Here is a 57,671-nt window from a genome sequence, read left to right as displayed (position 1 = left end):
ATATATTGTAACTTCTTTTTTCCTAACCTCAGCATAAAGTATATCTCTAACTGGCAATACTAAAGTTTTTTTCCTAGATTGTATGGATATTATACTATGTTTTTCTAAATATTCTTTTATAGACTTTCTAAGCTGAAGTCTTATTTCCTCATACTTTAAAGGCTTAGCTAAGCATCTATAAGCTCTTGTTTCAAAAATATAATCTGCTGGCGTAGTAAACATTACCTCTACATTCTTATCAATTTCCCTTATTTTTCTGGCTATATCCGCGCTGCTTATTCCGTTAATTTTAATGTCTAAAAATAATATATCTAAATTTTTAGGATAGTCATTTAATAATTCTTCTTTACAAGAGTATTTAAGCAAATTATATTCTATACTCTCATCTTTTAAAATTTTATCTATATGCTTTTCTAATATTCCTATATTTAATACATCATCATCGCAAATGGCTAATGTAAAGCTCATATTTACTCCCCCTATGTTTCTATATTTAAATTAAAATAAATATCAATAGAGATTTATAAAATTAAAATCTTTATATGTAAAAAAATATTGTCATCTTTATATTACTATATTTTTAATTTATAAACTACTTTTATCTAATATATAATTAGTAGGATATACATTTTTGCATTAATTAATAAAACAAATAACTAATATAACCTTCCTAAATAAAAATAAAAGCCTTTTTTTTTAATATTTTAAAAGAAGGCTTTTGTTTAAGTTTAATCATATATTATATTTCTATTTTTTTCAAAACACCTAAAAATGTTGCTAAGTCATTATCTGGCGTACTTATATGTCTTATATTAAATGTATCTACTAAGTATTGAAGCACATTAGGACGTCTTGAAGTGCTGCTATTTCTGAAGTCTTTCCACATACTCCAACTTTAGTACATCCCTTACTTCCTGATGTTTGTTCACATTGATAACAAAACATCGGATAATCAATATAGTACCTCCTTATTTTTTCATTCTATAATAGATTTACTATATCTCGTCTATATATAATTACTTATAAAATTTTATTTAAACAAAAGCCAAGATTAAATTAATTTAATCTTGGCTTTTTCAATTTATATTTATCCTAATATTTGTATTTCTATATTTTGTCTACCAAAGTTTGTACATTGTTGCTCACTACCCATGAATATATCTATCTTATTACCTTTTATAGCTCCACCACAGTCTTCTGCAACGAATACTTTGTCAAACATAGGTATATAAACTTTAGTTCCATAAGGTATAACAGATGGATCTACTGCTATTGTTCCCCACTTAGGAGTAGTTCCTGTAGCTGTTATGCTATGTCCTGAATAAGCACTTGCATTTACAGTAAGTTTACGCCCTTTAGTGTTTGATGTAGCTTTCTCTTCCTTAACTGGCTCTTTTTTCTCAACTACATTAGATTTACTTGCTGAAGTCTTTGGACTATCTGACGTAGTATTTGATACTACATTATTTACTTTTTCTACTCTTTCTAATTGTTGCATTTGAGCTAATTCTTGTTGTCTTTTAGCCTCTTCTTCTTTTTGCTTTCTTTCTTGAGATTCTGTTAATACATATTCAGCAGAAACCCAACCAGTTTTTTCTTCTTTTTTATCATCATTTGAAGCTTCTTTTTCTGATTTTGTAGCTTCATCTTCTACTAACTTAACTTGGTGCCATACTTCTTTTGTATCTTTATTTTCATCTTTAATCTCTGCTGTTTTTAACACTTCAACAACAGTATTATTCTTTAATGTTTCTAACTTTTCTTCATCTGTAGATGGTCCTTTTCTTAAGTTTAATTCATCTACATTTACCTTAGCTTTTTCTTTAACTGTAAATTCACCACTTACCCAACCTTCTTTTCCATCAGAAAGTTTTATCTTATCCCATCCATCTTTAGTTTCTAATACTTCTACGACAGAACCTTCTTTTAAAGCACCTATTTTGTCTTCATCTTCAGATGGTCCTTTTCTTATATTTAATATATCTGCAACTACTATTTCATTGTTTTCTATTTTCATTTCTTGTTTTTTATCTGAATTTACTTCCACTTTGTTATCTGCATATATATTCCCAGCTGATGCGTACATCCCACCTATTACTAATCCTAATGCCAATATCGTTGATTTATTCATTCTCTTTTTCAAACTCATAAAAACCTCCTAATAAGTAAAATTATATATTATTAACTATCTCATATTTTTTAATTCATATTCTTTTGTTTGTTACTTTTTTGTAACTTTTCTTAACTTGTTATTAATCTTAATACACTTTTTAGGATTTGTAAACACCATTTTAGGCAAAAATTAAAAAAGGGTAACAAATTAGTTACAAATTGTAACAGTCTTAATCTATTGAAGTTCCAACGTTTCTTAAACATTAGATTTTGCTAAAAAATTTTAAAAAATTTTTTTTAAAAAATAGCTATTTAAGCATAAATTTTTGCCTAAATAGCTATTTTAATCATACTTACTAACTATTATTTTTACTAGTAATTAGTAAAAAATAGTTACAATATTAGCTTCATTTTTTATTTTTATATTCATATATAAATTTTATTAAAAACATTAAATTTATATATTAAATTTATAGTCAAATTAAGCTGTAACTTTTGCTTTTTTAGCTTTTACCATTCTTAGTTGATAATAATTTACTCTTAACAACTTATAAAAAATATTCATGTATAAAATCATCTAATGATAAAATATTTAATAAAAAATTAACGATATTATATGATTTAAAGTCTTATATCAGTGTTATTTTATCTGTTAATTTATACTAATATTTAATACTAAAATAAGTTTATAGATATCCATGTAAATTAATTTATAAAACCTAGTTATTTCAAGATATCCACCTTATTTTTTATTATTTTTTTCAATTTTTTCTTCTATTTAAAATGAAACCTGTAAAATATATTTATTTTTTATATTTAATATAAATTTTATAATTTAAGTCTATTAAGTTATTTTTAAAGTATAAGTAAACTATAAAGAACGAATTTTTTGACTTTTGTACAATAATTAAACAATATCTTCAAATATAAAAGTAGTAGTTTTAAATCCTATTAAAACTACTACTTTATTTATATATTATTTATTTACCTACTTATATATATTATAAGAAATACTCACTAATTTACCATTTTCATCCTTGTTAATTATAGCATCAACTTCGTAGACTTCTTTTATAAGTTCTTTAGTCATAACCTCACTAGGAGTCCCATATGCTATAATTTCTCCATCCTTTAAAACATATATTTTATCACAGTACATTAATGCAATATTTAAATCATGTATTGCAGCTATTACTTCTATATTTAACCCTTTTACAATACTCATTAATTGTAATTGATGCTTGATGTCTAAATGATTTGTAGGTTCATCTAATACTAAACAATCCGTTTGTTGAGCAAGTGCTCTTGCTAGTATTATCCTCTGTTGTTCTCCTCCTGATAAAGTATTAAAACTTCTTTCCTTAAAATCTGTCATACCTACTTTTTCTAAAGCAGCATCAACAATCTCAAAGTCCTCTTTAGAATCTCTCTCCATTATCTTTTTATGAGGTGATCTTCCCATAAGAACAATATCATACACCTTAAAATCAAAATCATAATAGTTATGTTGAGATAATACAGCTAGTTTCTTAGCACTCTCCTTAATAGGTATAGTTGATAGGTTTTCATCACCTAACATAATAACTCCGCTAGATGGCTTTAAATTTCTGTAAATACATTTTAAGAGAGTGGATTTTCCACTCCCATTTGGACCTATTATTCCAACAAATTCTTTATTTTCAACATTTATATCTATTCCTTTTAATATGTTTTTGTTACCAATACTTAGTTTTACACCTTCTGTTTTTATGTTCATTAACTTTTACCTCCAAAACCATAAGTCTTTCTAATCATTAACCAAACAAAACAAGGTGAGCCTATAATAGATATAAGAATTCCTATAGGTATTTCCGTTCCTTTTATTATACTTCTTGATAATACATCTGCCCATATCAAAAATATTGCACCTAATATAGAAGCTACTGGAATTAATTTTTTATGATCTGTACCAAATATCATTCTAACTATATGAGGTATAATAAGACCTACAAATCCTATCATTCCAGATGAATAAACTAATAGTCCTATCATAAGAGAGGTTATAATAAGGTATAAATGTCTATATTTATGAAGATCAGTTCCTAGCGTAACTGCAACTTCATCCCCAAGTAACATTAAGTTTAAAATTCTAGATTGAGTAGCGAAAAATACTAACCCAATTAATATAGAAGGAAGTATAAATACTATTTGTTCCCATTTAGCACCAGCTAGGCTTCCCATAAGCCAAAAAGTTATCTTTTGCACACCTTGTGCGTCATCTGTGATATAAATTATAAAACTAGAAAATGCACTACATACAGAACTAAGTGCCATACCTGCTAATAATAATTTTACAGAGTTTGCTCTTCCTCCTATATTAGATATAATTAAGACTGATATAGATACTGCAAATGCTCCTATAAACCCTGCAATCCCAATATAGTTTCCACCAAATACACTTCCAACTCCTAACATTATGGCTAATGTTGCACCTAGTGATGCTCCTGATGATACTCCTAATATATATGGGTCTGCTAATGGGTTTTTTACTATAGCTTGCATAACTATTCCAACTACAGATAAACCTATTCCAACTGCAATAGCAAGAACTATTCTTGGTAATCTTATAAGCCATACTACATCATGAACTGCGCCATTTGATATTACTTCATTTTGACTTAAATTAAATATCTTATTTATTATAATAGTGTAAACTTCTCGAATGCTTATATCTACTGAACCGATTGTTACAGCAAATCCTATCGATAAAAATAATAATACTAATAATACAACAGAAACACCTATATATATAGGTGTCTCCTTAAATAATTTTTTCTTACTTGATGATAGATTCATTCTATTCTCCATAAAGTTGCTCCTACTTATTTAAGTTTGGATATAATCCTTTTGCAAATACATTTATTCCATCTATTGTCCTTATCCCACTGCAATACATATCTCCTAGTGGTATAGGGTTAACTCTATTATTTTTTACTGCTTTTAAGCTTGAAAGAGCATGATTTTTTAGTATTTTATCAACTTCTTCTTGCCCTGCTTTTTCATCTCCTCTGTTCATGTAAACGACAAATATTGAATCTGGATTTAATTTTATTAAATCTTCTTCTCCAATATTTCCACCTTCAGGATTTAATACTTTACCACCTAATCTAGTTACCATATCTCCACCTAAAGTTTTTGCCCCATAAGTATATATCTTACCATCCATATACTCTATTATTAAAGTTGTTTGTTCTTTTTGGCCTTTAACATTTTTAGATGCTTCACCTATCTTTGTATTTATTTCATCAGTTATTTTCTCAGCTTTATCTTCTACATTAAATATTTTTCCTAGGTTTAGTATATCTGTAATTTCATTTTCAACGGTTCTTTCTTCAGCCACTCCACTATTTAGAGCCATATATGTATTTATACCATTTTTGTGCCAATAATCAACATCACCTAACTTCTTGTCATCAAATAAAGAGTGCCAAGATAATATAAAGTCTGGTTGCTCCATTAATACAGTTTCTTTATCTGGCGCAAATTGGTCTGAATAATTTATTTTAGAGAAAGCTTTTTTATATTCATCTTTAACTTCATGATCAAGTCCTGCTGCTAATTTTATTTTATCCTCTAACCCTAATGCTAACATAGTTTCTATTGAGTTTTGATATATAGCAACAACATTTTCTGGCTCTTTTTCAAAAGTTATTTCTACTGGTTCTTTTTTATAATTATGAGTTGTTATAGTAACTGGATAATGTGAATTAGTTTTACTTGATGACTTTACATCACTTTCAGTTTTTTCAGTTTTTGTTCCACTACATCCTGTTATTCCTAGTATCATTATAGAACTTAATATTATAGCTATACTTTTTTTCAATTTTTTCATATTATTCCCCCAAATTTTGTCATTTAACTATTGATATTATAACACACATTTATTTTGTTTTATTGTCGAAATTTACGAACAATTATGTCGTTATTGTGTCATTTTTAGGACATCTTATATAAATTTAATATTTGTTCAAATTTTATCTACTAATTATGTATTTATTTTGGGATATAAACCTTTTGCAAAAGTTTTTATAATAAAAGTATAATCACTTTATTTTAATGTTAGCTCTAAATAAAAATTTAAAAACACTATGTCCTAAGTATTGCCTTTAAAAATTTACATAAAAATAAATCTTAAGAATATTTTTTCTTAAGATTTATTTTTAGATAGTTATGTTTATTTTTAACTTAAAAATGCTGCTCCTATTATACCCGCATCGGCTCCTAAATTTGCACATACTATGTCTGCAAATTCATTGTTTTTGAATACAAGCTGCTCTCTTACTAATTCTTTTAATCCAGGAAGTATAATGTCACTAGCTCCTGACACTCCTCCACCTAGTGATATTATATCTGGGTCTAATGTACTTACCATATTAGCTATTGCCTTAGATAAGTAAAGTTTAAATCTATTTATAGTTTCTACTGCCACTTCATCATTTTCTCTATAAGCATCAAACACTATTTTAGCATTTATATCTTCTGCATTACCATTTGCCATATCTAATATTATACTTGCTCTTCCTTCATTTATTAGCCTTTGTGCATACTTTATTATGGCTGTTGCCGAGCAAAAGGTTTCTAAACACCCGTTATTTCCACAATTACAGTCAAAGTAATTCTCACCTATGATAACATGTCCTAGTTCAGATCCCATACCATGTGCACCTGAAAATGCTTTACCGTTTATTATTATTCCACCGCCTACACCAGTTCCTAGTGTATACATAACAGCACAATTTTTTCCTTTCATACTACCTGATTTAGCTTCTGCTAATGCTGCAACTGTTGCATCGTTTTCAGCATATACATCAATCTCATTAAATTTATTTTTTAAAGACTCTATAAAATTAACGTCTTTCCAACCTAAGTTTACAGCAGTTGCCATACCTTGTTTATTTATAAAACCTGGTACACCAAATCCTATAGACTTTATATCTCTCATATCTAAATTATTTTCTTTTAGTAATCCCCTCACTAAATATTCTATATCATTCATAACATTTTCAAATCCATCTAAAGAATTAGTCTTACACTCTTTTCTAAAAAGTATTTCACCATTTTCATTAACTATCCCTGCTTGTATTCCTGTTCCTCCAATATCCACTCCTACAAAATACATGCTTCTCCTCCTTAGTAAATCTAATTATAACATGGTAATTTTTTAACTTAATTATATTATAAATGCTACCTTAATTTAATTCTATCTTATATTATTAATTTTTTTACCAAAATTTAAATTATTTATTTTTTTCTAAAAATAAATTCCTTTTCAATTGAAAATACAATCTAAAAAAACATTTTCTTTATTATATATTTCCAATGATTTATACTATATAGTATATATAATAACAACTTAAGGGGGTTTATTATGGAAAGATTTGAGAGATTAAAGTTATTTAAAGATATACAAAAAGTATCAGATAAATATAAGAATTTGCAACTTAAAGATGGTAATAAAGAAATAGAAGACAATATAAAATTAAATTCACTACTTGGATTTTATAAGGAAAAAATAGATGATATAACAAACCGTTCTAATATTTTGTTAATAAAAACTAAGGATGAATTAAAAGACAAAAATTTTAAAGATATACATAAAGTTTTAGTAGATTTAAATACTTTCTCACTTCAAAAATTTAAATCAGTAAAAGATGAAAATATAGATTCAACTACTGTTATGGCAGTAACTCATGCTACAGTTGATGAACTTAATCTTATAAATGAATCTATAAGAAATAAAGAGTATTTAAACGATAAATATACATACTTTTATATTTATGAAAAAGTTTTATTAAATGCATTCATAACATTCCTGGCTTTAAAGGAGATGGATATGAATAAAAAAACTATCTCAGACCTTTCTCAGGGTATATTTACCCAACTTCAAACATTAGCGATAATATCTATATAAAATTAAAAAAATAGGAATGTATTTAAATATATTTCTATTTTTTATATAATATTTTGTTTTCATAGGGTAATTTTGGGGTATGGTTTTTATAGAGGTGAAAAATTATTATGAACAGCATAGACAAAATATTTATAAAAGAATTTCTTTCAAAACTTGACTCAAGTACATTTGAGGTAAAACTTTGGGATGGAGAAGAATTCTTAATTGGGCAAGATGAGCCTAAGTTTAAGGTTTACTTTAATAAGCCAATTAGTAAAAAAAATTTATTAAATAGTACATCGTTGGCTTTAGGGGAAGCATACATGAAAAAAGATATTGATATTGATGGTGATTTACTACTAGTCTTAGATGCTTTATTTAGCTGTCAAAAAGAACATTTTCATACTAACTTTGCAAAATTATCAAAACTATTCCATAAAGCAGGAAATGAAAAGAATCAAAAATTAGAGGTTTGTTCTCACTATGATATAGGAAATGATTTCTATAGCCTTTGGCTAGACGATACTTTAAGTTATTCTTGTGCTTACTTCGAAAATGATGATGATACTTTATACCAAGCTCAAATGAACAAAATACATCATATTTTAAAAAAATTAGATCTATCAGAAGGTGAAACTTTACTAGATATAGGATGTGGTTGGGGATATCTTCTTATAGAAGCCGCTAAGAAATATAAAATTAAAGGAACTGGTATTACACTAAGTGAGGAACAATATAAAAGATTTAATGAAAGAATAGTAGAGGAAGGACTTCAAGACTATTTACAAGTAAAACTTATGGACTATAGAAATCTTGAAACATCTGGTATGATGTTTGATAAAATTGTAAGTGTTGGTATGTTAGAACATGTTGGTCGTGAACACTATGATTTATACTTTAAAAATGTAAATAGTGTATTAAAACCTAAAGGGTTATTCTTATTACATTATATAAGTGGTTTAGTTGAATCTCCTGGCGATGCTTGGATTAGAAAATACATATTCCCAGGTGGAGTTATTCCTTCACTACGTGAAATTATAGACTTACTTCCTAAATATAATTTTTATACATTAGATGTTGAAAGTTTAAGAAGACATTATACTAAAACTTTAGTTGAGTGGTATAAAAACTTTGATAAACAAAGAGATGTTGTAGAGGATATGTTTGATGAAGAATTCGTAAGAATGTGGGACTTATACCTTTCTTCTTGTGCTGCTTGTTTTAATAATGGAGTTATAGACCTACATCAGATCTTAATGAGCAAAGGTGTTAATAATGAAATAAGTATGACAAGAGAATATATTTATAAAGATTAAAAAATGAGTAAATTTTATTCTATAATTTTTTAAATTATATTATGAAATGTGTACATTTTTAAAAAAAAGAGACATAGTTTAAACTATGTCTCTTTTATCTTTTGTTATATTTACTTGTTTATAAATTACTTTCTTTTAAACATGTCTTCTATTTTTTGTCCAAAAGTCTTTTTCTTTTCGTGAACATCTTCTCCACATTCTTTAGCAAATTCTCTTAGTATTTCTTTTTGCTTTTCATTTAATTTCTTAGGAGTATCAACTATAACCTTAACATATTGGTCACCTCTTGAGTTACCTCTAAGTCTTGGTATACCTTTTTCTCTTAGTCTAAATACAGTTCCAGTTTGAGTTCCTTCTGGTATTGTATACTTAACTTTTCCATCTAGTGTTGGAACTTCTATTTCATCTCCTAATGCAGCTTGAACAAATGTTATTGGCATATCAAAGTATATGTCAGTTCCTTCTCTTGTAAATAATGGATGAGGTTTAACATTAACTATTATATATAAATCTCCTCTTGGTCCACCTTTAGATCCAACTTCACCTTGACCTGATAATTTTATCATTTGTCCATCATCTATACCTGCTGGTATATCAACTTCTATAGTCTTAACTTTTCTATTATATCCCTTACCGTGACACTTTGGACATGGTGATTCTATAACTTCACCTTCTCCATTACAAGCACTACAAGGTCTACTTGATGCTATATTACCAAATGGAGTTCTTTGAACAGTTCTAACTTCTCCAGTACCATTACATGTTGGACAAGTTTTCTTAGATGTTCCTGGCTTAGCTCCACTTCCATGGCATTCTTCGCACTCTTCACTTCTATTTATCTTTACAGATACTTTTTTTCCAAATGCAGATTCTTCAAAACTTATACTAACACTTTGTTTTATATCTGCTCCACGTTCTGGACCTCTTCTTCTGGCTCTACCACCGCTAAATCCACCTCCGAATATATCACCAAACATGTCACCAAATATATCTTCAAATCCACCGAATCCTTGACCACCAAATCCTCCTTGGCCACCAAATCCTCCTTGACCGTTTACACCATCATGTCCGAATTGATCGTACATTTGTCTTTTACTATCATCTGATAATACTTCGTACGCTTCATTTATTTCCTTGAATTTTTCTTCTGCTTCTTTATCACCAGGATTTCTATCTGGGTGATACTTCATAGCAAGTTTTCTATATGCTTTTTTAAGGGCTTGAGCATCGGCACTTTTATCTACACCAAGCACCTCATAATAATCTCTCTTAGCACTCATTATTTGTCACCACCTTTATTATTACAAAATAATAGCTTGTAGAATATCATACTACAAGCTATTATTATTTTTAAGTATTAGTATATAACTATCTACTTATGAAAAGATACTCTTTTCTATTATATATTAAACTATATATTTTCGTAACCTATTTTTCATCATTTACTTCTGTGAAGTCAGCATCTACAACGTTATCGTCTTGAGCACCTTGACCAGCTTCTCCACCTTGAGCCCCAGCCTCAGCTTGTGCTTGTTGATACATCATTTCAGAAACTTTATGGAATTTGTTCATAACTTCATCCATAGCTTTTCTTATTTCTTCACCTGTTGACTCTTCTTTATCTTTAACTGCCTTAAGTTCAGCTATTGCAGCTTCTATAGCACTCTTATCTTCAGCACTTACTTTGTCACCTAATTCATTTAAAGTTTTTTCTGTTTGGTATATAGTTGAATCAGCTTGGTTTAATGCTTCTATTTTATCTTTCTTTTGCTTATCAGCTTCAGCATTCATTTCAGCTTCTTTAACTTTCTTTTCTATTTCTTCTTCACTTAAATTAGTTCCAGAAGTTATAGTAACTTTTTGCTCTTTTCCAGTTCCTAAGTCTTTAGCAGTAACGTGAACTATACCGTTAGCATCTATATCGAAAGTAACTTCTATTTGAGGTATTCCTCTTGGAGCTGGTGGTATATCAGTTAATTGGAATCTACCTAAAGTAGTGTTATCATATGACATACTTCTTTCACCTTGAAGAACATGTATATCAACAGCAGTTTGGTTATCAGCAGCAGTTGAGAATACTTGTGACTTCTTAGTTGGTATTGTAGTATTTCTTTCTATTATTTTAGTCATTACGTTACCCATAGTTTCTATACCTAATGATAATGGAGTAACATCTAGAAGTAATAAATCATTAACATCTCCAGATAATACACCTGCTTGTATAGCAGCACCTGCAGCAACACATTCGTCTGGATTTAATCCTTTGTGTGGTTCTTTTCCTATGAATTTCTTAACAGCTTCTTGAACAGCTGGTATTCTTGTAGAACCACCAACTAATAATACATCATCTATATCAGAAGTTGAAAGACCTGCATCTTGTAATGCTCTTCTTGTTGGTTCCATAGTTTTTTCTACTAAATGAGCAGTTAACTCATCAAACTTAGCTCTTGATATATCCATAGTTAAGTGTTTTGGACCCTCAGCAGTAGCTGTTATGAAAGGTAAGTTTACGTTAGTTGTCATTGTTGATGATAACTCTTTTTTAGCCTTTTCAGCAGCTTCTTTTAATCTTTGAAGAGCCATATTATCATTTCTTAAGTCTACACCTTCAGCTTTTTTGAATTCTTCAGCTAAGTAGTCTATTAATACTTGGTCAAAGTCATCTCCACCTAATCTGTTGTTACCAGCAGTAGCTAAAACTTCGAAAGTTCCATCTCCTATTTCAAGAACTGAAACGTCAAATGTTCCTCCACCTAAGTCAAATACTAATATTTTTTTATCTTGGTCTAACTTATCCATACCATAAGCAAGTGCAGCAGCAGTTGGCTCATTTATTATTCTCTTAACATCAAGTCCTGCTATTCTACCTGCATCTTTTGTTGCTTGTCTTTGAGCATCTGTGAAGTATGCTGGAACTGTTATAACAGCTTCAGTTACAGGTTGCCCTAAGTAGCTTTCTGCATCTGCTTTTAATTTTTGTAAGATTATAGCTGATATTTCTTGTGGTGTATAATCTTTACCATCTATATTAACTTTGTAATCTGTTCCCATGTGAGTTTTTATTGATATTATAGTTCTATCTGCATTTGTAACAGCTTGTCTTTTTGCAGGCTCCCCTACTATTCTATCTCCGTCCTTAGTAAATGCTACTACTGATGGAGTAGTTCTCATACCTTCTGCATTAGTTATTATTTGTGGTTCTCCACCTTCTAATACCGCTACACAAGAGTTTGTTGTTCCTAAGTCAATTCCTATTATTTTTCCCATGACCAAATTCCTCCTAAATAATTTTTTATGATTTTTATTCTATATAGAATTTAGTTATTATTTATTTTATATATTTAAATATCTAAGTTCTAATTTTGCTAGAACATAAGATATATTTTAGCTAAATTCTTAAACTTTATTGCTATTTATATCAAACTAGCAAGATACTTTAACCATACTTGGTCTTAATACTTTATTTCCTAGTTTGTATCCTTTTTGAAGTACCATTACAACCTTATTTGCTTCAACTCCATCAACACTTTCTTGCATTACTGCTAAGTGTAAATTTGGATCAAAGTCTGCATTTTCAGCTTCTATTGCTTCAACTCCATACTTTGTAAGTATTCCTTGAAGTTGCTTATATACTAAGTCTATTCCTTGGTACATACTTCCTTCTTTGTCATCACAAGCTTCTAAAGCTCTTTCCATACTATCGATAACAGGTATTATATCGTTTAGTATTTTTTCATTTGCAAATAATCCTATAGTTTCTTTTTCTTCATTTGTTCTTCTTCTATAGTTTGCATATTCTGCTTGAAGTCTTTGATGCTTATCATTAAGAGCCTCTAATTCTTCTCTTAATTTATTTTCTTCTAATTTGTCATTTATATCTGTAACATTGTCTTCTACAACTTCCTCAGTCGTTTCTTCAATTTCACTTGAAGTTTCTAATTCTTCTTTTACATTTTCTTTTTCTAAATTATTTTCTTGCAATATGTTACACCCCTTAATCTATTTTTTGTTAAAAATCAAACTCATATAATTAACAATTGTATAAATCTTAGCATAGTCCATTCTTGTAGGCCCTATAAAACTTATACGCCCTACTAGATCTCTACTTATATTATAAGTTGCTGTAACTATACTACAATCTTGCGCTAACTCAAAATCATTATCACTACCAATGATTATATTAACATTATCCTTCTGTATACCTTTTGACTTAGCCATACTAGATATCATTTCCTTATGTTCTAGCATATGTAAAAATGACTTGGCCTTAAGTACATCATTAAATTCAGGATAGTTGAATATATTAGTTGCTCCACTTAGTGAAATTGATGTATCATCATTGGCATCAAAATTTAGTGCATCTATTAATTCATCTATTAACACTGCATGTTCACTTATTTCATATTTTATAAATGCTATAAGTTTTTCATCTAAATCAACTATACTTTTTCCTGATAATTTTCTAGTTAGATTGTCAGAAATTATGTTTAATTTTGATTGATCTAAATGAGTGTTAGTAGCTAAATTTACATTTTTTATATCACCTTTATCTGTAACAACTATTAATAAAATGTTGTTATCACTCATACTAACTAACTGTATGTGTTTTATAACACTTTGATTAACTAAGTTTTTAGTAACAGCTACAGTTGTATAATTAGTAATTTCTGACAATAGCTTAGAAGTCTCATGAATTAAATCTCTTATATCATTAACATTTTTATTTATACAACTCTCTATTAAAATTTTCTCTTCATCACTAAGTTCACTTTGACTCATAAGAGAATCTACATAAAGCTTGTATCCTTTCTCAGATGGAACTCTGCCTGCCGAGGTATGTGGCTGGATTAAATATCCTAATTCTTCAAGGTCAGCCATTTCATTCCTTATAGTAGCAGCACTTACACCTAAGTCATGTTTTTTTGATATAGTTCGTGAGCCTACAGCCTCAGCTGTTTCTATATAATCTTTAACTATAGCTTTGAGGATCTTTAATTTTCTTTCATTTAATTCCATCACCTTCACTCCTCGCTGTTAGCACTCACTACTTTCGAGTGCTAAAAAGATTATATATATTATATATCATTTTATTTTATTCTTGTCAACACTTTCTAATTAATTTATAAATTCAACAAATACAGAATTTGATATTTCTCGTCCTTTTTGAGTAAGATTAATACCTAATTTACTTTCTTTTATTAAGTTTTTATTTTTCAAATCCTCAATTTGCTTATTATATTTATTTTTGAATTCTATATTAAATTCTTTTTTAAAGTCTTCAAAATATATCCCTTCATTCATTCTAAGTCCCATAAATATTTTTTCTTGTATTTTATCTTCTATACTTAAATTTTCTAAATTACTTATAGGTTTTTCATTTTTTTCTATCATATTATGATACTCATCTAGATTTTCTACATTATTATATCTACTATTTCCTAGATATCCAGATGCCCCTGCACCTAACCCTATATAATGATAACACTTCCAGTATAGTATATTATGCTTACACTCAAAACCTGGCTTTGAATAGTTTGATATTTCATATTGATTGTACCCATTTTGTTTTAGGTAATTTATTGTGTGATTATACATATTTATATCTGTATCTTCATCTATAAGTTCAAATTCATTGTCTTCATACATATCATATAACTTTGTGCCCTCTTCTAATATAAGTGAATACGCTGATATATGTGATGGGTTTAATGAAATAATTTTTTCTAAGCTTTCTTTCCATTCATCAATGTTATGATTTGGAAGTGCATACATTAAATCTACATTTATATTATCAAAACCAACATCTAAAGCTTCTTTATAATTTTTCTCAAACTCTTCATATGTATGGATTCTTCCTATTTCCTTTAGTTTATTATTTTGTACTGCCTGAAGACCTATACTTAATCTGTTTACTCCACACTTTTTCATAGTTTCTAATTTTTCTCTTGTTAATGTTCCTGGATTGCACTCCATAGTTACTTCAGCATTATCCTTTATATTGAAGTTCTTATAAATATTATTAAATATTTCTTCAATTTCATTAGATGTTAGTATGCTTGGAGTTCCTCCCCCTAAAAATATACTACATATTTCTTTTTCATAATTTTCTTTTTCTATATCTTTCTTATAAAGTTCCATTTCCTTTTTTAAATCATCTATGTATCTTTTCTTTAAGTTTACATCTAATTTGTATGAATTAAAGTCACAGTAGTTACACTTACTCACACAAAATGGAATATGTATATATAATCCTAACATTTATTTTTCTCCTATTCATATATTGCTTACATTATTAAATATATTTTACTATATTATAACAATATATATGTGATAGTTGTTATCTATTTAAAAATGCTTTATTAATTTAAAATAGATAAAAGGCACCTAAATGTAAAGATGCCTTTTACTTATCTAGATTTAATTTTATAAGAATATACTAGTAAACCAATAAGTGTAACTATTATTTCTCCTAATGAAACTAAAGTCATTGTTATTAATTGATTTATTATAACAAAAAGTCCACCTAGTATAGCAACAATAGGAACAATTGGGTATAATGGAACCTTATAAGGTCTTACCATATCTGGTTTTTCTTTTCTAAGCTTAACTACTCCATAGAAAGTAAATATATAAAATACCCATATTATAAATATAGTTAGATCACTTAACAGGTTAAATTGTCCAGATAAAGCATATATACATCCAAGACCGGCTATTAACCAAATAGAGTTGTATGGAGAACCACCTTTATTTAACTTAGAAAATATTTTTGATCCTGGTAATAATCCCTCTTTTGAAAGTACATATGGTACCCTAGGTGCTGTAAGTAAATATCCATTTAGAGCACCAAATACTGATATTAGTATACCTATGGATATTAATTTTCCACCCGTATTTCCAAATATTTTTTGTGCGACAAGTGCAGCTGGAGCTACTGATGTAGCAAGTTCTGATGCTGGCGCTACCCATAAATATGCTAAGTTTATCAATATATATACAGCCATAACTATTGATAAACCTCCAACTATAGCTAGAGGTAAATTTTTTTCTGGACTTTTCATTTCACCAGCTATAGCTCCAACATTTATCCAACCATCATAAGCAAATAGTGTAGCTATTAATACTTGTCCTAAAGATCCTATGACAGTAGTTTCACCTCCTACTAATGGTATTAATATTGGGTTTCCATTTCCTTTTATAAATCCAAATATTATTATAAGTATTAAAGGTAATAACTTACAGATAGTAGATACAGTTTGTATAAATCCACCAAAAGATGATCCTACTGTATTTAGCAAAGCTATAAATATTATTATTCCTAAAGATGCTGGTAAAACTACTACCATATTTTGCGGACCATACCCCATAAGTTCTGATACCTGTTGCGAAAATATAACTGCAAGCGCTGCAATAGTACCTGGAAAATATAATACTGTTTGCATCCATCCTGTCAAGAATCCTATTTTTTCTCCATATATTTCACTGAGATAAGTCATCATTCCACCAGTTTTAGGTATGGCTGCTGATATTTCAGCTGCAGTTAATCCTGCTGTAATAGTTATAATACCACCTAATATCCATGCTATTATACCAAGACCTGGTGCACCATTAGTTGCCGTGTATATTGCTTGAGGCTTAAAAAATACTCCAGACCCTATAACCATACCAACAACTGTTGAAAGAGCTGCTGATAGTCCTATAGTACTATTAAGCTTGTCACTCATATATATCCTCCTTGTACTATTTATATTTATGATATTTTGTATACTTTGCATTTTTTAGTATTCCCAAGTTTTTATCTATTATTAGAATTTAGATACGAGGACAGGTTTTACACAATATTTTAGTTAATATGACTTATAATTAAAAAAGTCAAAGGAAAAATCCTTTGACTTTAATTATTATTCATCTAATTTTAATACTGACATAAAGGCCTTTTGAGGAACTTCTACAGATCCGATTTGTCTCATACGCTTCTTACCTTCTTTTTGCTTTTCAAGAAGTTTCTTCTTACGAGATATATCTCCTCCATAACACTTAGCTAAAACGTCTTTTCTAAGTGCACTTATAGTTTCTCTGGCAACAACTTTATTTCCAACAGCTGCTTGTATAGGAACTGCAAACTGATGTCTTGGTATTTCATTTTTTAGCTTTTCACACATAGCTTTACCTCTTGGATAAGCACGAGATTCATGTACTATAAAGCTAAGTGCATCTACTTGCTCTTTATTTATTAATATATCAAGCTTAACAAGCTTAGAAGGAGTGTATCCCTTAATTTCATAATCTAAAGATCCATATCCTCTTGTCCTAGACTTTAATGCATCAAAGAAATCGTAAACAACTTCATTTAGTGGTAAGTCATAGTGAAGCATAACTCTCTTTTCATCTATGTATTCCATATTTATCATTGTTCCACGTCTTTCTTGACAAAGCTCCATAACAGTACCGACATAATCTTTAGGGACTATTATATCACCTTTAACGATTGGCTCTTCTATCATATTTATTTCTGATGGTTCTGGTAAGTTTGTTGGATTTTGTATCATTACAACTTCCCCATCATTTTTAGTGACTCTGTATATAACAGATGGTGCTGTTGTTACTAAGTTTAAGTCATATTCTCTTTCTAATCTTTCTTGGATTATTTCCATATGAAGTAGCCCTAAGAATCCACATCTAAATCCAAATCCTAATGCAGCTGAAGTTTCAGCCTCAAATTCTAGCGCTGCATCATTTATTTGCATCTTTTCTAATGCATCTCTTACGTTTTCGTACTTTTCACCTTCACCTGGGTATATACCACAATAAACCATTGGAGTAGCTTTTTTATATCCTGGCATAGGTTCATCAGTTGGATTATTTGCATCTGTTATTGTATCACCAACTTGACAACTTCTTATATCTTTTATACTTGCAGCTATGTATCCAACATCTCCTGCAGCTAACTCATCAAGTTCTCTTTGACCAGGAGCCATAACACCAACTTCAGTTACTTCAAACTTTTTGTTAGTATTCATCATTTTTATAGTCATACCTTTTTTAACAGTTCCTTCATAAACTCTAACATACGCTACAACACCTTTATATGCATCGTAATATGAGTCAAATATTAAAGCTTTTAAAGGAGCATCTTTATCACCTTGTGGTGCTGGTACTTTTTCTACTATGGCTTCTAATACATCTTCTATATTTAGACCACTTTTAGCTGATATTAAAGGTGCATCACTTGCATCAAGTCCTATTATATCTTCTATTTCTGTTTTTATTTCATCTGGTCTAGCACTTGGAAGATCTATCTTATTTATAACTGGTAGTATTTCTAAGTCTTGATCTAATGCTAAATAAACATTAGCTAATGTTTGAGCTTCAACACCTTGTGCTGCATCTACTACTAATAATGCACCTTCACAAGCTGCTAAACTTCTTGAAACCTCATAGTTAAAGTCAACATGTCCTGGAGTATCTATAAGATTTAAATAATATTCATTTCCATCCTTAGCCTTATAAACTAATCTAATATTTTGTAACTTTATAGTGATTCCTCTTTCTCTTTCAAGATCCATATTATCTAGTAATTGATCTTTCATTTCTCTTTCACTAACAAGTCCAGTTTTTTGTATTAATCTATCTGCTAAGGTAGACTTACCATGGTCTATATGCGCTATTATACTAAAGTTTCTAGTTCTACTTTGTTTACTGTCCACCTTTATTCCTCCTTTTTAATACTTAAAAATTTTATTCTTATTTATCATAACTTTTATTTTATAATATATCCGCATTTATGTAAATAATAAGGACAAAAAATAAGACTTAAGTGCCTATAAGTCTTATTTTTTACTATATATTAAGTTGAGAGATTAGTTTTTTAGTGTTATCTGAAAGTATCCCTAACTTATCTTCTATAAATTTTTGTAAATCTTTAATATTTTCTTCTATATTATATGTATCCTCACCTAACATACTTTTGGCACTTTGATTTATTGTAAATATACATATAAATAAGTTTGCAGTCATAATCAATATAAACAGTACTTTACTTATGAATTTTCTTTTTCTTTTTTTTATTTTTTTTTGTATATTTCTTTCAACTCTACTCATACTTCAAGTCTACTTCTTTTCTTTAAAATATTCATCTAGTATATTAGCTATATATTTTACACTATTTTGAGCCTGTTCTAAGGTTGTCCCATTACTTCCTACTTCTATAAGAATATGATTATCAGCTACATACTGATTAAATTTACCATATGGTTTTTCTATTACTGGTAAAACTAAGTCTGGGTACTTTTGTTTTGCAAAATTTGTAATATCATTAGCTAGTGCTCTTACTTCTTTTACATTTGGATTTCTTTGTCCAACTACAAATAAAAACTTAGCTACTTCTTCACCATTATAATTGGCAACCATTCTATTAGTTTCTTTATCTTTTTTTGCCTTTGTATCTAATGTTCTAGCATCTCTATGTAAATCAATGGCTATATCTATGCTGTTATGTTCACTCATTATGCTATTTATAGTTTTTAAACTATTTGAATAAGATGAGTTATAATCTGGGAAATCATGATACTTTGTACTATGAACTACACCCCATCCTTTTTTGTTTAATTCTTCTGTTAAAAGACTCCCAACAGATACTATCGACTTATTATTATCTTGACATCTATAATTATTTTCTGGATAATCTGAATAACTTTCGGATGCATGAGAATGATATATCATCATTGTTGGTTTTTCTCTTGTTATTCTTATATTATTTGTGTAATTTAATGCTACTTCATTTGAAGTCTCTTTGCTTCCTTCTTCATCACTATTATTTTCTTCCTTTATAGTAGGTATATTTTCTTCTCCTATAAAGAACTCTATATATTCTTCATCTTTACTAGTACTTTCTTTTTTTTCGTCTTCTTTTACTTCTTCTTTAGCCTCTGGATATGATGAGTTCACTAAGAATTTTAGAAAATCATCTTTACTTATGGCATATGAGACTGTTGGTAAAATACAAATTAACACACATGACATGATAAATGTCTTAATGCGTTTATTAAACATATTTTCTCCTCCTTACTTGGTTATCCTTCCCGGATGAAGAGACCTATTTAAGCCCTCGCTTATTATTATAGATAGGTTTTCTATTGTTTCGTCTATGTCTTTTGGTGTAACTATAAGATTTTTATCATATGGTTCTAATGATTCTTTAATAAGATGATACTTTTCTTCTTCTTTAAGCTTTTTTAACATATTATAGAAATTATCTGCATTCTCTGATTGATTTATAAGATTGTCTATTGCCAAATCTAATACATCACTAGTTAATGTTGCTGCATCTACTACTGTTGGAACTCCAATCGCTATAACATCTATACCTAGATATTCTTTATTTAAAGCTTTTCTTTTATTTCCGACTCCCCCTCCAGGAGATATCCCTGCTGTTGATATTTGAATAGTTTGATTTACTCTTTCCATTTTTCTAGATGCTAATGCATCTATTGCAATAACTCTGTCTGGTTTTATTCTATCTACTAATGACTTTACAGTTTCACTTGTTTCTATACCAGTAAGTCCCATTACCCCAGGGCTTAGAGCTGATACTTCTGTAAAATCATCATCATAATCCTTATTATAATTTTTAAATATATGTCTTGTTACTAAAGTCTTAGAAACTGACTTAGGACCTAAAGCATCTGATGTTATATTCCAATTTCCTAACCCTATAACTAATGTTTTTTTAGTTTTGTCAGTACCTAATATATCTACAAGTTCATCTTTTAAGTATGTTATAACCTCTTCTCTTGATTCATCATCATCAAATTTCATTAGATTACTTTCTAAGGTTACATATTTTCCTATTCCTTTATTCATTATTTCTGCGCCTTGTTCATTTATAATCTCAACTATTGTTACTGTTGCATTGTCTAATTCCTTTTTATCTAATTTAACTCCAGGTATTTCTTTTGGTTCTTGACTTTCCTGAACTACTTCACTTGCTTCTAGTGCTAAATCTGTTCTTATATTAATCATACTAAACCTCCAGGTGTAATTTAAATGATACTTATAATTGTTGACAGTTTTTAGTATTTTAAAACCAAATCATATTTAAAAAGTTTAAATTTATAAATCTTTGAATATTTAATTTGGATGTTGTAAATTATTTTTATATAGGTTATAATCTAAAAAGTCAAAACAAAAAGATATTATAAACTTATAAATAATTATCCTTGATTTTTAGATTTATTTCTGTTAAAATCTAATATGTTGACGATGAATAAGATAATAAAGTAAACGAGGGGGTGAACCACGGTGGCAAACATAAAATCAGCTAAGAAGAGAATAAAAGTTATCGAAAAGAAAACTGCTTTAAATAGAGCTAGAAAATCTCAAGTTAAAACTGCAATAAGAAGATTCGAAGAAGCTGTTACTGCAGGAAACAGAGAGGAAGCTACTCAAAGATTCCAATTCGCTCAAAAGAAGATACAACAAGTAGCTTCAAAAGGAACTATACACAAGAACGCTGCAGCTAGAAAAGTTGCTAAGTTAGCTCAAAAGTTAAACGGAATGAACGCTTAATTAACCGTTTAAGTATAGATTTAAACCCTTGATTTATTTCAAGGGTTTTTTGTTTTGCTCAAAATTCAAAATTACCTTATAAAATTTCACCAATATATATCTAAATTTTTTATATAGAAATAAAAAATGAACCCTATTTAGAGTTCATTTATATTACATTATTAAATTCTCTTTTACAATATTTACTAACAAGCATCTCTACTGCTAATGTATCCCTAATTAACCCATTTTTTATCTTATAATCACATTCTAATATATAATTTAACATATCTATTATTATTTCATCTGAAAAGTTTCTACTTTGTTTTATAGCTTTCGTAGCTACAAATGGATGAATTTTCAGTTTTTCAGCTATTACTTTTGATGTGTACCCATCACTTTGTAATTTTCTTGATTGTACAACTACTTTAAACTGTCTTGCTATCATAGAAAATATCCCTAAAACAGATTCACCTTCATTTATCATATCGTTTAATATTTTCATGGCATTAGATGAATTTTTTTCACCTATATAATCTATTAACTTAAATATATCATTTTCTACCTTCTTTTGGGAAAGTTTATCTATTACTTCTCTACTTACAATATTTCCCTTTCCTACAAACGAACTTATTTTATTTATTTCATTTTCTAAATCCGATAATGTTTTTTCACTACTTTTATCCCTATATCCTTCTTGTTCTATAAAATACATTATCTCAGAGTTCTCTACTATTACATTATTGAGTTCAAATTTTTTTCTAACCCATTTAAATAAGTCCATATCAGATAATTTATCACAATTAAATACTATTCCTTTTTTATCTATCTTTTTTACTAGTGACTTTCTTTTATCTATATCCCCATATACTATAAATACTAAAACAGTTGTATCTGGTATATTATCTATATGGTCTATAAAATACTTTTCATCACTATCGCTAAAGTTCTTCTTTTTACCTTTTAATAATTCAAAATCTTTTACTATTACTATTTTTTTATCATCCATAAAAGGGAGTGTCTCTATAGAACTTATAACCTGATCTATAGCAGTTTCCCTTCCATCTATTATATCTAAGTTAAAATCAAGCATTCCTTCGCTTAAACTTTCTTTAAATACTTTTATTGCATTTTCTATTAAATAATATTCTTTTCCATAAAAAAGATATACATTTTCAAAGTTTCTATTTTTAATATTGCCTATAATATCCTTGTAATTCATTTGCCTGCTCCTTCATAACTTTCATTTCTTTATATATCATATATGAAAAAACTACAACATAGTAAATTATTACATATATCAAATTTGGATTTACAATCTCTAAATACAAAAAATCCAACTCACTTATTTTATTTAATATATAATATATATTATCTATTATAATATTATTAAAATACGCTATAAGCTTAGAAATACCCATGTTTACATTAAATAAAATTACACTTACAATACTCATATACATAATAATGCCTATAAAAGGAACTATTATAATATTACTAATTATTGAACTTATTGGTATTCCATTAAAATTATAATATATAATCGGTAATGTTAATATATTTGATGCTATAGTTATTGAAACTAAACTCATATTGATGCTCTTATTTATATATCCGTAAAAGTATATTATAGACAATGTAGAAAGAAAAGACAATTGGAAACATATATTATATATAATATATGGGTTATTTATTACTAAAAATATGCCTATGAATGATAATGTACTTATACCATCTTTCTTCCTATCAGTAAATATGGATAAGTATAATATAGCAGTAAAAAATATAGCTCTAATTATAGATGGTGACTTATCAATCATCATAGAGTAAAGTGTTAGTAGAGATATAAGTATTATTAATTTATAATATTTATTAATTTTGCCTATTAAAATTGCTATAAAAACACATAAAATCCCCGTATGAAGTCCTGATATAGCAATTATATGACTTGTTCCTGTTCTTGAAAAAACTTCTTTTTGCTCACTAGTCATTTCATATTTTTCACCTAATATCAAAGAATTTATAAAATCAGAATTAACTTTGTATAAATATCTAGTTGTACTTCTTATATATATTTTTAATCTTCCTAAATATTTAAAAATCTTACTTTCACCTATAACTTTATAATCATTTAAATTTATTACTCCTTCATATCCATTGCTTCTCAAGTACTTACCATAATCAAAATCATCAAACTTCATACTATTTAGAGAATTAAATTTTCCATCTACATTTACTTTTAATCCAACCATAATATTTTTTCTCTTGGTATAATCTCTTACTAAGAATTTATCTATTATATATTCATCGTATTTCGCTTTTGTTTTTTTCCCTTTAACTATACCTATTAAATTTATATTAGATTTATCTTCATAAACATCTTCACAAAAAATATTAGTTATAGGGTATGACACTATTAATACTAATATAAATATTATAAGAAGCGGCCTTCTCATTTTTCCTCCTGCTGGTTTTTATCTTGATTATATTCAAATTTTATATTTTATAAACTAATTTCTTATAATTAACTTATACTTAATTTACTTACCGTTAGTTTCAGACTATTCTTCAACCAAGAAAATACATCTTTCCTCTAATATTTACATAGATTCAAATTACATAAAATTTAGTACTCATAAAAAATATACTAAAATATAGGTTAAAACCAAGCATTCTCAATAAAAATAGATAAATGATTTTTGAACTATCTATCAGTGATTTTTTATTTATAATAATGAAATTTCAAGTAAAGTTTTTAAATCGACAATATTATTGTAATATAACTAAAATATGAAATTAAATTACAAAATAAATAAAATATATGAAAATTTTTGTATGAAAGTGCTAAAATAAATATAAGGTAAAATAAGGTAAATAAAGGGTGATTAGTAAGAAATATATTTTAATAAATATAAAGGGCTTGATAGATATTAATTTTTAATATGGAGTAAATTAAAATGGGTGTAAAGCATATAAGAATTTTTATATAGTTAAATTAAGTAAAATACAAGTTTATGGTCACTACTTTATGAATTATATTTTTAAGGGCAAAAGGAGATTATTTACTATGGGAAAACACAAAATTAAAAGTATATTAATTTTAATTATAGTATTTTTAATAACTATATCAAGCTACAATACTTTATATGCCAATGAAAAAGATAGAACTGTAAAAGTAGGAGTGTATGATTTAGATCCATATTTTAATATAAAACCAAATGGTAAAGTAGAAGGTTATTACAAGGATATTTTAGACAAGATTATTTTTAATATAAATAAAAAATTGCCTATAAATAAAAAAGTAAAAGTTAAATATGTAAAAGGTAACATTCCTTCTTTAATTGAAGATTTAGAAGAAAATAAAATCGATATGATGATTGGACTTCATTACACCAATGAAAGAAAAGATAAGCTTATTTATTCTAAAGAAACTATAGGTACTGAACTATTAGGAGTTTACGTTAATAAAGATTATAAAGATATAAAATCTCTTAATAATAAGAAAGTTGCTTTTATAAAAAGTGAATATGAATCTAAATGGTTAATGGATGAGTTAAAAAGAAAAGGAACAAAGCCAATACTTGTATGGGGAGAAAATTTAGATCAAATAATAGATATGCTAAAAGATAAATCTGTAGTAGCAATTATAGCTCCTGTAAATCAAAAGAAATTAAGTAGATTTAAAAAAATCTATGAATTTTCACCAGGACCTGTATATATAACAGCATCAAAAAATAGTAAATGGATTATAGAAGAGATTGATAACTCACTAGAAAACTCTACTAAACATGAAAAAAATGAATTGGAAAAAATACATCTAAATTATTTTTTTAAAGGTATAAACTCAAAAGAAATAGTAACCTTATCTATTATAGCATCAACATGTGTTTTATTTATATTGATAAAGCATATAATACCAGCTATAAAGGTAAATAAATTAAGAAAAAATATAAAGGAAAACTTATCAAAAAATAGGTATAAACTTTATTATCAACCTATAATTAATCCTAAAAACGATAAAGTTGTAGGATTTGAAGCTTTAATTAGATACATAAACCCTGATGGAAAAATAATCTCTCCTTATTTTTTTATAAGTGATATTGAAAAATGTAATATGACAGAAGAATTATCAATATGGATATTTAAAACTGTATTAGAAGATTATAAATGGTTTAAGCTAAATACAAACTTAAAAAATGAGGAGTTTTATATTTCTATAAATATATCATACAATGAAATAAGGAGCAAAGAATTCTTAGAAAAAGTTAATTATATAATTGATAATGACAATGATTTTAAATCGAAAAAAATTGTTTTTGAAATTGTTGAAAATATAGAATCAGGTGACTTTAAACAAATAAAAAGCGGAATGGAGTTTTTGCAAAGTAAAAATATAAAAATAGCTGCTGATGATTTTGGTATTCAATATTCAAATCTAGATATATTATCTAAATTTGATTTTGATGTTGTTAAAATAGATAAATATTTTATAGATGAGATTAAAGAAGGTAATTTTAATTATGAGCTTATAATATTTTTAAGTAAAATTTGCAAATTATCTGGCACTAAGATAATCGCAGAAGGTGTTGAAAATAAAGAGCAAGTAGATATTATAAAAAATATAGATAGTGATAATATATTTATACAAGGATATTTTTATGCACAGCCTCAAGATAAAGAGGATATAGCTTTAATTAAAATAAGCAAAGAATAAAATTTAATAAAACAACAATATAAATCAAAAAGGAGCTGACAAAGTCAGCTCCTTTTATATAATTAGATCTTCCCAATTTACACACTGATATAGGTATATTATCTATAATTCTAAGATTATGCTTTTATATCTAAGTAATTTTTTTATTATCAAATTCATTCCATCTAAACCTTAGTAATCCATCTATTATATACTATTAAATATATTTAATATAAAATTTAGCATCTTTTATACATATTCATTTATATAATTATCTTTCTTATCAAATATAGTTTTAAACAGCTTTATAACATTATCACTAGCTTTATTATTATTTATAATTAAAGCATCTTCTATGTCTATATATGAAAATCCTAACTGAGTTATTGTGTTTATGTTAAATTTAACATCAGCTTCAGATTGTATTTTTTCAACATAAATTTTTTTATTTTCTAATTTTATATTAAATATTCCATTATTTTCTTTTATAAACTTATCTTCAACTTCTATATTAGCACTTAAGCTTAAGTCACTTTCTATATTTAAACTTTCTAAATATCCTTTTAAATTTATTATTCTTCCCATCATAAAAGGCTTAATTTTTATGTCTGACGTTTTAGGATTATCTAGTATAAATCTTATCTTATCATTTATAGGAGCTGATATAGTAACTTTCTTACATTGCGTATTATGATTATATATAAACTTAAGCATAGTTTTTAGAGAATCTATATTTTTATAATATATTTCTCTTACAAACATATTATCTCCATTTAAAAAATATATTATATATCCTTTTGCTTTTTCATCTTCATGAATATATATATGACCATTTTCACTTTTTACTTCTTTAAATAAGTTTTCATAGTATGCTTGATCTCTTTCTATATTTCCATTTGTATCCTTAAGAAAAGAATTACTTATATTTATTAAATCTTTAATGTTAGAATCCTTTGCTTTTATCATCTTTCCTTTTATTTTAAAGTTCTTTAATTCTTCTACATCTAAGTTGTATTCTATCTGATCGTAACATTGTTCATATCCATATTTTCTATATAATCTATAATCAATAGGCATTAATATAGATACAAATTGACCTTTATTGTACATTTCATTAAGAGAAAATTCCATGATATTTTTCATATATCCCATCCCTCTTGCTTCTGGGAATGTTGATACTCCTACAACATATGATGTATCGTATATTTTGCTATTTAATTTTAACTTATATTGATTTAGTTGAAGAGAAGAAACTATATTTTCATCTTCTTCTATGACAACTGTATTATAATTTTTATATTTATAATTAAAGTAGTAATCTACGAAACCTTCTTCATCATTAAAACAATAATTCCATATATCTTTTATACTATCTATATCATTGTCTTTGGCATATCTTATATTCATATTATTTCTCCCTAACAGTATACTTTTCAACAAATTTACATGGGTGATATGATAATTTAGCTTTTCTAAGGCCTTCTATACCCATATCTTCTTCTCTATTTACAAATTCTACATCTGGAAATTCATTTACTATAAATTGTTGATTTATATAAGGATATAAGCCTCTTATATCTGGATTCGCTTTTTCTATATGAACTAGTGCCATGTTTTTATTTAAAAGTTCTCCTATTGTAAATGCCTCTAACTTTCCATCTACATATATACCAGCTATTTTTACTCTATCTTTTAGTATGTCATAGCTATCAAATATTTTTTTTATTCCTATTAACTCATCATCCATACCTTCATCAAATTCATTGTGTTCTTCCTTATTTATACTCCACTCTTTTAGTAAATTTAGACACTCCCCAAAGTTTTCTTTATCTAAAAGCTTATATTCAAATCTTCCTTCATATTCCTTTAAGAAGTAATTTATATGATTTCGCTTCTTTTGATTTTTTCTTCCCCCTAAAGTTCTTAAGCTCTCTCCTTCATATATATAATCAAATAAATCTCTTTCTTCTATATATTCAAATCTATCTTTAAAATCTTCTTTAAGTGCTTCTATTACCTCTTTTGTTACACCCCTTAAATATATTTTCTTATTTTCTTTTTCAAAATATTCTATAACAAAATCTATAACTTTGTTTAAATTCTCTTTTTTAGTTAATGGTAATATAGAGAAACTATCTCCTTCGTATTCACCAACTAATACTGCGAAATCTTCTTGTGTATAATAACTTGTTTTGTAAACATGTTGCCACATATATAATGTAGCAAAACAATACTCACATGCTTCATAGTCTACCAAATCAAAATATGGATCTAATTCCTTTTTTGCATTTATATCTATTTCTTTAAAAAACATAACTTCCTCCTGTTTACTATCTTCTGTATAATCTTGACTTTCATAATTTTTATCTATGTATAACTTTAAAAATCTCTAAAGTTGAATTTTTCTTTATTTTTTTGTTTAAAATCTTAACATAATAATCAATATTAACTTATATTACCCAAATTATTTTTTAATAAACATTTAAGTGAGGTGGTTTATCACTTGAGAAGTATAATTTTCTCGCTAATACTTATTATAATATCACTTTTATCTGGTTGTGACAAAGTTTCTCATTTAGAAATTCATATTATCGATGTTGGACAAGGCGATAGCATTCTAATCCAAACACCATATAATAAAAATATCTTAATTGACGGTGGAGACGAAGATAGTGATAACATAGTCAAAAGATATCTCAAAAAACAAAATGTAGATGTTATAGACTATTTAATAGCTACACACCATGATTCAGACCATATCGGTGGTCTTGATAACATAATTAATAACTTCAAAGTTAAATCTATTTATATGCCTGAATATAAGCATGATTCAACTTCCTACTCAAACTTAATATCAGCATGTTCTAATAAAAATCTATCTATAAATTACCTGTATAAAAATGATACTTTGCATGTAGAAGATAATATAATTTTATCAGTGTTAAGTCCTTCTTTTATACAAAAAGATAGCAATTTAAATTCTATAGTATTTAAGCTATCTTACCTGAACAAATCATTTTTATTTACTGGTGATGCTGAAGAACCAAATGAAATTGATATTATAAATTCATTTGATATTAAGGATATAGATTTTTTAAAGGTAGGCCATCACGGCAGTAGCTCTTCAAGTAGTGATCTATTCTTAGATGAAGTTAATCCAGATATAGCTGTTATATCTTGTGGTTATAAAAACCAATATGGACATCCTCACAGAAATATATTAGAAAATCTTTCTAATAAAAATACCCTAGTTTACAGAACTGACATTTTAGGTGATATTGTTTTTTATAGTGATGGAGACATTATCTACACTAAAAATAACTACGAATATAATACCCATAAATAATATAACAATACATTATATTTATATCAATTAGTTACTTTTTAGTAACTATGCAATTTTATTCTTCACAAGTTATGTGTTGATTACTCCACTCTATCATTTTTGCCATTACATTTAAAAGTGCTAACCCTGATTCGCTAAGATAATACGTAGATTCAACAGTATTTTTTATTAATTTTTTATCATTTATAATAATATTATTTTCTATTAATAAATCTAGCTGCTGGATTAGCATTTTCTTGCTACATTTATTCATCTTCCTTTGTAAATCACCAAATCTTACTTTATCATCTTGTATAGCCCATATAATTCCCCCAACCCATTTTTTACCTAATATACTAGCTAATGCTTCAACGGGGCAATCATATACCATATCACTTATATTGTACATTTTTTGTCCTCCTTATTAAATCTTTGTATATATTAAGTTATAATATTATTTCTATTTTGTCCAATTTTAATCTTTTAAATTTTACTTTAATTTATTTTAGATATTATCTCTTTAAATTTTTTAACGATTTAAATTTTTTTAATAATAAAAAAACCTATGGATAAGTAAATTATACCGTAGGTTTTTTATTATTTCTGTAAACTCATTTGGTTTATTCTCAATTTGTCTAAGTGAGATATTGCACTTGATACCGCCATTTGACCTTCTCCTGATGACTTTAGATATTGATATGGCTTACCTGCACAATCTCCAGCTGCATATAACCATTCTACATTAGTTTTCATTTCTCTATCTGCTTTTATATGAGGTCCTTCAACTTCTAACCCTGGTACCATATAACTTGGCGATACACTATCCTCCATAATAAATATACCATCTGCATATAGTTCTGTATTTTTTAGAACTAATTTATTAACTGTTTTTTCTCCTTTTATTTCTAAAGGTTTATCGTTAATTATTTCTATAGATGAATCTAGTGAATTAGTTAATTTATACATTGGTATATAATATATCTTTGAAGCTATTTCACTCAAGAAGTTTGCATCTTCTTCTCCTTCATGATTGTATCCTACTACTGCAACTACTTTATCTCTATATAATCCCGCATCACAAGTTTCACAATATCCTACACCTTTTACTAGATATTTTTCTTCACCTTTTATTTTTATTTCTTATTTTAGCATTTAATGCAGCAGCCATACCTGCTGATCCACTACCTACTATTGCTATATCATATCTCATATTACTTACTTTCTTATTTTTATATATGTGATTTAACAATTTCTTCTAATTTTTGTTTTGGTATAAACCCTACTAATCTATCTACTTCTTTTCCTTCTTTAAAAACTATAACTGTTGGTACAGTATGTATCTCAAATTGTCTAGCTAATTCTAAACTTTTATCTATATCAACCTTTAAAAATTTTGCATCTTCTTTCATATCTTGTTCTAATCCTTCAAATATTGGTGATAACATCTTACATGGTCCACACCAAGTTGCAAAAAAATCTACCACTGTTGTTTCATTTGATAATTCTACCTCATTAACAAATTCTTCTGTATTTATTATTCTAGTCATTACATTATCTCCTTTGTTTATTTTGATAAATATACTATACCAACTATAGTTTCTTATAACAATTAGTTACTTATTTGTAACCACCTATAAATATAACTTTTTAAAAAATAAAAAAGAAGAACACAAAGCATTCTTCTTTTTTATGTTATTTATTTATTAAATCATTTATAACAACAGATGCTATAACTAGACCTCCAACAGATGGTACAAATGAAACACTTCCTGGTGTAACCTTTTTGCCATTCATTATTTTTTCTTTAAGCTCTCTTGGCTTTTCAGTTGAAAATACTACCTTTAATTTTTTTATTTTTCTATCTCTTAGTTCTTTTCTCATCACCTTAGCTAATGGGCACATAGTTGTTTTATGCACATCTGTAACTACTATTTTAGTTGGATCTAATTTATTTCCCATTCCCATAGAACTTATTATTTCAAGTCCCTTCTTTTTGCAAGTTTCTATTAAATGTATTTTAGAACTAACCATATCTATTGCATCTACTACATAATCATACTTTTCACTTAATAGTTCTTCACTTGTTTCTTCATTATATAAACTTTTTATAGCTTTTATATTTATATCTGGATTTATATCAAGTATCCTTTCTTTCATAACATCAACTTTATCTCTACCTACAGTTGAGTGTAGTGCTGGAAGTTGTCTATTTATATTAGTTATATCTACATCATCAAAGTCTACTATAGTAAGATTTCCTACTCCTGCTCTTGCTATAGCCTCTGCTGCAAAACTACCTACTCCTCCAACTCCAAATACTATTACATTTGAATTTTTTAGTTTCTCTATACCTTCTTGTCCTATTATTAGACCGGTTCTAGTTGTAAAGTTTTTTTCCATATCTTATTTCTCCTGAAATTATTTATTATTGTTTTAAAAAAATATATTCTACCAAGTTATATAATGAGATTTACATAAAATTTATAAATCTACCTTTTAACTTATTATTAGTTTCATCATTTAATCTTATTATTTATTTTTATACGATAACTGATTGTATTTTTTATTATGTTAAAATTAAATATAATGATAATTATAATTTAATTGTACGAATTTTAAAAGATATAAATAAAAATAATTCAATAAAACATAAAATCATTTTTATATTAAACATTTATATATATTTATTGTATAGTAATTTAATGTACTCTTATAATAAAAAAAGAACTCATAAGAGTTCTCACAAATTGGCGGGAATGCGTGGGAGTCGAACCCACCTAAGAGGCTCTTAACCCCTCATACTAGTTTTGAAGACTAGAGAGCACACCGGCACTCATCCATCCCCATATTAATCATTTAATAAAAATATCATATTTCTATGCATATTTTATTATATTGACATAAAAGTATTTTTAATACCTTAATAATTTGTAATTATACCATAAATATACTCTATTAACAATCTTTATGCAATATATTTTAATAAAAAATTAAGTTCATAGTTTATTTTAATTGTAAACTATGAATCTCTGTACTATTATTTAATCAGATAATATTTATATTGCATTTCTAATAGATATTTACCATTTAAATTGTGACTTTTTAATATATAATATCAATTTGATAAAAATAAAATGTGCTTAGTAAGTTTTTTCAATAATTCTAGCACATCTTATTATATCATTTATTCTTAATATTTTCGTTATTTTTCAAGTTCATATTTATAGCCTTTTATACCTCCAAATAAACTATATAATTTATTAAATCCATTTATACTTAATACCTTACATGTAGCTTTACTTTGGCTCCCTATTCCACAATATAATAATATTTTCTTATCCTTGTAATCTGCCAAGAAATCCATCTCATCATTTATCTCATTCATTGGTATATTTATAGCCTTTGGCAAATGACCATTTAGGTAATATTCTTCATTTCTAATATCTATAATAAGATCGAATTCATTGTTATCTATCATTGACTTTATTTTTTCTGATTCTAATATATATATACTCATATACAGCCTCCTCTCTTATTTAATATATTATGATTTTTTTCACAATAAGTTACATAGTTAAAGTTAATATTATATATCTAATTATATTTTGACAAATATTTATTGATTTTATCTATAATCATATATTCTTTATTAACAAAATAACTACACCTATATAGGTGTAGTTATTTTTATATATTAGGTATTTGCCACTGTATAGGGCTTTTACCTATTGATTTTAATATTTTATTAGTTTCTAAGAAATGGTTACATCCAAAGAATCCTCTTCTTGCAGATAAGGGACTTGGATGAGGAGATTCTAATATATAATGATGATTAGAAGTTATAAGCGCCTTTTTGCTTCTTGCATTTGCTCCCCATAATATAAATATTACAGGGTCTTTTCTATTATTTAAAATTCTTATTATTTCATCAGTGAAAATTTCCCATCCCTTCCCTTTGTGAGAATTAGCTTCATGAGCTCTAACTGTTAGAGCTGTATTTAATAGTAATACACCTTGATCTGCCCACGGAATTAAATAACCATTGTTTGGTATAAAACATCCTAATTCACTATTTAACTCTTTATATATATTTAATAAAGATGGTGGTATTTTTTCTCCTGGTTGCACTGAAAAAGCCAGTCCATGTGCTTGATTTTCACCATGATAAGGATCTTGTCCTAGTATAAGTACTTTTGTATCTTTATATGATGTATGCTTTAAAGCTTCAAATATATTATTCATATTTGGGTATATTATTCTTTCGCTATATTCTTTTTTTAAAAATTCTCTTAATTTTAAATAGTAATCTTTTTTAAATTCTTCTTTTAATAATTCGTCCCAGTCATTATTTAAATTTACCATTTTGTCACCCTTATCTAAAATAGTACTCTGCTATTTTCTTTTCTCTTAGTTATTTTATTTCTATCAAAGTTTTCTAATAATATCACACAATTTTTTCGGCTAGAATTAAGTAAGTCTCTGTATTCGCCTAAAGTTATTTCTTTATTTTCTTTTAAATAATTAATCAAATTATTTTTTAGTGTTTCATACAGCTCTTTATCAATAACATGCTTTTCATCTAATTGTTCTACTTCTTGTCCTATCATAGATTCTAATACTTCTTCATAAAATTTATTTTTGTTACATATACCATCTATTGTTAATATATTTTCTGATTTATTCATGCTAGAATTTAACTGATTTTTTATAGTGTTTTTTATTTCTAGCTGCTTTGAGTTTAACCTTACTTCAAATTCATATAAAGATATTAAATTATCGTTTACTTTTACTACTTTTTCTTTACTTAACTTATCTATTAATAAGTCCATCTCCTTAGTCTTAAACTTACCTTCAACTTTAGATCTAAACTCTTCTTTTACCATACCATTTCTAAGTCTGTAAGATTTATGATACTTAGTAAGTAAGTCTACACTTTTAGATTTTAGAGTCTCATATTTATTAATATGCATATACATACTATTTATACAGATAGCTTTATCCATATTTATAAGCTCTTGTAAAGCTTTATCTACATTTTCTTCATTTTCTCCAATATAGGCCATTATCTCTTTTTTACTTGGATATATTTCAGTATTTTTTTTAAGATACTCTTCTAATATATCTTTTAATTCACCTTTTTCTTTTATCTTTAATGAATTTATAACGTTTGTATCAAATTTTTTATGCTTTTTAGGGTTTGTGTCTATTATAGTTCCTCCACCTATAGTTTCCATAGGTGAATAACTTCTAATAACAAATTTATCTCCTTTTTTAGCTACTATACTTTCTTCTAATCTTAATTGTACATATCCATCTTCTGATGAGTTTATTATTTCTTTGTCTAATGGTACTGCCCTGCACAAAATTTCTTTTGTACCATGGTAAAGCCTTAACCTATCCCAATGTTTTAAGCTTTTGTTTGAATGATTTACAATAGATATTTTAACATCTAACATCATGGATTCTTCTAAAGAATTTTTTGCACCTAAAACATCTCCTCTTTTTAGATCTTCAACTTTGACATTAGATATATTTATTGCAGTTCTTTGTCCTGCATAAGCAGTGTTTACATTTTCGCCATGAACTTGAATACTTCTTATTTTCGTTTCTATATTTGAAGGATATAGCATTAAATCATCTTCAACACTTATTTTTCCTTCTGTTAGGGTCCCTGTTATTACAGTTCCAAATCCTTTTACAGAAAATACTCTATCTATATTAAGCCTTGCAGGTGAACTTATATCATTATCTTCTATATCTTTACTTATTTCATCAATTTTGTTTATAAGTTTATCTATACCCCTTTTAGATATAGAATCAACTTCTATTATATCTGCATCTTCAAGAAAAGTTCCTTTTACCTTTTCTATTACATCTTCTTTTACTAATTCTATAAATTCTTCATCTACTGTATCACATTTTGTTAAAACTATTATTCCATTTTTGACATTTAAAAATTTTAATATATCTAAATGCTCAATAGTTTGAGGCATTACACCTTCGTCAGCTCCAATTACAAATAAAACCATGTCTAAACCAGATGCTCCTGCAAGCATGTTTTTTATAAATTTTTCATGCCCTGGAACATCAACTATACCTGCTCTTTTTTTGCTCGGCAAATCAAAATATGTAAATCCTAAATTTATTGATATTCCTCTCTTTTTTTCTTCTGCTAAAGTATCTGTTTCTCTTCCTGTAAGTGCTTTTATAAGGGTAGTTTTTCCATGGTCTATATGACCTGCTGTACCTATTACTATATTTTTCATGTTAATCTCCCCTCTTGTATACTATTTAAATATATTTTTAAGCTCATTTATTATTAAATCATATTCGTCTTCAAATATAGTCCTTACATCTAATATGTATTTATTTTCATACACTCTTGCTATTATATGAGCATTACTTAATCTTAGTCTTCTCTCTAGTGTTGATACATTCATATTATTTGGAGTTATCGCGACTACCTTACTTTTTATAGTCTCTAAAGGCATAGATCCTCCCCCAACTTGAGATAAACCATCTTCTACACATACTTTTGCATCTATTTTTAGTTCTTTTATTTTATTTAATAAATCGTTAGCTTTTTCTTCTAATTCATCTATTTTATAAGTTAACATTCTAAGCGTTGGTATTTCTTTAATTGCTTTTTCTTCATCTAAATAAGTTCTAAGTGTAGATTCTAGAGCGCATATAGTTAACTTATCTACTCTTAGGGCTCTTGTTAATTGATTTTTTTTCATTTTATCTATGTACTCTTTTTTACCAACTATTATACCAGCTTGTGGTCCACCTAGCATTTTGTCTCCACTAAAAGTAACTATATCAGCACCTTTTCGTAGAGAATCTAAAACAGTAGGTTCATAAGACAGTCCATATTTTGATAAATCGATAAATACTCCACTACCTAAATCTTCTATCACAGGTATATTATGCTTTTTGCTAAGGATAGATAACTCATCTATATCTACACTTTCTGTAAATCCAAGTATTCTATAATTACTAGTATGAACCTTCATAATAGCTTTAGTATCTTCACTAATCGCTTCTTCATAATCTTTTAAATGTGTTTTGTTAGTAGCACCAACCTCTAAAAGTTTTGTACCACTTAATTCCATTATACTTGGTATTCTAAAAGAGCCACCAACTTCTACTAACTCACCTCTTGATACTATAACTTCGCCATCTTTAGCTAATGTGCTTAATACAAGCAGTACAGCTGCTGCATTATTATTTACCACTAATACATCCTCAGCATTTGTAAGCCTTTTTATTGTATCTGCTAGATGATCGTACCTCGAACCTCTTTGACCTTTTTCAATATTGTATTCTAAATTAGAATATCTAGATGCAGAATTCCAAAGTTCTTCTTTTATACTTTCACTAAGTAATGATCTTCCTAAATTAGTATGTAATACTGTACCTGTAGCATTTATAACCTTTTTTAAGGATAATGCATAGCTTATATTAATCTCATTTTTTATATCTTTAATTATATTATTTAAATCTAAATTTATATTATTTTTATCGTCCTTAATATCTATTATTTCTTTTCTTTTTCTATCTATAACCTTCCTTATGCACTCTATGACTAAATTTCTAGGATACTCTTCTAATGTATTTTTTATATCTTCTTGGTTTAAAACTTCATCAACTGAAGGTAGCTTAGAAAATAATTCTCTTTTATTCAAATAAATCACAACCTTTGCTCTAAATTTCTAATTATTTAATAATATTTTATATTATTCTATTTTATAGCTAACCCACCTTCTATGTAGTACATAATATTTTCAAAATAAAATTTTATTTGTTTAGCTATTTTATTGATCTATTTTAGTATGTTTTATGCAAATTTTTTCATATATAAAATATGGAAATCATATACTGTATGATTTCCATATTTTATATTATCTATATAACAGTTATGTACTTACTAGATTTTTCTTTAACTTCACCAATTACTTTAGCCTCTATAGATCCATTTTTCTTCATATCTTTTATTAGCATATCTGCTAGTTCTTCTCTAACAGAAATTAGTAATCCACCTGATGTTTGAGGATCGTACAATATATCTTCTATTTCAGTTGCTATATTATTTGTACTAACATCTTTTCCTATGTATTCTTTATTTCTATACATACCTGCAGGTATTATACCCATTCTTGCCATATCGACAGCTCCCTCCAATATAGGAACTTCCTTCGAATCTATTTCAATACTTACATTTGATGCCTTTGCCATTTCTAGGGCATGTCCTAAAAGTCCAAATCCTGTTATATCTGTAACTGAATTAACTTCTATATTATCAAAACTCATTGCTGCATACTTATTTAAATGTATCATAGTTTCTATTACTTTTTCAGAAACTTCTTTATCTACTAATCCTTCTTTCATAGCTGTATTTAATATACCTACACCTATAGGTTTAGTTATAATTAACTTATCACCTACTTTAGATGTTGCATTTGATAATACTTTATCTGGATGAACTATACCAGATACTGAAAGTCCATATTTGGGTTCTTTATCATCTACAGTATGCCCCCCAACTAAAAGTGCGCCACTCTCCTTAACTTTATCAAATCCACCCTTTAATATTTCTGCTAAAACATTCATATCATGACATGATGGAAAACAAACTATATTCATAGCTACAATTGGTTTTCCGCCCATAGCATAGACATCTGATAAAGAGTTTGCTGCTGCTATTTGACCAAATATATATGGGTCATCTATCATTGGAGTGAAAAAGTCTAGTGTCTGAATTAAAGCACTATCATTATTTAATTTATATACAGCTGCATCATCGGATGTTTCTAATCCAACTAATAAATTGTCTGTGCTTTCATTTCTAGGTAGTTTACTTAATACTGATGCCAGAACCTCTGGCCCAATCTTAGCCGCTCAGCCACCTGAAGTAGTCATATCTGTAAGTTTTCTTAACATCTCCATATATATCTCTCCTTGTTATGTCTTATAATAATTATAATATCATATTTTTACTTTTAAATTTACAAGTTTATATCAAATATTATTTTATTTAATGGTTATTTTACTCTATAGTAATCATATCCTTAATATCTTCATATTTTTTATCTCCAATTCCATTTACATTTTTTATTTCCTCAATACTCTTAAACTGACCTTTTTCTTCCCTATAATTTAATATTTTGTTAGCCGTAGCCTCTCCAACCCCAGGCAGTTTGTCTAAATCGCTTACGTTAGCTATATTTATATTGATTTTTGAATTATCTTCTTGAGACTTAGTATTATTTTGTGTTACATTTTCGTTATTATTATTTATTTCTTCACCTATTTTAGGTATTATATAATGCATTTCATCTTCTATAGTCATAGCTAAATTTATTTTATTTAAATCTGCCTCTTCTGTAAATCCTCCTAGTAAATCTATAGCATCTATTAACCTTTTGCTATTTTCAATTGTGACCACCCCAGGATTTTTAACCTCTCCACTTATAAATATCCTTATTTCTTTTGATTTATTTTCATTTATATCATTTTTATTTGCTGTTTTTTCCAATATTTTATCTTTGTCCATTTGTTCATCGTACTTTAAATTTTTAGTTTCTTCTTTCTCACTTTTGCTAACTACATATACATTATCTCTAACTTTTAACCCTCTATTAATTATAGTAGCAGATATAGAAAATACGGTTATGAGTATTACTATTGCAACCTTTTTTTGCTTGTTCAAATAAAATCACTCCTTCATTTTAATTATTGACAAAATTATGTTATACTAAAATATAAGTTTTGTTTTGGAGGTTAGTAAATGAAGAAAATTTTATCAATTTTGGCATCCTTGATGATTATACTCTCACAAATTTTAGGAGCTACTAATGAGGCTTTTGCTCAGGATAAAAAGCCTGACCTTACAGCAGAATATGCAGTATTAATGGACTATGAGACTGGAAAGGTTTTATACAATAAAAATGGACATTCCAGAATATATCCTGCATCAACTACTAAGGCATGGACAGCTTATGTAGTTATAAAGCACGTATCTGATTTAAGTTCAATGGTAACAATAAAAAACTTACCACCTATAGATGGATCTAGTATGTACTTAAAAAATGGAGAATCTTTTACAGTTAAGCAATTATTACAAGCTCTTTTAATACATTCTTCTAATGATGCTGCCTTTGTTTTAGCCAAATATGTTAGCGGTTCTGTGGACAAATTTGTAGACCTTATGAATAAGGAAGCTAAAGCTATTGGAGCTGAAGGTACTCATTTTAACAATCCACACGGTTTACCAGATGAAAAGCACTGGACTACAGCTTATGATATGGCTTTAATGGCCAGACAAGCTATGAGTAATGATGTCTTTAGAGATATCGTTAACACTAAATCTATAAAGTTTGAACCAAATGAGGCTTATCCTCATGAAAGATATTTTATAAATACTAATAAATTTTTAACATCTAATGAGAAAATAGACTACAAGGGTGAAAAAATCGATATTAAATATGATATAGTTGATGGTATTAAGACTGGTTATACAGATGATGCTGGTAGATGTCTTTTAAGTAGTGCTGTAAAAAACGATATGAGATTTATAGCTGCTGTTTTTAAAGCTGTTGGAAATGATTTATATCTAGATTCTAGAACACTACTAGATTATGGCTTTGATAACTTCTCTAATACTACTGTTATTGATAAATCTGACTATATAAAACATAAAAAAGTAATTTTTAGTAAACAAGGAGAATTAATTTACGAACCTGAATATAGTTATAAAGTAGTTCTTCCTAAGGGTACTAAAGATGGAATATATACTACAAAAGTTAAATTAGATGATATTAGTTTACCTATAAAAAAAGGGGACAAAGTTGGTGAACTAGAAGTTTATAATAAAAATAAACTAGAAACTACTATCAACCTTGTAGCTACAGATGATGTCAATAGCATTTTTAGCTTTATAACAGAAAATAAAATCATAATGACAATAATAAAAGTTGTATTGTTAATTGGAATTATTGCTTTTGTATTATTTATAACTATGAGAAGAAAATCAAATAAAAATAGACGTTATGCAAGTATCTATTCAAATAAAAACAAAAAATATAAAAGAAGAAGATAAGAGTAGCAATTTATTGCTGCTCTTTTATTTTGTGTAACATTTGTTACAGACAAGTTTTAACTTTTAAGTTATAATGTATTTTTTAATATATTAAATTATTGGAGGTTTATTATGAGCTGTGGATGTTCAAACATGGATAAAAATAACGGTAGAAATGTAGTAGATTTAGTTAGAAGTAAAGGTAAAGGAGATTTTCCTCTAAGAACTACTCATGATATAGAATGTGTTAATTGTAGTAAAGTATTTACAATGACTACTCATGTAGACAAATGCCCTCATTGCAACATGGTTTATGGAGTTACACCTTGTAGTTCTATGGATAAAAATAATATAAAGCCAGCTGGTGTAAATTATTAATCATTTTAACAAATTAAGTTTTTCAAAGAAGTTACTTTTTATATTTTAAGTAGCTTCTTTATTTTTACTTATATAAAAAGAGCTGTTCTCTATGAGATACAGCTCTTATATATTATCCAAATATTTTCTTAGTTAAAGAACATCCTGTGCAAGTAGCAGCAACTCCACCTAATGCAGTTTCTCTTAACTCCATTGGAAGTGTTTTACCTACTTTGTACATTGCTTCAACAGTTTCATCAAATGGTACTATGTTTAATATTCCAGCTAAAACTAATTCAGCAGATATTAAAGCATTAGCAACACCTATAGCATTTCTTCCTTGGCAAGGCGCTTCAACAAGTCCTGCTATTGGGTCACATATAAGTCCCATAACATTTTGTAAACAGTGAGATGCAGCATGAATAGCTTGTTCAGGTTTTCCACCCATCATTTCAACTACACCAGCAGCAGCCATAGCAGCAGCAGCACCAGTTTCAGCTTGACATCCACCTTCTGCACCAGCAACTGTAGCATTTCTAGTTATTATAGCTCCTATTGCTGAAGCTGTAAATAATGCATCTACCATTTGCTCATCAGTAAATCCATATTCTTTACCTATTGTAACAACAGCTCCTGGAAGTATACCACAAGAACCTGCTGTAGGTGCAGCAACTATTAGACCCATAGAAGCATTAATTTCCATAGTACCCATTGCAGCAACCATAGCTTTATTCATTAATTCTCCACATACACTTCTAGATGAATTTCTATAATTAGTTAATTTCTTAGCTTCTCCACCTATAAGTCCACCCATAGACTTTATATCTTCTTCAACAGCTCTTTCAGTAGCTGCTTTCATTATGCTTAAGCTATACATCATTTTTTCTCTTATTTCTTCTTTAGATAAACCTGACATCTCAGCTTCTCTTTCTAAACATAATTGATGTATAGGCATATTTAACTCTTTACATTTTTCTAATAATTCTGCTCCACTTGTAAAGTTATATTTCATTTTTTCGTCTCTCCTTACTCATTAGAATTTGTCTAAAACTACAACCTTAGCTATTACTTCAAACTTTCTTAATTGCTCAACTAAATCTTGTTCTAATTTTTCATCTGTTTCTATAGTAACAAATGTAAACTCAGATTTAGCTGGCTTATTTGTTGATATTGTTGATATATTTTTATTGTTATGAGCAAGTAATCCTGTTACAAACGATACTGCACCTGGGATATCTTTTATTTCTAGTACTACTGCAGCCTTTGAACCATTAAAATCAAGAGCTAATCCATCCATTTCTGTAAGTTTTATGTTACCTCCACCTATAGAAGCACCCATTACAGTTGACTTTGATCCATCTTCTAAAAGCATTTCCATTTTAACAGTGTTAGGATGTACGTTTTCTCCTAAATCAGTTTTGATAAATTCAAACTTAATACCAGCTTCTTCTGCTAATTTGAAAGAATCTTTTATTCTAGCATCATCAGTCTCAAATCCTAATATCCCACCTACTAATGCTTTATCAGTTCCATGTCCTTTGTATGTTTCTGCAAAAGAACCATGTAACAAGAATTTAACTTCCTTTATACGTTTTCCTGCTATCTTCGAAGCAGTTTTCCCTAGTCTAGCTGCTCCTGCTGTATGAGAACTAGATGGTCCTATCATGTTTGGTCCTACGACATCAAATACACTATAATCCTTAGCCATTGTATTACCTCTTTCTCCTAAAAGTCTTAATTAAAATTTTTTGATTTTAATTGCATTGCATATTAGTATTAATTTTAAATAGCTTAATATTATTATTTATCCAAAACTATCTTATATACATATTTATATCCTTAAATAAATGTATATAAACTAGTTTCTCATAAAATTCAATTTAAAATTTAATCCATTGATAATATTTTATTTAAATTCGTCATATTTTGTCAAGAAGGAAAGCAAAAAAAACTTTTTTGACTATATAATTTTATTTTGTAATTAAATATTTTTTTAACAAACTTTCCTATAAATTACAAAATGACCAGATTTAATCTGGTCATTTTAGTAATTTTTGGTAAAATATTATTTTACAGCTATTACTTCTATTTCAACTTTAACATCTTTTGGTAATCTTGCAACTTCTACACAAGCTCTTGCAGGCTTGCTTTCACCGAAGAATTCAGCATAAACTTCATTTATTTGAGCGAATTCGTTCATGTCTTTTATAAATACTGTAGTCTTAACTACATCTGCAAAGTCATATCCAGCTTCTGTTAATATAGCTTTTATGTTTGTTAATGATTGAGCTGCTTGAGCTTTAACATCTCCTTCAACTATTTCCATAGTTTCTGGTACAAAAGGAACTTGTCCAGATACAAATAACATATTTCCAGCTTTAACAGCTTGTGAGTATGGTCCTATAGCTTTAGGAGCATTATTTGTGTGTATTACTTCGTGTTTCATTTTAAATTCCTCCTTATACATTAACTATATGTATTTAGTATTAGTCTTTCGATACTATTATACTACTATATTTATATTTGTACACATATTTTTTTAAGCAGGGTTACAAATATACTATATTTTTATTTGTAAACACCTGCTTTTAGTATATTTTTTAAAATTACATTTCTACTATATCAAATCCAGCACTTGTTACTGCATCTTTTATTTCTTTTATATGATCTTCTGATACAGTTTCTACAACTAGCTCAGCAGATTGTTTTCCTAGAGTACTTCCCATTGCTAATCTAGATATATTAGCTGCTAATATATTTCCATTTTTTTCACTTATTATCTTAGTTAATTCAGCAAGTCCGCCTGGCTTATCTTGTATTACAGTATTGAATGAGTATCTTCTTCCTTCTGTAGCTAATGCTGTTCCTATAACTCTATATAAAGTGTTAACGTCTACGTTACCACCAGATATTACACAAACAACGTTTTCATCTTTAGCTGGAACATACTTTCCACTTACCATTGCTGCTGTACTTACTGCCCCTGCACCTTCTGCTATAACTTTTTGATTTTCCATTAAGAATAAAATCCCTTGTGCTATTTCTTCTTCAGTTACAACTATAACATCATCAACTAATTCTTTTATTATTTCAAATGTTAAATCTCCTGGTGTTTTAACTGCTATACCATCAGCTATTGTAGTATCATTGAAAGCTGTAGTTACTTCACCATTTTTCATAGATTCCTTCATTGAAGGTACGTTAGAAGTTTGAACCCCTATAATTTTTACATTTGGGTTTAAAGCTTTAGCAGCTACTGCTATACCAGCTATTATTCCCCCTCCACCGATTGGACATAATATAGTGTCTACTTTATTGTCTAATTGCTCAAATATTTCAAGAGCTATTGTTCCTTGTCCTGCTATTACATATTTATCATTAAATGGATGTAAGAATGTTGCTCCAGTTTCTTTTTGTATTTCAACAGCTTTTGCATATGCATCATCATATACTATTCCGTTTAAAACAACTTCTGCTCCATATCCTTTAGTCGCTGTTACCTTTGCAAGTGGTGCTGTTGCTGGCATAACTATTGTTGCCTTTATTCCAGTCATCTTTGCTCCTAAAGCAACTCCTTGTGCATGGTTTCCTGCACTTGAAGCTATAACACCGTTTGCCTTCTCTTCATCAGTTAAGTTAGCTATTTTGTTACAAGCCCCTCTTAATTTAAAAGATCCTGTTTTTTGTAAGTTTTCGCACTTATAGAAAACATTTGCCCCAGTCTTAGCACTTAGCTTAGCACTTTCTAATAAATCTGTTTTTTTAACTATATCTTTTATAGTTTCTCTAGCTTGTTGTACATCTTGTAAAGTAACTTTTGTCATCGTATAAGTCTCCCTCTTATTAGTAATTTTTGTAATCACCCTTTAACAATTATTATTCTATACTCTTTTTTTACAAAATGCAACAGGAAATCGCTATTTCATAATTTTTTAATTTTTCTAAAAAAGTGACACAATTACTATTTTCTCCTTTATTAATTAAGAGTATACCTTTGTTACACCTTATTTTTTTAACTTGTATACATTATATTTTACTATATATTTGATACCATTTTATTTTAAAATTTTTTTAAATAATTTTAATTTATTTAGGATTTTATTGTATAAGTTTATTTCTTTTATATTATCCCTAAGCGTAAAAAAGAGGTAGCTTAGCTACCTCTTAAAAACTATTTAACAACTATGTTAACTAACTTCTTAGGAACAGCTATAACTTTAACTACAGTTTTACCTTCCACTAAAGCTTTTATTTTTTCGTCTTCCATTGCTACTTTTTCCATATCCTCTCTAGATATATTAGTAGCAACACTTAATTTTCCTCTAACTTTTCCATTAATTTGAACTACTATTTCAACTTCATCTTTAACTAATGCAGTTTCATCATATTCTGGCCAAGATATATCAAATATACTTCCTTCTTTACCTATCATTGCCCATAATTCTTCTCCAATATGAGGAGCAAATGGTGAAAGTATAGTAACTATTGTATCTACACCTTCTTTTATAACAGCATCATTTCTAGCTTCTAATTCTTTGTATTTATACATTTCATTTACTAATTCCATTAATGCTGATATAGCAGTATTAAATCCAAACTTTTCATTAAGGTCTTCTGTAACTTTCTTTAAAGTTGCATTTATTGTGTATCTCATAGCCTTATCTTCTTTAGTTAATTCACCTAGAGAAACATCCTTCTTAGCTACATCTGCTAATTCATCTATTAGTCTATATACTCTATTTAAGAATCTAAAGCATCCTTCAACACCTTGATCTGACCATTCTAAATCTCTTTCTGGTGGTGCAGCAAATAATACGAATAATCTAGCCGTATCTACTCCGTATTCTTTTATTATTTCTGATGGTGCTACAACATTTCCTTTAGATTTACTCATCTTAGCTCCATCTTTTAAAACCATACCTTGAGTTAATAAGTTCTTAAATGGTTCTTTAAAATCTAACATTCCCATTTCATTAAATGCTTTAACAAAGAATCTTGAGTAAAGAAGATGAAGGATTGCATGTTCTACTCCACCTATATACTGGTCAACTGGCATCCAATTGTTAACTGCTTCTTTATTAAATGGCTCTTCAGTATTTTTAGGATCTATGTATCTTAAATAATACCAAGAAGAATCAACGAAAGTATCCATTGTGTCAACTTCTCTTCTAGCTGGCTTTCGACAACAAGGACAAGCAGCATCCATAAATGTTTTTGAAGTTGTAAGTGGAGATTCACCTTTACCTGTAAATTCAACATCTGTAGGTAATAATATAGGTAAATTTTCTTTCTTTTCAGGAACTATACCACATTCATCACAGTATACTACAGGTATTGGACATCCCCAATATCTTTGTCTTGAAAGTAACCAGTCTCTTAATCTATAATTAACTGTTTTCTTACCTCTTCCCATTTCTTCTATTTTTTCAATTATAGCTTCAAAAGCTTTTGAAGCTTCCATTCCATTAAATTCACCAGAGTTTACCATTATATTTTCTTCATTTATAACTTCAACTACTGGTAATTCATATTTAGCTGCAAATTCTCCATCTCTTTCATCATGAGCTGGTACTGCCATAACTGCACCTGTTCCATAATCTGCAAGAACATAGTTAGCTATCCATAACTGAACTTTCTCTCCATTTACAGGATTTATAACGTGCTTACCTATAAATAATCCTTCTTTTTCTACATCACTTGAAGTTCTTTCTATTTCAGTCATAGTATGCATTTTAGCTACGAAAGCATCCACAGCCTTTTCGTATTCTGTTCCTGCTACTAATTCTTTTACTAGCTCATGTTCAGGAGCTAAAACCATATAAGAAACCCCATAAACTGTATCTGGTCTAGTTGTAAATACCGTTATAGTTTTATCACTTCCATCTATATCAAAAGTTATTTCAGCTCCAGTACTCTTTCCTATCCAGTTCTTTTGCATTGTTTTAACTTTTTCAGGCCATCCATCTAAAGTGTCTAAGTCTTGAAGTAATTCTTCTGCAAAGTGAGTAGTCTTGAAATACCATTGTTCTAGATCTTTCTTTATAACGATAGAATCACATCTTTCACATGCACCTTGAACAACTTGTTCATTAGCAAGAACTGTTTCGCAAGATGGACACCAGTTAACAAAAGATTTTTTCTTATATGCTAATCCATGTTCTAAGAACTTTAAGAATATCTCTTGTGTAAATTTATAGTACTCTGGTGTAGAAGTTGCTACTTCTCTATCCCAGTCAAAGCTAAGACCTAATGTCTTAAATTGCTTTCTCATATCTTCTATGTTTTCCATAGTCCATTTATCTGGATGTATCCCATGCTTTATAGCTGCATTTTCCGCTGGAAGTCCAAATGAATCCCATCCCATAGGATGAAGTACATTGTATCCTTGCATTTTTTTAAATCTAGCTACTACATCACCTATAGAGTAGTTTCTAACATGACCCATATGTAATTTTCCTGATGGATAAGGGAACATTTCTAATGCATAATATTTTGGTTTTGTTGTATCATTTGTATCTGTTTTGTATTGGTTGTTTTCTTCCCAAGTTTTTTGCCATTTGGCTTCAACTTCATTTGGCTTATAAACACTCATTTTAATCCTCCTATTATTTTTATAATATTAAAAAATCCCCGTCTCTAAACATAATGTTTAGGGACGAGGATATATTTTCGCGGTACCACCCTAATTAGTCTATAAATAGACTCTCTTAGATAGTTTTTATGCCAACTACGGCTAAATAGATACTTCTAGCAAGTTCAAAGGTATATTTTACTAGTTTTCACCTACCACTAGCTCTCTGAAAAAACATATTCTTTTACTACTCTAGTCTATTTAATTATTTTTAGTTATAATAGTTTATATTATCACCTTTATGCTAATGTGTCAACATCAACATATGGAGCATCTTTCCATAATTTTTCTAGATTATAGAATGATCTATCTTCTTCATTAAATATATGAACCATTATATCGCCATAATCTAAAAGTATCCAAGTTTGAGATTCGTATCCTTCTTTTCCTCTTGGTTCTATACCAATCTTTGTAAGTTCATCTTCTACATTATCAGCTATTGCCTTTACTTGTCTTTGAGATCCTGCTGTTGCAACTATGAAGTATTCACATAAACTTGAAACAGCTCCTATATTTATTATAGATATATCTTGACCTAACTTATCATCTATTGCATCATATGCAATCTTAGTGATTTGTTCTACTGTCATATTATTTCCTACCTTTCTAAAATTAAACATATTTTTATATTATATCATAAATTGCGATTTAAATATATTACTATTTATTGCTTCTATTCTCTAGCATATAGTTTCTTGCTTTTATAGTTTTTTCATGTATCATTTGATTGTTATCTATAACAAATTTTATAGTATTATTAAAAGACAACAACAATGCTTCGTCTAAATTGCCACCATATACAAGTTCTCTTAATTTTTCCACACCATTAAAGTTTCTATCTTCTTCTATTAAGTCAGCTATATATATTATTTTTTCAAGAAGTGACATATTTTCTCTTCCTGTAGTATGAAATCTTACAGCTCTTATAACATCTTCATTTTCTATATTATATTCATATTTACATATATATGAACCTATTATACTATGAGACAATGCTAAACTATTTTTTTCTAATTTATCTAGTTTTATATCATATTTTTTAACATAAAATTTGACATCCTCATCACTTAAGTATTTTGCACAATCATGAACAATTCCTGCTAAATAAGCCATATCTTTATCATATCCGTAAATTTCGCTAAGTTTTACTGCACAATTGGCTACATTCTCAGAATGTCTATATCTTTTTTCTGGTAACATATTTCTTACTTTATCTTTTATATCATTGTAATTCATTTTTAATCTCCATTATTATATAGTTTCTTACATTCTATATACTCTCTAACTTCTTCTGGTACTAAATATCTTATAGATCCATTATTTTTTAATTTTTCTCTTATATAAGTAGATGATATATCTAAAGATGGTACATATACCTCTATAATATTTGCACTATATTTTTTTCTTAAATCATTTATTTTTTCTTTAGTACTAGCTTTGCTTATGCCCGGTCTTGTAGCTGCTATAAATGTTGCTAATCTAAAATTTTCTTCTACATTTTTCCAAGTTTCTATATCACAAATTGCATCTGCCCCTGTTATAAAATATATATCTATTGAGTCGTATTCTTTTTTCATATCCCTAAGCGTATCTATGGTATAAGTTCTTTTATCTCTTATAATTTCCATATCTGATACTATGAAATCTTCATTGCTCATGGTTGCTAACTTTACCATTTCATATCTATCATATTTGTTTACAATGGTATTTTTTTTATGTGGTGGATTGCCCGATGGTATAAATATTATTTTATCTAGTTTATATTTATCCCTAATAAATTCAGCAGTTGCTAAATGTGCAGAATGAATTGGATCAAAAGTTCCCCCCATAATTCCAACTTTTGTACCTTTATATGTTTTGTTAAACTTTCCTAGTTTTGTCCTATTTATCTCCTCTGCTTTCTCAACTAGATTACTAGTAATCATTTTTACTCTCCTTTATATATTTATACTATTATTTTATCATTTTTTTTATAATATTAAAGATTATAAATCATATTTTAGTGTATACTTATATTTATATAATTATAAAGGAGTTTAAATATGGCTATAATTACTAAAATAGAGGCACAAAAAAGGAATACTGACAGAGTAAATATTTATGTAAATGATGAATTTTTCATGGCTATATTTACTGAATTAGTATATACATTCAGTCTAAAAAAAGGTATGGCTATAGATGAAAATGACTTAAAATCTATACTTAAAGAAGAGATGTATATAAAAGCTAAAACAAAAGCTCTAAATATTTTATCTAAAGCAGATCAATCAGAAAATAAAATAAGAGAAAAGCTTTCAAATGACTTTGAAGAAGATACTATTGATTTAGTTATAGAATTTTTACAAAAAAATAATTTTATAAATGATGAAATTTTAGCTCAAAAAATAGTCAATACAAATGTTAATTTAAATAAATATGGTAAAAATAAAATTAGGCAAAATCTATATAACAAAGGTATAGATAAAGATTCTATAGAGCAAGCTATATCTAGCTTAGATCAAGATAAAGAACTTGAAAATGCTATGTATTTAGCCAAAAAAAGATATGATAGGATAAAAAACGACGATAAACATAAAATATATCAAAAAATTTATCAACATTTAGCTTATAAAGGCTTTAGTTATGATATTATTAAACGTGTACTAAATAAATTACTAAACGTTGATGAATACGATATGTAGTTTTAGGAGGATTTACTTTGAGCGAGGTTAAAAGAATATTAATAGGTGCTATAAGCCTAGGAATAGGTATATATAATCTTATTCAACTATATAGACAAGATAGCCTTAGATAAAATGGATTATAAATTTATAATCCATTTTTTGCTATAAATCTTAAAGTTTATACTTTATTTAAATTAATATATATTTTTTATCTATAAATATTTCTTTTTGCTACAGCAAATACTATTTCCTGGGTAATTAATTATATAAAAACTATTTTATGAGGAGTTTATAATGATTGATTTAATTTTACTTGGATGCGGAGGGAATCTCCCTACCCCTAATAGATATTTATCTTCTCTTTTTATAAATTACAATGGTAGTAAAATATTAATAGATTGTGGTGAAGGTACTCAAATATCTATGAAAATGAAAAATTGCGGATTTAAAAACCTCGATCTAATTCTTATAACACATTTACACGGGGATCACTTTAACGGATTACCTGGCCTTTTATCTACTATTGGTAATAGTGGCCGTACTGATGACCTAACTATAGTTGGCCCAGTTGGTATAAAGGAATATATAAATGCTGTTATGGTTTTAATTGAATACATACCTTATAAATTAAATATTATAGAAAATCCTAAAAATACTTTTTCCCTAGACCATGATATATTAAAAGACATTGAAATCTCAACTATGGAACTTGACCATTCTAGAGAATGTCTCGGATATAGTTTATATTTTAAGAGAAGGCCTAAATTTAATAAAGAAAAGGCAATTAGTAATAATGTTCCTATTATACTTTGGCAAAAACTTCAATCTGGAAAAAATATTGTATATAACGAGGTAGAATATACTCCTTCTATGGTGCTAGGAGATAATAGAAAGGGAATTAAAGTTAGTTTTATTACAGATACTAGACCTTTACTATCTATACCAGAATTTATAAAGGATAGTAATTTGTTTGTATGTGAGGGTATGTATGGTGATGATATGGATATTTCAAAAGCTGTTAAAAATCATCATATGACCTTTAGAGAAGCTGCAAACCTTGCTAGATTAGGAAATGTAGACAAGCTTATTTTAACTCATTTTAGCCCTTCTCTTGAAGACCCATATATATATTTAAATAATACTACTAGTATTTTTAAAAATACAATTATAGGAGAAGATAGATTAAGCTTTAATTTAAACTTTAAAGATTAATTATCAAAACGTATTATATTAATATTACATTAAAAATAGGTTATTAAGCATAATAAGCATACCTAATAACCTATTTTTAATCATTTATCGATATTAAGTTACTATTTAGCCACATTTCCTGCTACGTTTAGTACATCCCAAGTTCTAGCAAATGGAGGTGCATAACATAAATCTAACATACCTAATTGATTAGTTGTTAATTTAGCAAATACTGCTGTTGCTATTACATTAGTTCTTTGAACTGCATCTTTAAATCCAACAACTTGTCCACCTAATATAACCTTTGTTTTTGCATCATATACTAACTTGACATATATCTTATTTCTACCTGGGTAGTAATTAGTTTGGTTAAAATCAGATATAAACTTAACTTTAAAGTCTAATCCAAGCTTTTGTGCTTGTACTTCTGTAAGTCCTGTAGAACCTGCTTCCATGTCCATAACTTTAATACAACTTGATCCTAAAGAACCTTGGAACTTATTATTAGCTCCAGCTAAATTTTCTCCAACTATTCTTCCTAATTTATTGGCTCCTGTCGCTAATGGAACATAAGAATCTTGTCCGCTTACTATATTTTTTATAGTAGCACAATCTCCAGCTGCATATATATCTTCTATAGAAGATTTTCCATATTCATCAACTATTATTGCTCCATTAGGTAACATATTTATACCTGTATCTTTTATAAAATCAGTAGCTGGTCTAGCTCCAGTAGCTATTATAACTACATCAGCTTTTATTTCACCTTTATTAGTTATAACTTTTTCTACTTTAGTTTGTCCAACAAGTTCTGCTGCAAGTTCTTCTAATCTTAAATCAACATTATGTTTTTTAATTTCCTCTTCTAAAACATCAGTCATTTCTTTATCAAATACATTCTCAAGTATTCTACTTGTAGATTGAATTACTGTTACATTTTTACCTAATTTTTTAGCAGCTTCAACAGCTTCTAGACCTATAAATCCAGCCCCTATTATAACTACATCTTTATTTTCTTCTTTATTTAATAATTCTTTTACTTTTATTCCATCTGCCATGCTCTTTAATGTAGATACGTTTTCTAGCTGTACATTCTTTATAGGTGGTATTACACTATATGCACCTGTTGCTACCATTAACTTGTCGTAAGAATCTTCAAATTCAACACCAGTTTCTAAGTTTTTAACTATAACCTTTTTGTTTATTGCATCGACTTTTACTACTTCATGATGTATATTTAAGTCTATTCCAGTTTCTCTAAACTTTTCTGGACTTCTTGCTATCATATTGTTAGGGTCATCAAAAAATCCTCCAACAAAATATGGCAATCCACAAGCTCCAAATGATACAACTTCTCCCTTTTCATATACCACAACTTCATAATCTGGTTTAATTCTTTTAAGTTTTGCAGCCGCACTCATTCCAGCCGCAACTGCACCAATTATTATAACTCTCATTTTTGCCTCCTAAATTGCAGTCATTTTATATTTTATAATTAAGTTAGTATTTTGCCTTACTTTTTATACCATTCTTAGTTATTATATTAACATTATTTTTTGTAAAAATCTATATACTTCATTATAATATAAAATCTTTTTTATAAAAAATAACCATCTAAAATAGATGGTTATTTTACTAACTTATTTTCTAAATGCCTTTTTAGTAGGCTTTCCTTTTTTAGTCATATTTTCTGGCTTAACCTTTGGTTTAGCTGGTTCTTGACCTGGGAAGAATATCTTTGGTTCTTCTTGATTTTTTCTATATATTGTAAATTTATATCCTATAGCTTGTACAAATTCCGCTCTTAAAGCTTCACATACAGCATTAGCAGTTTCTTTAGCATCTAATCCTGCATTATCAAGTATAGTTACTTTAACTATTTCTCTAACTCTTAACATATCATCTAATTGTTCTAAGAAACTCTCTGTAACACCATCTTTACCTATTTGAGTAACAGGCTTTAAAGTGTTAGCTATTGATCTTAAGTATGCTCTTTGCTTACCTTTTAACATTTTGTCACCTCTTAATTTTTAATTGTAGAATTCAAATTCTAATTCATATATTCTAACAGTATCTCCATCTTCTATTCCCATCTCTCTTAGTCTATCAAAAACACCTTCGCCTTCCATAGCCTTTTGGAAATATTGGATAGATTCCATATCATCAAAGTTAACAGAGTACATTATTCTTCTTAGTGCCTTACCAGTAACAACATACACTCCGTCTTCTATTTCTATGTTTAAACCTTCTTCTTCTGTATTATCAAGTTCTGGCTTATACATTTCTTCTTCTGTGAATAACTCTATTTCTTCAACATCTCTTAGTATCTCAGAAACATATGCTATTACATCATCTACACCCTCTCTAGTAGCAGCAGACATTTTAAATACTTTATACCCTCTGCCTTCTAAGTTGTTTTTAAATTCTTCAAATACACTTTCATCTTCAAGTATATCTATTTTATTAGCAACAACAATTTGTGGTCTAGTTGATAATTTTTCATTGTATAACTTAAGTTCATCATTTATCTTATCAAAATCTTCTAATGCATCTCTACCTTCTAGTCCTGATATATCAACTATATGTATTAATACTTTAGTTCTTTCAACATGTCTTAAGAAGTCGTGTCCAAGACCAACTCCTTCAGCAGCTCCCTCTATAAGACCTGGTATATCTGCTAACACAAAACTATCACCAAATTTAGTTTGAACAACACCTAAGTTTGGTGTTAATGTTGTAAAGTGATAGTTTGCTATTTTTGGCTTAGCCTTAGTAACTACTGATAAAAAAGTAGATTTTCCTACGTTAGGGAATCCTAGTAACCCAACATCAGCTATCATTTTAAGCTCAAGAGTTACCCATCTTTCTTCTCCATCTGTACCAGATTTAGCAAAAGCTGGAGCTTGTCTTACTGAGTTACCAAAGTGTTGGTTCCCTTTTCCACCTCTACCACCTTTAGCTATTACAGCTCTATCTCCCTCTTCTTTTAAATCCGCTAATATAAGTCCTGTAGCTTCATCTCTAACTACAGTACCTGCAGGAACTTTAAGAATTAAATCCTCTCCATTTTTACCTGCTTTTCTTTTTTTACTTCCGTCTCCACCGTTTTCTGCAGCATATTTTCTCTGATATTTGAAATCCATTAATGTTCTAAGACCTAAGTCAACTTCAAATATAACACTTGCACCGCGTCCACCGTCTCCTCCATCTGGTCCACCAGCTGGAACATATTTTTCTCTTCTAAAAGATACCGATCCGTTACCACCGTTCCCGGCCTTAATAAAAATTCTCGCTCTATCTATAAACAAATTAATCACCTACTTGATCGACCTTCAATTAATTTAATTAGGGTCTTTTTGATTATTTTTCCCGATTTAACTGACTTTAATCAGTAAAATATCTATCTACAAGAAAAAGGAGTGCATTAACACTCCTTTTTTAAGTATTACTCAGCTATAGATACTGGGTATACACTTACTTTCTTTCTCTTCTTATCTTTTCTTTCGAATTTAACAGCACCGTCAACTAATGCAAATAAAGTGTCATCTCCACCTTTACCTACGTTAGTTCCTGGATGTATCTTAGTTCCTCTTTGTCTTACTATTATACTACCAGCAGTAACTACTTGTCCGTCAAATCTCTTAACACCTAATCTCTTAGATATAGAATCTCTACCGTTCTTAGAAGATCCTACCCCTTTCTTAGATGCAAGTAACTGTAAGTTCATGTTTAACATTTGGAGTCACCCCCTACTTTTTTAAGATTTTTATGTTTTTGGGATATTCCCTTTTAATTCCTTCAATAGCTAATTGAAAATGATTTAATAATAGTTGAGAATCATTTAGATGTTTATCTTTAACTATACACTCTATATGACCTTCTTGACCTACTACTTTTTCAAATTCAACTTTAACAAGCTTGTCTAAAGAATTTATGACTGCAATTGCATTAGATGTTACTGCAGAACATACTATATCATAGCCTATTTCAGCGAAATCAGCATGACCTTTTAGACAAAAGCCTTTCATTAAGAAATCATCGTTGTAATAATATTTAACTTTAATCATTACTATTCACTAATTAAGCGTTTATTTTTTCAACAACTATCTTAGTGTATGGTTGACGATGTCCTTGCTTTCTTCTGTAGTCTTTCTTAGCTTTGTACTTGTAAACTACAACTTTCTTAGCTTTACCTTGCTCAACAACTTTTGCTTGAACAGAAGCACCTTCAACAACTGGAGCTCCAACTACTAACTCTCCGTCTTTAGTGCAAGCTAATACTTCGTTTAAAGTAACCACATCACCTTCGTTAGCTTCTAACTTTTCAACGAATAATACATCACCTTCAGCAACTTTATATTGCTTTCCACCTGTTTTAACTATAGCGTACATTAAATACACCTCCTCGGTCTCAAACTCGCCATACAGGTACTTCAGTAAGAAGTTTTAAACCTGTTCTGTGCGGCATTACATTTATTAATATTACTACGTTATTATACATTTGTCAACTAACTATTATAAATTATATTCACTTTTTCTATATTAATTTCAGGTAAACCTTTTAACTCAAGATTTATACTATATTTTTTACTTATACTTTTAATTATATCCTCAAAATTTTTATTTATATCTTCATATACTTTTTTATTAATTTCAATTGTTATATTGTTATATGATGTATGTTCTTTAATTCTCATAGTTTCTTTTTCTATATTATCTATTATAGTTTTGGTAGATATAACAAAAGAGTCGCCCTTGCATAAATTGCACTCATCTAAATAATAATTATATATAGGGTCTTTTTCTCTTCTTCTTGCTATCTCAACTAAACCTAATTTTGTCATCCCTAATACCTTAGATTTTCTTTTATCTTTACTTAATTCTTCTTCTAGTACCTTTATAAGTTCTCTTTTTTGACTTTCTTTTTCCATATCTATAAAATCAATTATAATTATTCCAGATATATCTCTAATTTTTATTTGTCTAGCTATTTCTATAGCTGCTTCTAAATTAGTTTTATATATTGTGTCTCTTAGTTTTATATTGCCTATATTTTTTCCCGTATTTACATCTATAACCGTTAAAGCTTCAGTTTTTTCTATTATTAAGTATCCACCACTACTTAACCATACTTTTTTATTAAGACACTTTTGTATTTGAGAATTTACATTGTATATATCAAATACATCTTTATTTTTTTCTAATATAATTTTGCCTACATATTTTTTATCTATAGATTTTAATAGTTCTTTTAATTCATTATACTTTTTTTCATCATTTGTAACTATTTTACCTAAATCTTCACTTATATAATCTTTAATGTATTTACTTGCAAAATCCAATGATTTATAAAGCAGCTTAGGTCCTATTCCTAATTTAAATTCTTTTAAGATTAAATCATATTGACTTTTTAAGTTTTCTATGTCCTCTTTTAAATCTTCTAAGCTACATCCTACTGCTTCTGTTCTTATAATTATACCTGTATTGTCTTTAATAATTGATTTAGCTAGCTTCTTTAATCTAAATCTTTCTTTCTCATCTGTTATTTTGTTAGACATAGTTATTCTATCATTTGACGGTATATAAACTATATATCTTCCAGATAAACTTATTTCAAGATTTAATTTGGCTCCTTTATTTCCTATCTCTTCTTTATTTACTTGAACCATTATTTCTTGCCCTGCTTTTATATTGTCTTCTTTTTTTAATTGAAGGTATGCAAGTCTATCGAAACCTATGTCTACAAAACATGCTTCTATTCCTGGCAATACTTTTTTTACTATACCTCTATATATATTAGAGACTTTTTTGTTCTTTTTATTGTCCTC

The 57,671-nt window shown here is 27.9% G+C and carries 55 protein-coding genes, 1 tRNA gene, 1 pseudogene and 1 other annotated feature (2 of these 58 cut by a window edge); of the genes and pseudogenes, 9 read left to right on the top strand and 48 right to left on the bottom strand.

Annotated elements, in window-relative coordinates; translation table 11 throughout:
- The 7 genes and pseudogenes from I2H23_RS00605 to I2H23_RS00575 form a co-directional block, all read right to left on the bottom strand.
- Positions 1 to 468 carry the 5' portion of a LytR/AlgR family response regulator transcription factor gene (locus I2H23_RS00605; protein WP_195580857.1) on the bottom strand. 231 nt of this gene lie to the left of the window's left edge, so the window shows 468 of its 699 coding nt (coding positions 1-468); its start codon is at positions 466 to 468; the stop codon falls past the left edge of the window.
- 372 nt (positions 469 to 840) lie between these two features.
- Positions 841 to 945, bottom strand: a pseudogene (locus I2H23_RS00600) (hypothetical protein); the annotation flags it as partial.
- A 142-nt stretch (positions 946 to 1,087) separates the two neighbouring features.
- Positions 1,088 to 2,149: an SH3 domain-containing protein gene (locus I2H23_RS00595; RefSeq protein WP_166504926.1), complete on the bottom strand. Its 1,062-nt coding sequence runs from the start codon at positions 2,147 to 2,149 to the stop codon at positions 1,088 to 1,090.
- A gap of 951 nt (positions 2,150 to 3,100) precedes the next feature.
- Positions 3,101 to 3,868, bottom strand: a complete 768-nt coding sequence (locus tag I2H23_RS00590) for an ABC transporter ATP-binding protein (protein ID WP_166504925.1) — start codon at positions 3,866 to 3,868, stop codon at positions 3,101 to 3,103.
- Positions 3,868 to 4,959 carry a FecCD family ABC transporter permease gene (locus I2H23_RS00585; protein WP_243248158.1) on the bottom strand — a complete coding sequence of 364 codons (1,092 nt, stop codon included), beginning with the start codon at positions 4,957 to 4,959 and terminating at the stop codon, positions 3,868 to 3,870. The genes I2H23_RS00590 and I2H23_RS00585 overlap by 1 nt, the downstream gene beginning before the upstream one ends.
- A gap of 10 nt (positions 4,960 to 4,969) precedes the next feature.
- Complete coding sequence (locus I2H23_RS00580) at positions 4,970 to 5,983, bottom strand: ABC transporter substrate-binding protein (RefSeq protein WP_195580856.1); 1,014 nt, start codon at positions 5,981 to 5,983, stop codon at positions 4,970 to 4,972.
- 348 nt (positions 5,984 to 6,331) lie between these two features.
- The gene (locus tag I2H23_RS00575) at positions 6,332 to 7,270 is read right to left on the bottom strand and encodes an ROK family protein (protein WP_092927154.1); all 939 of its coding nucleotides are present in this window, start codon (positions 7,268 to 7,270) and stop codon (positions 6,332 to 6,334) included.
- A gap of 249 nt (positions 7,271 to 7,519) precedes the next feature.
- Between I2H23_RS00575 and I2H23_RS00570 the strand changes: the two genes are divergently transcribed.
- Together I2H23_RS00570 and I2H23_RS00565 are read left to right on the top strand one after the other, a co-directional pair.
- Positions 7,520 to 8,062 (top strand): hypothetical protein, encoded by a 543-nt coding sequence (locus tag I2H23_RS00570; RefSeq protein ID WP_092927156.1) that lies wholly within the window; start codon positions 7,520 to 7,522, stop codon positions 8,060 to 8,062.
- 107 nt (positions 8,063 to 8,169) lie between these two features.
- Positions 8,170 to 9,357, top strand: coding sequence for an SAM-dependent methyltransferase (locus I2H23_RS00565; RefSeq protein ID WP_195580855.1), 1,188 nt, complete (start codon positions 8,170 to 8,172; stop codon positions 9,355 to 9,357).
- Between the two features lie 125 nt (positions 9,358 to 9,482).
- On the opposite strand, the gene dnaJ is transcribed toward I2H23_RS00565, so the two are convergent.
- The 10 genes from dnaJ to gpr form a co-directional block, all read right to left on the bottom strand.
- Entirely contained in the window at positions 9,483 to 10,637 is a 1,155-nt protein-coding gene (gene dnaJ, locus I2H23_RS00560; RefSeq protein WP_195580854.1) for a molecular chaperone DnaJ, read from the bottom strand.
- A gap of 148 nt (positions 10,638 to 10,785) precedes the next feature.
- On the bottom strand, positions 10,786 to 12,624 hold the full coding sequence (dnaK, locus tag I2H23_RS00555; protein ID WP_195580853.1) for a molecular chaperone DnaK: 1,839 nt from the start codon (positions 12,622 to 12,624) through the stop codon (positions 10,786 to 10,788).
- 156 nt (positions 12,625 to 12,780) lie between these two features.
- Positions 12,781 to 13,338, bottom strand: coding sequence for a nucleotide exchange factor GrpE (grpE, locus tag I2H23_RS00550; protein WP_207741676.1), 558 nt, complete (start codon positions 13,336 to 13,338; stop codon positions 12,781 to 12,783).
- An 18-nt stretch (positions 13,339 to 13,356) separates the two neighbouring features.
- Complete coding sequence (gene hrcA, locus I2H23_RS00545; protein WP_195580852.1) at positions 13,357 to 14,373, bottom strand: heat-inducible transcriptional repressor HrcA; 1,017 nt, start codon at positions 14,371 to 14,373, stop codon at positions 13,357 to 13,359.
- Positions 14,374 to 14,472: 99 nt separating this feature from the next.
- On the bottom strand, positions 14,473 to 15,615 hold the full coding sequence (gene hemW, locus I2H23_RS00540) for a radical SAM family heme chaperone HemW (protein WP_195580851.1): 1,143 nt from the start codon (positions 15,613 to 15,615) through the stop codon (positions 14,473 to 14,475).
- Between the two features lie 149 nt (positions 15,616 to 15,764).
- Positions 15,765 to 17,081 carry an APC family permease gene (locus I2H23_RS00535; RefSeq protein ID WP_195580850.1) on the bottom strand — a complete coding sequence of 439 codons (1,317 nt, stop codon included), beginning with the start codon at positions 17,079 to 17,081 and terminating at the stop codon, positions 15,765 to 15,767.
- Positions 17,082 to 17,258: 177 nt separating this feature from the next.
- Entirely contained in the window at positions 17,259 to 19,064 is a 1,806-nt protein-coding gene (gene lepA, locus I2H23_RS00530; protein ID WP_166504910.1) for a translation elongation factor 4, read from the bottom strand.
- 133 nt (positions 19,065 to 19,197) lie between these two features.
- A complete protein-coding gene (locus I2H23_RS00525; protein ID WP_195580849.1) occupies positions 19,198 to 19,458 on the bottom strand; it encodes a hypothetical protein in 261 nt (86 codons plus the stop codon).
- Positions 19,459 to 19,467: 9 nt separating this feature from the next.
- On the bottom strand, positions 19,468 to 20,409 hold the full coding sequence (gene spoIIP, locus I2H23_RS00520) for a stage II sporulation protein P (RefSeq protein WP_195580848.1): 942 nt from the start codon (positions 20,407 to 20,409) through the stop codon (positions 19,468 to 19,470).
- Between the two features lie 12 nt (positions 20,410 to 20,421).
- The gene (gene gpr / locus I2H23_RS00515; protein WP_195580847.1) at positions 20,422 to 21,378 is read right to left on the bottom strand and encodes a GPR endopeptidase; all 957 of its coding nucleotides are present in this window, start codon (positions 21,376 to 21,378) and stop codon (positions 20,422 to 20,424) included.
- 279 nt (positions 21,379 to 21,657) lie between these two features.
- Here gpr and rpsT point away from each other — a divergent pair, with 279 nt between their 5' ends.
- On the top strand, positions 21,658 to 21,924 hold the full coding sequence (gene rpsT / locus I2H23_RS00510) for a 30S ribosomal protein S20 (protein WP_092927179.1): 267 nt from the start codon (positions 21,658 to 21,660) through the stop codon (positions 21,922 to 21,924).
- Positions 21,925 to 22,072: 148 nt separating this feature from the next.
- Here the strand turns inward: rpsT and holA are convergent, their stop codons facing one another.
- Positions 22,073 to 23,125 carry a DNA polymerase III subunit delta gene (gene holA / locus I2H23_RS00505; protein ID WP_092927181.1) on the bottom strand — a complete coding sequence of 351 codons (1,053 nt, stop codon included), beginning with the start codon at positions 23,123 to 23,125 and terminating at the stop codon, positions 22,073 to 22,075.
- A complete protein-coding gene (locus tag I2H23_RS00500; RefSeq protein WP_195580846.1) occupies positions 23,094 to 24,359 on the bottom strand; it encodes a ComEC/Rec2 family competence protein in 1,266 nt (421 codons plus the stop codon). Before I2H23_RS00500 ends, holA begins: the two co-directional genes overlap by 32 nt.
- Positions 24,360 to 24,970: 611 nt before the next feature.
- On the opposite strand from I2H23_RS00500, the gene I2H23_RS00495 reads away from it, so the two are divergent.
- Positions 24,971 to 26,617 (top strand): EAL domain-containing protein, encoded by a 1,647-nt coding sequence (locus I2H23_RS00495; RefSeq protein WP_195580845.1) that lies wholly within the window; start codon positions 24,971 to 24,973, stop codon positions 26,615 to 26,617.
- 228 nt (positions 26,618 to 26,845) lie between these two features.
- Here I2H23_RS00495 and I2H23_RS00490 read toward each other — a convergent pair whose 3' ends face one another.
- Entirely contained in the window at positions 26,846 to 28,003 is a 1,158-nt protein-coding gene (locus tag I2H23_RS00490; protein ID WP_195580844.1) for a GNAT family N-acetyltransferase, read from the bottom strand.
- A 1-nt stretch (position 28,004) separates the two neighbouring features.
- Entirely contained in the window at positions 28,005 to 28,910 is a 906-nt protein-coding gene (locus I2H23_RS00485; RefSeq protein WP_092927189.1) for a DUF2156 domain-containing protein, read from the bottom strand.
- Positions 28,911 to 29,099: 189 nt separating this feature from the next.
- On the opposite strand from I2H23_RS00485, the gene I2H23_RS00480 reads away from it, so the two are divergent.
- On the top strand, positions 29,100 to 29,942 hold the full coding sequence (locus tag I2H23_RS00480) for a ComEC/Rec2 family competence protein (RefSeq protein ID WP_195236819.1): 843 nt from the start codon (positions 29,100 to 29,102) through the stop codon (positions 29,940 to 29,942).
- A gap of 55 nt (positions 29,943 to 29,997) precedes the next feature.
- Here I2H23_RS00480 and I2H23_RS00475 read toward each other — a convergent pair whose 3' ends face one another.
- From I2H23_RS00475 to I2H23_RS00425, 12 genes are all read right to left on the bottom strand, one after another.
- The gene (locus I2H23_RS00475; RefSeq protein ID WP_092927193.1) at positions 29,998 to 30,330 is read right to left on the bottom strand and encodes a winged helix-turn-helix transcriptional regulator; all 333 of its coding nucleotides are present in this window, start codon (positions 30,328 to 30,330) and stop codon (positions 29,998 to 30,000) included.
- 188 nt (positions 30,331 to 30,518) lie between these two features.
- Entirely contained in the window at positions 30,519 to 30,923 is a 405-nt protein-coding gene (locus tag I2H23_RS00470; RefSeq protein ID WP_330615146.1) for an FAD-dependent oxidoreductase, read from the bottom strand.
- A 118-nt stretch (positions 30,924 to 31,041) separates the two neighbouring features.
- A complete protein-coding gene (locus tag I2H23_RS15675) occupies positions 31,042 to 31,131 on the bottom strand; it encodes an FAD-binding protein (RefSeq protein ID WP_330383778.1) in 90 nt (29 codons plus the stop codon).
- Positions 31,132 to 31,150: 19 nt separating this feature from the next.
- Positions 31,151 to 31,468, bottom strand: coding sequence for a thioredoxin (gene trxA, locus I2H23_RS00465; RefSeq protein ID WP_092927195.1), 318 nt, complete (start codon positions 31,466 to 31,468; stop codon positions 31,151 to 31,153).
- A gap of 145 nt (positions 31,469 to 31,613) precedes the next feature.
- Positions 31,614 to 32,321, bottom strand: coding sequence for a tRNA threonylcarbamoyladenosine dehydratase (locus tag I2H23_RS00460; protein WP_092927197.1), 708 nt, complete (start codon positions 32,319 to 32,321; stop codon positions 31,614 to 31,616).
- Positions 32,322 to 32,669: 348 nt separating this feature from the next.
- Positions 32,670 to 32,766 (bottom strand) — tRNA-Sec (locus tag I2H23_RS00455).
- Between the two features lie 357 nt (positions 32,767 to 33,123).
- Positions 33,124 to 33,438 carry a rhodanese-like domain-containing protein gene (locus I2H23_RS00450; protein WP_092927199.1) on the bottom strand — a complete coding sequence of 105 codons (315 nt, stop codon included), beginning with the start codon at positions 33,436 to 33,438 and terminating at the stop codon, positions 33,124 to 33,126.
- 170 nt (positions 33,439 to 33,608) lie between these two features.
- Positions 33,609 to 34,283 (bottom strand): uracil-DNA glycosylase, encoded by a 675-nt coding sequence (locus I2H23_RS00445; RefSeq protein WP_092927201.1) that lies wholly within the window; start codon positions 34,281 to 34,283, stop codon positions 33,609 to 33,611.
- 14 nt (positions 34,284 to 34,297) lie between these two features.
- On the bottom strand, positions 34,298 to 36,187 hold the full coding sequence (gene selB, locus I2H23_RS00440; RefSeq protein ID WP_166504904.1) for a selenocysteine-specific translation elongation factor: 1,890 nt from the start codon (positions 36,185 to 36,187) through the stop codon (positions 34,298 to 34,300).
- A gap of 21 nt (positions 36,188 to 36,208) precedes the next feature.
- Positions 36,209 to 37,609, bottom strand: coding sequence for an L-seryl-tRNA(Sec) selenium transferase (gene selA, locus I2H23_RS00435; protein WP_166504903.1), 1,401 nt, complete (start codon positions 37,607 to 37,609; stop codon positions 36,209 to 36,211).
- Between the two features lie 220 nt (positions 37,610 to 37,829).
- Positions 37,830 to 38,870, bottom strand: coding sequence for a selenide, water dikinase SelD (selD, locus tag I2H23_RS00430; protein ID WP_166504902.1), 1,041 nt, complete (start codon positions 38,868 to 38,870; stop codon positions 37,830 to 37,832).
- Between the two features lie 100 nt (positions 38,871 to 38,970).
- Complete coding sequence (locus tag I2H23_RS00425; RefSeq protein WP_207733495.1) at positions 38,971 to 39,633, bottom strand: helix-hairpin-helix domain-containing protein; 663 nt, start codon at positions 39,631 to 39,633, stop codon at positions 38,971 to 38,973.
- A gap of 78 nt (positions 39,634 to 39,711) precedes the next feature.
- On the opposite strand from I2H23_RS00425, the gene I2H23_RS00420 reads away from it, so the two are divergent.
- Both I2H23_RS00420 and I2H23_RS00415 read left to right on the top strand, forming a co-directional pair.
- Entirely contained in the window at positions 39,712 to 41,022 is a 1,311-nt protein-coding gene (locus tag I2H23_RS00420) for a D-alanyl-D-alanine carboxypeptidase family protein (RefSeq protein ID WP_166504901.1), read from the top strand.
- A 111-nt stretch (positions 41,023 to 41,133) separates the two neighbouring features.
- Positions 41,134 to 41,379 carry a hypothetical protein gene (locus I2H23_RS00415; protein ID WP_092927211.1) on the top strand — a complete coding sequence of 82 codons (246 nt, stop codon included), beginning with the start codon at positions 41,134 to 41,136 and terminating at the stop codon, positions 41,377 to 41,379.
- A 112-nt stretch (positions 41,380 to 41,491) separates the two neighbouring features.
- Here I2H23_RS00415 and sdaAA read toward each other — a convergent pair whose 3' ends face one another.
- The 8 genes from sdaAA to nadD form a co-directional block, all read right to left on the bottom strand.
- Positions 41,492 to 42,370, bottom strand: coding sequence for an L-serine ammonia-lyase, iron-sulfur-dependent, subunit alpha (gene sdaAA, locus I2H23_RS00410; protein WP_092927213.1), 879 nt, complete (start codon positions 42,368 to 42,370; stop codon positions 41,492 to 41,494).
- A gap of 21 nt (positions 42,371 to 42,391) precedes the next feature.
- Entirely contained in the window at positions 42,392 to 43,066 is a 675-nt protein-coding gene (gene sdaAB / locus I2H23_RS00405; protein WP_092927215.1) for an L-serine ammonia-lyase, iron-sulfur-dependent subunit beta, read from the bottom strand.
- 357 nt (positions 43,067 to 43,423) lie between these two features.
- Positions 43,424 to 43,804 (bottom strand): RidA family protein, encoded by a 381-nt coding sequence (locus I2H23_RS00400; RefSeq protein ID WP_092927217.1) that lies wholly within the window; start codon positions 43,802 to 43,804, stop codon positions 43,424 to 43,426.
- Positions 43,805 to 43,964: 160 nt separating this feature from the next.
- Positions 43,965 to 45,182: a threonine ammonia-lyase gene (gene ilvA / locus I2H23_RS00395; protein WP_092927219.1), complete on the bottom strand. Its 1,218-nt coding sequence runs from the start codon at positions 45,180 to 45,182 to the stop codon at positions 43,965 to 43,967.
- A 347-nt stretch (positions 45,183 to 45,529) separates the two neighbouring features.
- Positions 45,530 to 47,950, bottom strand: coding sequence for a leucine--tRNA ligase (leuS, locus tag I2H23_RS00390; RefSeq protein WP_195580843.1), 2,421 nt, complete (start codon positions 47,948 to 47,950; stop codon positions 45,530 to 45,532).
- 56 nt (positions 47,951 to 48,006) lie between these two features.
- Positions 48,007 to 48,199 (bottom strand) — a binding site (T-box leader).
- Positions 48,200 to 48,228: 29 nt separating this feature from the next.
- Complete coding sequence (gene rsfS / locus I2H23_RS00385; RefSeq protein WP_092927223.1) at positions 48,229 to 48,579, bottom strand: ribosome silencing factor; 351 nt, start codon at positions 48,577 to 48,579, stop codon at positions 48,229 to 48,231.
- 70 nt (positions 48,580 to 48,649) lie between these two features.
- The gene (yqeK, locus tag I2H23_RS00380) at positions 48,650 to 49,225 is read right to left on the bottom strand and encodes a bis(5'-nucleosyl)-tetraphosphatase (symmetrical) YqeK (protein WP_195580842.1); all 576 of its coding nucleotides are present in this window, start codon (positions 49,223 to 49,225) and stop codon (positions 48,650 to 48,652) included.
- A 2-nt stretch (positions 49,226 to 49,227) separates the two neighbouring features.
- Positions 49,228 to 49,914, bottom strand: a complete 687-nt coding sequence (gene nadD, locus I2H23_RS00375) for a nicotinate-nucleotide adenylyltransferase (protein ID WP_092927227.1) — start codon at positions 49,912 to 49,914, stop codon at positions 49,228 to 49,230.
- Positions 49,915 to 50,031: 117 nt separating this feature from the next.
- Between nadD and recX the strand changes: the two genes are divergently transcribed.
- Both recX and I2H23_RS00365 read left to right on the top strand, forming a co-directional pair.
- Complete coding sequence (gene recX, locus I2H23_RS00370; protein WP_195580841.1) at positions 50,032 to 50,670, top strand: recombination regulator RecX; 639 nt, start codon at positions 50,032 to 50,034, stop codon at positions 50,668 to 50,670.
- A gap of 276 nt (positions 50,671 to 50,946) precedes the next feature.
- A complete protein-coding gene (locus I2H23_RS00365; RefSeq protein WP_195580840.1) occupies positions 50,947 to 51,864 on the top strand; it encodes a ribonuclease Z in 918 nt (305 codons plus the stop codon).
- Positions 51,865 to 51,965: 101 nt separating this feature from the next.
- Here the strand turns inward: I2H23_RS00365 and I2H23_RS00360 are convergent, their stop codons facing one another.
- The 7 genes from I2H23_RS00360 to I2H23_RS00330 form a co-directional block, all read right to left on the bottom strand.
- Complete coding sequence (locus I2H23_RS00360; protein ID WP_195580839.1) at positions 51,966 to 53,300, bottom strand: CoA-disulfide reductase; 1,335 nt, start codon at positions 53,298 to 53,300, stop codon at positions 51,966 to 51,968.
- Between the two features lie 183 nt (positions 53,301 to 53,483).
- Positions 53,484 to 53,855, bottom strand: coding sequence for a YhbY family RNA-binding protein (locus tag I2H23_RS00355; RefSeq protein WP_092927234.1), 372 nt, complete (start codon positions 53,853 to 53,855; stop codon positions 53,484 to 53,486).
- An 18-nt stretch (positions 53,856 to 53,873) separates the two neighbouring features.
- Positions 53,874 to 55,151: a GTPase ObgE gene (gene obgE, locus I2H23_RS00350; protein ID WP_092927236.1), complete on the bottom strand. Its 1,278-nt coding sequence runs from the start codon at positions 55,149 to 55,151 to the stop codon at positions 53,874 to 53,876.
- A gap of 137 nt (positions 55,152 to 55,288) precedes the next feature.
- On the bottom strand, positions 55,289 to 55,579 hold the full coding sequence (rpmA, locus tag I2H23_RS00345) for a 50S ribosomal protein L27 (RefSeq protein ID WP_071121257.1): 291 nt from the start codon (positions 55,577 to 55,579) through the stop codon (positions 55,289 to 55,291).
- 13 nt (positions 55,580 to 55,592) lie between these two features.
- On the bottom strand, positions 55,593 to 55,910 hold the full coding sequence (locus I2H23_RS00340; RefSeq protein ID WP_092927238.1) for a ribosomal-processing cysteine protease Prp: 318 nt from the start codon (positions 55,908 to 55,910) through the stop codon (positions 55,593 to 55,595).
- A 13-nt stretch (positions 55,911 to 55,923) separates the two neighbouring features.
- Positions 55,924 to 56,235, bottom strand: a complete 312-nt coding sequence (gene rplU / locus I2H23_RS00335; RefSeq protein WP_092927240.1) for a 50S ribosomal protein L21 — start codon at positions 56,233 to 56,235, stop codon at positions 55,924 to 55,926.
- A gap of 116 nt (positions 56,236 to 56,351) precedes the next feature.
- Positions 56,352 to 57,671: the 3' portion of an Rne/Rng family ribonuclease gene (locus I2H23_RS00330; RefSeq protein ID WP_195580838.1), read on the bottom strand. It continues 84 nt past the right edge of the window; 1,320 of the gene's 1,404 nt are visible here — the last part of the coding sequence; its start codon lies off the right edge, out of view; it ends in the stop codon at positions 56,352 to 56,354.

This window comes from Romboutsia sp. BSD2780061687b_171204_C1, assembly GCF_015560225.1.
GTDB classification, from domain to species: domain Bacteria; phylum Bacillota; class Clostridia; order Peptostreptococcales; family Peptostreptococcaceae; genus Romboutsia_C; species Romboutsia_C hominis.
The sequence above is the reverse complement of the archived record's forward strand: the minus strand, read 5'-3'. Positions and strand labels throughout refer to the sequence as shown.

What these genes read in the sequence shown, in the direction of transcription:
- I2H23_RS00535 (WP_195580850.1), bottom strand. Translation starts at nt 17,081, where the DNA reads ATGAGTGACAAGCTTAATAGTACTATAGGACTATCAGCAGCTCTTTCA.
- gpr (WP_195580847.1), bottom strand. Translation starts at nt 21,378, where the DNA reads ATGATTAATATAAGAACAGATTTAGCACTAGAAGCAAGTGAAGTAGTT.
- recX (WP_195580841.1), top strand. Translation starts at nt 50,032, where the DNA reads ATGGCTATAATTACTAAAATAGAGGCACAAAAAAGGAATACTGACAGA.
- I2H23_RS00575 (WP_092927154.1), bottom strand. Translation starts at nt 7,270, where the DNA reads ATGTATTTTGTAGGAGTGGATATTGGAGGAACAGGAATACAAGCAGGG.
- I2H23_RS00365 (WP_195580840.1), top strand. Translation starts at nt 50,947, where the DNA reads ATGATTGATTTAATTTTACTTGGATGCGGAGGGAATCTCCCTACCCCT.
- I2H23_RS00460 (WP_092927197.1), bottom strand. Translation starts at nt 32,321, where the DNA reads ATGGAAAAAAACTTTACAACTAGAACCGGTCTAATAATAGGACAAGAA.
- sdaAA (WP_092927213.1), bottom strand. Translation starts at nt 42,370, where the DNA reads ATGAAATATAACTTTACAAGTGGAGCAGAATTATTAGAAAAATGTAAA.
- I2H23_RS00570 (WP_092927156.1), top strand. Translation starts at nt 7,520, where the DNA reads ATGGAAAGATTTGAGAGATTAAAGTTATTTAAAGATATACAAAAAGTA.
- I2H23_RS00400 (WP_092927217.1), bottom strand. Translation starts at nt 43,804, where the DNA reads ATGAAACACGAAGTAATACACACAAATAATGCTCCTAAAGCTATAGGA.
- I2H23_RS00565 (WP_195580855.1), top strand. Translation starts at nt 8,170, where the DNA reads ATGAACAGCATAGACAAAATATTTATAAAAGAATTTCTTTCAAAACTT.
- I2H23_RS00415 (WP_092927211.1), top strand. Translation starts at nt 41,134, where the DNA reads ATGAGCTGTGGATGTTCAAACATGGATAAAAATAACGGTAGAAATGTA.
- ilvA (WP_092927219.1), bottom strand. Translation starts at nt 45,182, where the DNA reads ATGACAAAAGTTACTTTACAAGATGTACAACAAGCTAGAGAAACTATA.
- I2H23_RS00485 (WP_092927189.1), bottom strand. Translation starts at nt 28,910, where the DNA reads ATGTTTTTTAAAGAAATAGATATAAATGCAAAAAAGGAATTAGATCCA.
- rsfS (WP_092927223.1), bottom strand. Translation starts at nt 48,579, where the DNA reads ATGACAGTAGAACAAATCACTAAGATTGCATATGATGCAATAGATGAT.
- I2H23_RS00475 (WP_092927193.1), bottom strand. Translation starts at nt 30,330, where the DNA reads ATGTACAATATAAGTGATATGGTATATGATTGCCCCGTTGAAGCATTA.
- I2H23_RS00525 (WP_195580849.1), bottom strand. Translation starts at nt 19,458, where the DNA reads ATGAGTAGAGTTGAAAGAAATATACAAAAAAAAATAAAAAAAAGAAAA.
- dnaK (WP_195580853.1), bottom strand. Translation starts at nt 12,624, where the DNA reads ATGGGAAAAATAATAGGAATTGACTTAGGAACAACAAACTCTTGTGTA.
- I2H23_RS00590 (WP_166504925.1), bottom strand. Translation starts at nt 3,868, where the DNA reads ATGAACATAAAAACAGAAGGTGTAAAACTAAGTATTGGTAACAAAAAC.
- I2H23_RS00495 (WP_195580845.1), top strand. Translation starts at nt 24,971, where the DNA reads ATGGGAAAACACAAAATTAAAAGTATATTAATTTTAATTATAGTATTT.
- I2H23_RS00355 (WP_092927234.1), bottom strand. Translation starts at nt 53,855, where the DNA reads ATGTTAAAAGGTAAGCAAAGAGCATACTTAAGATCAATAGCTAACACT.
- I2H23_RS00585 (WP_243248158.1), bottom strand. Translation starts at nt 4,959, where the DNA reads ATGGAGAATAGAATGAATCTATCATCAAGTAAGAAAAAATTATTTAAG.
- I2H23_RS00360 (WP_195580839.1), bottom strand. Translation starts at nt 53,300, where the DNA reads ATGAGAGTTATAATAATTGGTGCAGTTGCGGCTGGAATGAGTGCGGCT.
- hrcA (WP_195580852.1), bottom strand. Translation starts at nt 14,373, where the DNA reads ATGGAATTAAATGAAAGAAAATTAAAGATCCTCAAAGCTATAGTTAAA.
- I2H23_RS00490 (WP_195580844.1), bottom strand. Translation starts at nt 28,003, where the DNA reads ATGAATATAAGATATGCCAAAGACAATGATATAGATAGTATAAAAGAT.
- holA (WP_092927181.1), bottom strand. Translation starts at nt 23,125, where the DNA reads ATGAATTACAAGGATATTATAGGCAATATTAAAAATAGAAACTTTGAA.
- I2H23_RS00580 (WP_195580856.1), bottom strand. Translation starts at nt 5,983, where the DNA reads ATGAAAAAATTGAAAAAAAGTATAGCTATAATATTAAGTTCTATAATG.
- rplU (WP_092927240.1), bottom strand. Translation starts at nt 56,235, where the DNA reads ATGTACGCTATAGTTAAAACAGGTGGAAAGCAATATAAAGTTGCTGAA.
- trxA (WP_092927195.1), bottom strand. Translation starts at nt 31,468, where the DNA reads ATGACTAGAATAATAAATACAGAAGAATTTGTTAATGAGGTAGAATTA.
- I2H23_RS00595 (WP_166504926.1), bottom strand. Translation starts at nt 2,149, where the DNA reads ATGAGTTTGAAAAAGAGAATGAATAAATCAACGATATTGGCATTAGGA.
- spoIIP (WP_195580848.1), bottom strand. Translation starts at nt 20,409, where the DNA reads ATGTTTAATAAACGCATTAAGACATTTATCATGTCATGTGTGTTAATT.
- I2H23_RS00500 (WP_195580846.1), bottom strand. Translation starts at nt 24,359, where the DNA reads ATGAGAAGGCCGCTTCTTATAATATTTATATTAGTATTAATAGTGTCA.
- I2H23_RS00340 (WP_092927238.1), bottom strand. Translation starts at nt 55,910, where the DNA reads ATGATTAAAGTTAAATATTATTACAACGATGATTTCTTAATGAAAGGC.
- I2H23_RS00450 (WP_092927199.1), bottom strand. Translation starts at nt 33,438, where the DNA reads ATGAGTATATATATATTAGAATCAGAAAAAATAAAGTCAATGATAGAT.
- I2H23_RS15675 (WP_330383778.1), bottom strand. Translation starts at nt 31,131, where the DNA reads ATGAGATATGATATAGCAATAGTAGGTAGTGGATCAGCAGGTATGGCT.
- hemW (WP_195580851.1), bottom strand. Translation starts at nt 15,615, where the DNA reads ATGTTAGGATTATATATACATATTCCATTTTGTGTGAGTAAGTGTAAC.
- I2H23_RS00445 (WP_092927201.1), bottom strand. Translation starts at nt 34,283, where the DNA reads ATGGTAAATTTAAATAATGACTGGGACGAATTATTAAAAGAAGAATTT.
- dnaJ (WP_195580854.1), bottom strand. Translation starts at nt 10,637, where the DNA reads ATGAGTGCTAAGAGAGATTATTATGAGGTGCTTGGTGTAGATAAAAGT.
- rpmA (WP_071121257.1), bottom strand. Translation starts at nt 55,579, where the DNA reads ATGTTAAACATGAACTTACAGTTACTTGCATCTAAGAAAGGGGTAGGA.
- nadD (WP_092927227.1), bottom strand. Translation starts at nt 49,914, where the DNA reads ATGATTACTAGTAATCTAGTTGAGAAAGCAGAGGAGATAAATAGGACA.
- sdaAB (WP_092927215.1), bottom strand. Translation starts at nt 43,066, where the DNA reads ATGGCTAAGGATTATAGTGTATTTGATGTCGTAGGACCAAACATGATA.
- selB (WP_166504904.1), bottom strand. Translation starts at nt 36,187, where the DNA reads ATGAAAAATATAGTAATAGGTACAGCAGGTCATATAGACCATGGAAAA.
- I2H23_RS00420 (WP_166504901.1), top strand. Translation starts at nt 39,712, where the DNA reads ATGAAGAAAATTTTATCAATTTTGGCATCCTTGATGATTATACTCTCA.
- yqeK (WP_195580842.1), bottom strand. Translation starts at nt 49,225, where the DNA reads ATGAATTACAATGATATAAAAGATAAAGTAAGAAATATGTTACCAGAA.
- leuS (WP_195580843.1), bottom strand. Translation starts at nt 47,950, where the DNA reads ATGAGTGTTTATAAGCCAAATGAAGTTGAAGCCAAATGGCAAAAAACT.